Source organism: Microbacterium karelineae (assembly GCF_009745985.1).
Taxonomy (GTDB): Bacteria; Actinomycetota; Actinomycetes; order Actinomycetales; family Microbacteriaceae; genus Microbacterium; species Microbacterium karelineae.
Map to the genome: position 1 here is coordinate 227,100 of NZ_WFIX01000182.1, position 57,327 is coordinate 284,426.

The 57,327-nt window shown below is 70.1% G+C and carries 52 protein-coding genes (2 of these 52 running past the window's edge); 14 read left to right on the forward strand and 38 right to left on the reverse strand.

Annotated elements, in window-relative coordinates; genetic code table 11:
- The 10 genes in view from GB932_RS10095 to GB932_RS10140 are tightly spaced (at most 54 nt apart) and all read right to left on the reverse strand, a layout consistent with a single transcriptional unit that may run on beyond the window.
- Positions 1-577 carry the 5' portion of a cell division protein PerM gene (locus tag GB932_RS10095; RefSeq protein WP_156760565.1) on the reverse strand. The gene continues 716 nt to the left of window position 1, outside the view, so the window shows 577 of its 1,293 coding nt (coding positions 1-577); the start codon lies at positions 575-577; its stop codon lies off the left edge, out of view.
- Positions 578-631: 54 nt separating this feature from the next.
- A complete protein-coding gene (locus GB932_RS10100; protein ID WP_156760566.1) occupies positions 632-1,390 on the reverse strand; it encodes an SDR family oxidoreductase in 759 nt (252 codons plus the stop codon).
- 26 nt (positions 1,391-1,416) lie between these two features.
- Entirely contained in the window at positions 1,417-2,727 is a 1,311-nt protein-coding gene (locus GB932_RS10105) for an aspartate aminotransferase family protein (RefSeq protein ID WP_156760567.1), read from the reverse strand.
- Entirely contained in the window at positions 2,724-3,860 is a 1,137-nt protein-coding gene (locus tag GB932_RS10110) for an ABC transporter substrate-binding protein (protein WP_156760568.1), read from the reverse strand. The genes GB932_RS10105 and GB932_RS10110 overlap by 4 nt, the downstream gene beginning before the upstream one ends.
- A 35-nt stretch (positions 3,861-3,895) precedes the next feature.
- The gene (locus GB932_RS10115) at positions 3,896-4,690 is read right to left on the reverse strand and encodes an ABC transporter permease (protein ID WP_156760569.1); all 795 of its coding nucleotides are present in this window, start codon (positions 4,688-4,690) and stop codon (positions 3,896-3,898) included.
- Positions 4,687-5,496, reverse strand: a complete 810-nt coding sequence (locus GB932_RS10120; protein WP_156760570.1) for an ABC transporter ATP-binding protein — start codon at positions 5,494-5,496, stop codon at positions 4,687-4,689. Before GB932_RS10120 ends, GB932_RS10115 begins: the two co-directional genes overlap by 4 nt.
- Positions 5,493-6,362 carry an ABC transporter permease gene (locus tag GB932_RS10125; RefSeq protein WP_231916111.1) on the reverse strand — a complete coding sequence of 290 codons (870 nt, stop codon included), beginning with the start codon at positions 6,360-6,362 and terminating at the stop codon, positions 5,493-5,495. The genes GB932_RS10120 and GB932_RS10125 overlap by 4 nt, the downstream gene beginning before the upstream one ends.
- Positions 6,359-7,375 carry a TIGR03842 family LLM class F420-dependent oxidoreductase gene (locus GB932_RS10130; RefSeq protein WP_156760571.1) on the reverse strand — a complete coding sequence of 339 codons (1,017 nt, stop codon included), beginning with the start codon at positions 7,373-7,375 and terminating at the stop codon, positions 6,359-6,361. The genes GB932_RS10125 and GB932_RS10130 overlap by 4 nt, the downstream gene beginning before the upstream one ends.
- A gap of 10 nt (positions 7,376-7,385) precedes the next feature.
- On the reverse strand, positions 7,386-8,822 hold the full coding sequence (gene hydA, locus GB932_RS10135; protein WP_156760572.1) for a dihydropyrimidinase: 1,437 nt from the start codon (positions 8,820-8,822) through the stop codon (positions 7,386-7,388).
- 11 nt (positions 8,823-8,833) lie between these two features.
- Positions 8,834-9,682 carry a nitrilase-related carbon-nitrogen hydrolase gene (locus tag GB932_RS10140; protein ID WP_156760573.1) on the reverse strand — a complete coding sequence of 283 codons (849 nt, stop codon included), beginning with the start codon at positions 9,680-9,682 and terminating at the stop codon, positions 8,834-8,836.
- Positions 9,683-9,814: 132 nt separating this feature from the next.
- Between GB932_RS10140 and GB932_RS10145 the strand changes: the two genes are divergently transcribed.
- On the forward strand, positions 9,815-11,164 hold the full coding sequence (locus GB932_RS10145) for an aminotransferase-like domain-containing protein (RefSeq protein ID WP_156760574.1): 1,350 nt from the start codon (positions 9,815-9,817) through the stop codon (positions 11,162-11,164).
- 69 nt (positions 11,165-11,233) lie between these two features.
- Here GB932_RS10145 and sucD read toward each other — a convergent pair whose 3' ends face one another.
- The 6 genes from sucD to GB932_RS10175 form a co-directional block, all read right to left on the reverse strand.
- Positions 11,234-12,136 carry a succinate--CoA ligase subunit alpha gene (gene sucD, locus GB932_RS10150; RefSeq protein ID WP_156760575.1) on the reverse strand — a complete coding sequence of 301 codons (903 nt, stop codon included), beginning with the start codon at positions 12,134-12,136 and terminating at the stop codon, positions 11,234-11,236.
- Positions 12,137-12,164: 28 nt separating this feature from the next.
- Positions 12,165-13,331, reverse strand: coding sequence for an ADP-forming succinate--CoA ligase subunit beta (sucC, locus tag GB932_RS10155; RefSeq protein ID WP_156760576.1), 1,167 nt, complete (start codon positions 13,329-13,331; stop codon positions 12,165-12,167).
- 176 nt (positions 13,332-13,507) lie between these two features.
- Positions 13,508-13,663 (reverse strand): hypothetical protein, encoded by a 156-nt coding sequence (locus tag GB932_RS10160; RefSeq protein WP_156760577.1) that lies wholly within the window; start codon positions 13,661-13,663, stop codon positions 13,508-13,510.
- 127 nt (positions 13,664-13,790) lie between these two features.
- Positions 13,791-14,291, reverse strand: coding sequence for a hypothetical protein (locus GB932_RS10165; protein WP_156760578.1), 501 nt, complete (start codon positions 14,289-14,291; stop codon positions 13,791-13,793).
- 1 nt (position 14,292) lies between these two features.
- Positions 14,293-16,266 carry a primary-amine oxidase gene (locus tag GB932_RS10170; protein WP_156760579.1) on the reverse strand — a complete coding sequence of 658 codons (1,974 nt, stop codon included), beginning with the start codon at positions 16,264-16,266 and terminating at the stop codon, positions 14,293-14,295.
- 38 nt (positions 16,267-16,304) lie between these two features.
- Positions 16,305-17,786, reverse strand: coding sequence for an APC family permease (locus GB932_RS10175; RefSeq protein ID WP_231916113.1), 1,482 nt, complete (start codon positions 17,784-17,786; stop codon positions 16,305-16,307).
- A 202-nt stretch (positions 17,787-17,988) separates the two neighbouring features.
- On the opposite strand from GB932_RS10175, the gene GB932_RS10180 reads away from it, so the two are divergent.
- The 3 genes from GB932_RS10180 to GB932_RS10190 all read left to right on the forward strand — a co-directional run bounded on the left by GB932_RS10180 (position 17,989) and on the right by GB932_RS10190 (position 21,484).
- On the forward strand, positions 17,989-19,470 hold the full coding sequence (locus tag GB932_RS10180) for an APC family permease (protein ID WP_156760580.1): 1,482 nt from the start codon (positions 17,989-17,991) through the stop codon (positions 19,468-19,470).
- A 13-nt stretch (positions 19,471-19,483) separates the two neighbouring features.
- Positions 19,484-20,155, forward strand: coding sequence for a helix-turn-helix domain-containing protein (locus GB932_RS10185; RefSeq protein WP_197517417.1), 672 nt, complete (start codon positions 19,484-19,486; stop codon positions 20,153-20,155).
- 96 nt (positions 20,156-20,251) lie between these two features.
- Complete coding sequence (locus GB932_RS10190) at positions 20,252-21,484, forward strand: acyl-CoA dehydrogenase family protein (RefSeq protein WP_156760582.1); 1,233 nt, start codon at positions 20,252-20,254, stop codon at positions 21,482-21,484.
- 83 nt (positions 21,485-21,567) lie between these two features.
- Here the strand turns inward: GB932_RS10190 and GB932_RS10195 are convergent, their stop codons facing one another.
- From GB932_RS10195 to GB932_RS10220, 6 genes are read right to left on the reverse strand one after another with little or no spacing between them, the layout of a single operon-like run.
- Positions 21,568-24,903, reverse strand: a complete 3,336-nt coding sequence (locus GB932_RS10195) for an alginate lyase family protein (RefSeq protein WP_197517418.1) — start codon at positions 24,901-24,903, stop codon at positions 21,568-21,570.
- A gap of 33 nt (positions 24,904-24,936) precedes the next feature.
- Positions 24,937-26,499, reverse strand: coding sequence for a glycoside hydrolase family 43 protein (locus GB932_RS10200; protein WP_156760584.1), 1,563 nt, complete (start codon positions 26,497-26,499; stop codon positions 24,937-24,939).
- A gap of 13 nt (positions 26,500-26,512) precedes the next feature.
- Positions 26,513-27,493: a hydroxyacid dehydrogenase gene (locus GB932_RS10205; protein ID WP_156760585.1), complete on the reverse strand. Its 981-nt coding sequence runs from the start codon at positions 27,491-27,493 to the stop codon at positions 26,513-26,515.
- Positions 27,490-28,404: a carbohydrate ABC transporter permease gene (locus tag GB932_RS10210; protein ID WP_156760586.1), complete on the reverse strand. Its 915-nt coding sequence runs from the start codon at positions 28,402-28,404 to the stop codon at positions 27,490-27,492. The genes GB932_RS10205 and GB932_RS10210 overlap by 4 nt, the downstream gene beginning before the upstream one ends.
- Positions 28,401-29,333, reverse strand: coding sequence for a carbohydrate ABC transporter permease (locus tag GB932_RS10215; RefSeq protein WP_197517419.1), 933 nt, complete (start codon positions 29,331-29,333; stop codon positions 28,401-28,403). The genes GB932_RS10210 and GB932_RS10215 overlap by 4 nt, the downstream gene beginning before the upstream one ends.
- Before the next feature lie 4 nt (positions 29,334-29,337).
- On the reverse strand, positions 29,338-30,678 hold the full coding sequence (locus GB932_RS10220; protein WP_197517420.1) for an ABC transporter substrate-binding protein: 1,341 nt from the start codon (positions 30,676-30,678) through the stop codon (positions 29,338-29,340).
- Between the two features lie 160 nt (positions 30,679-30,838).
- Here GB932_RS10220 and GB932_RS10225 point away from each other — a divergent pair, with 160 nt between their 5' ends.
- Positions 30,839-31,873 (forward strand): LacI family DNA-binding transcriptional regulator, encoded by a 1,035-nt coding sequence (locus tag GB932_RS10225; protein ID WP_156760588.1) that lies wholly within the window; start codon positions 30,839-30,841, stop codon positions 31,871-31,873.
- 31 nt (positions 31,874-31,904) lie between these two features.
- On the opposite strand, the gene glgC is transcribed toward GB932_RS10225, so the two are convergent.
- Positions 31,905-33,140 carry a glucose-1-phosphate adenylyltransferase gene (gene glgC, locus GB932_RS10230; protein WP_156760589.1) on the reverse strand — a complete coding sequence of 412 codons (1,236 nt, stop codon included), beginning with the start codon at positions 33,138-33,140 and terminating at the stop codon, positions 31,905-31,907.
- Between the two features lie 110 nt (positions 33,141-33,250).
- Between glgC and glgA the strand changes: the two genes are divergently transcribed.
- Entirely contained in the window at positions 33,251-34,447 is a 1,197-nt protein-coding gene (gene glgA / locus GB932_RS10235; RefSeq protein WP_156760590.1) for a glycogen synthase, read from the forward strand.
- Positions 34,448-34,454: 7 nt separating this feature from the next.
- Here the strand turns inward: glgA and GB932_RS10240 are convergent, their stop codons facing one another.
- The 5 genes from GB932_RS10240 to GB932_RS10260 all read right to left on the reverse strand — a co-directional run bounded on the left by GB932_RS10240 (position 34,455) and on the right by GB932_RS10260 (position 40,779).
- The gene (locus tag GB932_RS10240; RefSeq protein ID WP_231916115.1) at positions 34,455-35,126 is read right to left on the reverse strand and encodes a methionine ABC transporter permease; all 672 of its coding nucleotides are present in this window, start codon (positions 35,124-35,126) and stop codon (positions 34,455-34,457) included.
- Positions 35,123-36,154, reverse strand: coding sequence for a methionine ABC transporter ATP-binding protein (locus GB932_RS10245; protein ID WP_197517421.1), 1,032 nt, complete (start codon positions 36,152-36,154; stop codon positions 35,123-35,125). The genes GB932_RS10240 and GB932_RS10245 overlap by 4 nt, the downstream gene beginning before the upstream one ends.
- Before the next feature lie 2 nt (positions 36,155-36,156).
- Positions 36,157-37,065: a MetQ/NlpA family ABC transporter substrate-binding protein gene (locus GB932_RS10250; protein WP_156760591.1), complete on the reverse strand. Its 909-nt coding sequence runs from the start codon at positions 37,063-37,065 to the stop codon at positions 36,157-36,159.
- A gap of 100 nt (positions 37,066-37,165) precedes the next feature.
- Positions 37,166-38,344, reverse strand: coding sequence for an SseB family protein (locus GB932_RS10255; protein WP_156760592.1), 1,179 nt, complete (start codon positions 38,342-38,344; stop codon positions 37,166-37,168).
- A gap of 50 nt (positions 38,345-38,394) precedes the next feature.
- Positions 38,395-40,779, reverse strand: coding sequence for an ATP-dependent helicase (locus GB932_RS10260; RefSeq protein WP_156760593.1), 2,385 nt, complete (start codon positions 40,777-40,779; stop codon positions 38,395-38,397).
- Between the two features lie 75 nt (positions 40,780-40,854).
- Between GB932_RS10260 and GB932_RS19235 the strand changes: the two genes are divergently transcribed.
- Complete coding sequence (locus GB932_RS19235) at positions 40,855-41,544, forward strand: GntR family transcriptional regulator (protein ID WP_197517422.1); 690 nt, start codon at positions 40,855-40,857, stop codon at positions 41,542-41,544.
- Between the two features lie 2 nt (positions 41,545-41,546).
- On the opposite strand, the gene GB932_RS10270 is transcribed toward GB932_RS19235, so the two are convergent.
- Positions 41,547-42,524: a glycerophosphodiester phosphodiesterase family protein gene (locus tag GB932_RS10270; RefSeq protein WP_156760594.1), complete on the reverse strand. Its 978-nt coding sequence runs from the start codon at positions 42,522-42,524 to the stop codon at positions 41,547-41,549.
- A 126-nt stretch (positions 42,525-42,650) separates the two neighbouring features.
- Between GB932_RS10270 and GB932_RS10275 the strand changes: the two genes are divergently transcribed.
- The 4 genes from GB932_RS10275 (at position 42,651) to GB932_RS10290 (ending at position 46,715) form a co-directional block, all read left to right on the forward strand.
- A complete protein-coding gene (locus tag GB932_RS10275; RefSeq protein WP_156760595.1) occupies positions 42,651-43,550 on the forward strand; it encodes a Bax inhibitor-1/YccA family protein in 900 nt (299 codons plus the stop codon).
- Positions 43,551-43,697: 147 nt separating this feature from the next.
- Positions 43,698-44,288, forward strand: a complete 591-nt coding sequence (locus GB932_RS10280) for a DUF4956 domain-containing protein (RefSeq protein ID WP_156760596.1) — start codon at positions 43,698-43,700, stop codon at positions 44,286-44,288.
- Entirely contained in the window at positions 44,285-45,073 is a 789-nt protein-coding gene (locus GB932_RS10285) for a polyphosphate polymerase domain-containing protein (protein WP_156760597.1), read from the forward strand. Before GB932_RS10280 ends, GB932_RS10285 begins: the two co-directional genes overlap by 4 nt.
- Positions 45,074-45,095: 22 nt before the next feature.
- A complete protein-coding gene (locus tag GB932_RS10290; RefSeq protein ID WP_156760598.1) occupies positions 45,096-46,715 on the forward strand; it encodes a carbohydrate-binding domain-containing protein in 1,620 nt (539 codons plus the stop codon).
- 75 nt (positions 46,716-46,790) lie between these two features.
- Here the strand turns inward: GB932_RS10290 and GB932_RS10295 are convergent, their stop codons facing one another.
- Together GB932_RS10295 and GB932_RS10300 are read right to left on the reverse strand one after the other, a co-directional pair.
- The gene (locus GB932_RS10295; protein ID WP_156760599.1) at positions 46,791-48,089 is read right to left on the reverse strand and encodes an alpha/beta fold hydrolase; all 1,299 of its coding nucleotides are present in this window, start codon (positions 48,087-48,089) and stop codon (positions 46,791-46,793) included.
- A 69-nt stretch (positions 48,090-48,158) separates the two neighbouring features.
- Positions 48,159-49,025 (reverse strand): formate/nitrite transporter family protein, encoded by an 867-nt coding sequence (locus tag GB932_RS10300; protein ID WP_156760600.1) that lies wholly within the window; start codon positions 49,023-49,025, stop codon positions 48,159-48,161.
- Between the two features lie 254 nt (positions 49,026-49,279).
- On the opposite strand from GB932_RS10300, the gene GB932_RS10305 reads away from it, so the two are divergent.
- Complete coding sequence (locus tag GB932_RS10305; protein WP_156760601.1) at positions 49,280-49,900, forward strand: ClpP family protease; 621 nt, start codon at positions 49,280-49,282, stop codon at positions 49,898-49,900.
- Positions 49,897-50,484 carry a ClpP family protease gene (locus GB932_RS10310; RefSeq protein WP_156760602.1) on the forward strand — a complete coding sequence of 196 codons (588 nt, stop codon included), beginning with the start codon at positions 49,897-49,899 and terminating at the stop codon, positions 50,482-50,484. The genes GB932_RS10305 and GB932_RS10310 overlap by 4 nt, the downstream gene beginning before the upstream one ends.
- 98 nt (positions 50,485-50,582) lie before the next feature.
- Here GB932_RS10310 and GB932_RS10315 read toward each other — a convergent pair whose 3' ends face one another.
- Positions 50,583-50,897, reverse strand: a complete 315-nt coding sequence (locus tag GB932_RS10315; protein WP_156760603.1) for a helix-turn-helix domain-containing protein — start codon at positions 50,895-50,897, stop codon at positions 50,583-50,585.
- A 220-nt stretch (positions 50,898-51,117) separates the two neighbouring features.
- On the opposite strand from GB932_RS10315, the gene GB932_RS10320 reads away from it, so the two are divergent.
- Complete coding sequence (locus tag GB932_RS10320; RefSeq protein ID WP_156760604.1) at positions 51,118-51,300, forward strand: PspC domain-containing protein; 183 nt, start codon at positions 51,118-51,120, stop codon at positions 51,298-51,300.
- A 6-nt stretch (positions 51,301-51,306) separates the two neighbouring features.
- Here GB932_RS10320 and guaA read toward each other — a convergent pair whose 3' ends face one another.
- The 6 genes in view from guaA to guaB are tightly spaced (at most 31 nt apart) and all read right to left on the reverse strand, a layout consistent with a single transcriptional unit that may run on beyond the window.
- A complete protein-coding gene (gene guaA / locus GB932_RS10325; RefSeq protein ID WP_156760605.1) occupies positions 51,307-52,923 on the reverse strand; it encodes a glutamine-hydrolyzing GMP synthase in 1,617 nt (538 codons plus the stop codon).
- Entirely contained in the window at positions 52,874-53,437 is a 564-nt protein-coding gene (locus GB932_RS10330; RefSeq protein WP_156760606.1) for a DUF3817 domain-containing protein, read from the reverse strand. The genes guaA and GB932_RS10330 overlap by 50 nt, the downstream gene beginning before the upstream one ends.
- Before the next feature lie 10 nt (positions 53,438-53,447).
- Positions 53,448-54,320 (reverse strand): ion transporter, encoded by an 873-nt coding sequence (locus tag GB932_RS10335; protein ID WP_197517423.1) that lies wholly within the window; start codon positions 54,318-54,320, stop codon positions 53,448-53,450.
- A 31-nt stretch (positions 54,321-54,351) separates the two neighbouring features.
- Complete coding sequence (locus GB932_RS10340; RefSeq protein WP_156760607.1) at positions 54,352-55,191, reverse strand: SURF1 family protein; 840 nt, start codon at positions 55,189-55,191, stop codon at positions 54,352-54,354.
- Positions 55,188-56,300: a GuaB3 family IMP dehydrogenase-related protein gene (locus GB932_RS10345; RefSeq protein ID WP_156760725.1), complete on the reverse strand. Its 1,113-nt coding sequence runs from the start codon at positions 56,298-56,300 to the stop codon at positions 55,188-55,190. The genes GB932_RS10340 and GB932_RS10345 overlap by 4 nt, the downstream gene beginning before the upstream one ends.
- A 19-nt stretch (positions 56,301-56,319) precedes the next feature.
- On the reverse strand, positions 56,320-57,327 hold the 3' portion of the coding sequence (guaB, locus tag GB932_RS10350) for an IMP dehydrogenase (protein ID WP_156760608.1). The gene runs 495 nt beyond the window's last position; the window shows 1,008 of its 1,503 coding nt (coding positions 496-1,503); its start codon lies beyond the right edge, outside the window; it ends in the stop codon at positions 56,320-56,322.

Here is a 57,327-nt window from a genome sequence, read left to right on the forward strand (position 1 = left end):
GGACCTCGCGCCACGCGGGCCCCCAGCCGTCGAGCATCTCGTGGATGCGATCGATCGCGCCGCCGTCGCCCTCGCCCCATGCCGCGCGGACGATGCCGCCGAGGTGGCCCGCCGCGTAGACGGCGGTCGGCAGGACGATCGCCTGCCAGGTCGAGGCCTCGGCGACGGGGTTCGCGCTCGTGACGGCCACGAGCGCGGAGAATGCGGCGATCGTCAGCACTCCCGCGCCGAATCCGACGAGAGACGCGCCCGAGGCCGCCGCGCGGCGCCCCGATCGGGCGGCGAACAGCAGCGTGAAGGCCGCGAACAGCAGCGGCGCGACGCTCACCCAGAACGCGGATCCGTCGTCCGGGATGCCGAGATCGGCGGCGGTGTCGCCGAGGCCGATGTGCACGGGCACGAGGTGGCCCAGCTGCCAGACCCGCGCGGTCGCGGGCCACAGCGCGTCCCACGCGGCGGCCTCGCGGAAGACGGCGATCCACAGCAGGGTGAACGGCGCGAGCACGGCGGCGAGCCCCACGCACGCGGCGACCAGCGCATCGACGGCGGCGAGGGCGGCGACCAGGACTCGTTGCATAGCCGTTCGAGGCTACCCGGCGCCGACCGAGGATCCCCTCCGGCTCGCGGGAGCTCACCCGCCCGACGTGCTCCGGAAGGTCTGCGTGTTCGAGACCTGCGCGCGCGGGCGGATGATCAGGGTGTCGACGTTCACGTGGTGCGGCCTGGTCACCGTCCAGGCCACCGCGTCCGCGATGTCCTCGGCGACGAGCGGCTCGTACCCCGCGTACACGGCCGCCGCCTTCTCGGCGTCGCCGTCGAAGCGCACGAGGGAGAACTCCGTCGCGGTCGCGCCCGGCGCGATCTCGATCACGCGGATCGGCTCTCCGCCGAGCTCGAGGCGCAGCGTCTTCACCATCTGGCGCTCGGCGTGCTTCGACGCGGTGTATCCGGCGCCGCCCGGATACTCGCCGTGCGCGGCCGTCGACGTGATCGTCACGATGTCCCCGCGCCCCGAGGCGCGCAGCGCCGGCAGCAGCGCCTGCGTGACGCGCAGCGTGCCGAGCACGTTCAGCTCGTACATCGCGCGCCACCTGTCGATGTCGCCCGTGTCCACCGATTCGAGGCCGAAGGCGTTTCCGGCGTTGTTGACGAGGGCGTGCAGCGGCCCGTCGTCGGCGACGGTCGTCGCGAGGGCGGCGACGGATCCCGGATCCGTCTGGTCGGCGACGACGATCTCGCAGCCGGTCTCGGCGGCCAGCTCTTCGAGGCGCTCGCGCCGGCGGGCCGAGGCGACGACCTGCCAGCCGTCGGCCCGCAGCCGCCGCACCGTCGCCGCGCCGATTCCGCTCGACGCCCCGGTGACGAGGGCGCGCAGGGGTGTGTGGGTCATGGTTCCTCCTGTCGTGAGGGAGTTCGTCACAGGGCGCCGAGCGCGGTGTCGAGGGCGATGAGGAACTCGCCCACCTCGGCCTCGCTCACGGTGCACGGCGGGACGACGTGGATGCGGTTCGCGGCCGTGAACGGGATGACCCCGTTCTCGAGCAGGAGCGCCTTCACCCGCGCGACGGCCTCGTCCGGGACCGGTTCGCGCGTCGCGCGGTCGCTCACGAGCTCGACGGCCCAGAAGACTCCGAGCCCGCGGACCTCGCCGATGACGGAGTGTCTCTCGGCGAGGTCTCGGAGCCCCGGCCCGATCGCGACGGATCCGATGCGCCGCGCGTTCTCGACGATGCGCTCCTCGGTCATCGCGTCGAGGGCGGCGACGATCGACGCCGCCGCGAGCGGATGTCCGGAGTAGGTGAGCCCGCCGGGGAAGACCGTCTCGTCGAAGCGGCCCGCGACGTGCGGCGCCGGGAGCACGCCGCCGACCGGCACGTACCCCGAGTTGACTCCCTTCGCGAAGGTGACGAGGTCGGGGACGATCCCCTGCGGGTTCGTCTCGTCGCTGTGCCACGAGAACCACTCCCCCGCGCGGCCGAATCCGGACATCACCTCGTCGACGATCAGCAGGATCCCGTTCGCGTCGCAGACCTCGCGCACGCCGGCGAGGTAGCCCGCGGGCGGGACGAGGACGCCCGCCGTCCCGGGGATGCCCTCGAGGAGGATCGCGGCGATGGAGTCGGCCCCCTCCGCCGCGATGACGCGGCCGAGGTGCTCGAGCGCGCGCTCGCACTCCTGCTCGGGCGAGTCCGCCCAGAACTCGCTCCGATACGCGAAGGGCCCGAAGAAGTGCACGTGGCCGCGGGAGAACTCGTTGGGCACGCGCCGCCAGTCGCCCGTCGCCGCGATCGCCGCCCCGGTGTTCCCGTGGTAGCTGCGGTACTGGCTGAGGATCTTGTCGCGTCCCGTGACGATGCGCGCCATGCGCATCGCGTTCTCGTTGGCATCGGCGCCGCCGTTCGTGAAGAACACCGTGTCGAAGTCGCCGCCGGCCCTGTCGAGGATCCGCCGCGCCGCCTCGCCGCGCGTGAGGTTGACGGTCGCGGGTCCGATCGTCGCGAGCTCGCCCGCCTGCCGCCGGATCGCCTCGACGACGCGCGGGTGCCCGTGGCCGATGTTGACGTTGACGAGCTGGCTCGAGAAGTCGAGGTATTCGCGGCCGTCGTGGTCCCACACCCTGGTGCCGGCCCCGCCCGCGATCACCATCCCGGCGGGCGCTCCCTGGGCCGACCAGGAGTGGAAGACGTGCCGGTCGAGGTCGCGCGCGCGCTGCGCGAGCTCGCTCACGCGCCGCCCTCGGCGAGGTCCACGTCGATCGGCGCGAACTCGAGCCCGTGGACGTCGACACCCTCGGCCTCGAGCTCGTCGAGCGCCTGCTGGACGTAGTCGTTCGTGTAGGCGGACGCGGGCGGCTCCTCGGTGATGAGATGGGCGCCCTGCTCGTTGACGGCGGCCAGCGCCCCGGCGACCGTGCGATCCCATGCCGCCTCGTCGATGTGGCCGATTCCGTTCTCAGCGGGCCAGACGAGCTTGTTGGTCTCGTTCGCCATCCACAGCTCGTGCCCCGCGCCCCAGCTGGAACCGGCCTCGATCGTGATGTCCGCCGCCGCCTCGACGTCGTCGCGCGCGAACGCCCACCCCTTGATGACGGCGCGTAGGAACGCGACAGTCGTCTCGCGGTAGGCCTCGTCGTCGGCGAGCCGATCGCTGTCGGCCCAGATCGCGTCCTGGAGCATCCCACCTGCTGTGCCCTCGTAGGGGATGACCGAGAAGTCGTCCGGCTGGTGAAGCTCGCCCGTGTCGGGATCCACGGTCTCGAGCAGCATGGCGTACTCGTTGTACGTCATCGCCTGCGCGGCGTCGATGTCGCCGGAGAGGAAGGCGTTCATATCGAAGCTCTGCGTGATGACGTCGACGGTCGACGCGTCCAGGCCCTCCGCGGCCATCGCCGCGAAGATCTCCCACTCGTTGCCGAAACCCCAGGAGCCGATGCTCTTCCCCTCGAAGTCGGACACCGAGTCGATACCCGCGTCCGCCCACGCGACCTGCAGCGTGCCCGAGCGCTGGAAGATCTGCGCGACGTTCGTGACGGCCGCGCCCTGTTCGATGGATCCGAGCACCTTGGGGACCCAGGCGACGGCGTAGTCGACGTCGCCGCTCACGAGCGCGTCCTGTGGGACGATGTCGCCGCCCGACTCGATGATCTCGACCTCGAGCCCCTCCTCCTCGAAGAAGCCCTGATCCTGCGCCGCGAAGTACCCGGCGAACTGCGCCTGCGGCAGCCACTGCAGCTGGAGGGAGATGGGCGTGAGCCCGTCGGCGTCCGGTGCGTCGTCGACCGAGGAGCATCCGGCGAGCGCGAGGGCGGCGGCAGCCCCCGTCGCCGTGATGGCCGTCAGGCGGCCCGTGGTGCTGTTCATGTTCGGTGTTCCCCTTCGTGTGAGCGATTCGATGTTCAGCGGTGTCCGAGGCGGGCGTTCACGCCGCGCTCGATCACCGAGGTGGCGGCGTAGAACAGCACGCCGAGCAGGATCGCGCCGAACACGAACGCCCAGCTGCGGGCATACGCGCTCTGCGCGGCGTAGGTCGAGATCAGGCCGCCGAGCCCGCCCCGCGGCCCGCCGAAGTACTCGGCCACGAGTGCGGAGATCACGGCGAGCGAGCTCGCGACGCGGATTCCCGTGACCACGTGGGGCGTGGCCGTGGGGAGCGTCACGGCGCGGAACGTCTGCCATCCCGATGCGGCGCACGCGCGCATGAGGTCGCGGTGCACGGGCGCCGTCTGGCGCAGCCCGCGCAGCGTCCCGAGGAAGACGGGCGTGAAGGTCGCGATCCCCGCGATCATCTGCCGTCCGGTCTGGCTGTCAGCCCCGAACATCGTGTTGAGAACGGGGGCGAGAGCCACGATGGGCACGACGGCGAGGGCCGCGACGATCGGGGCGAGCATGCCGTCGATCGGCCGCGTGCTCGCGGCGACGGCGGCGAGTGCGATCGCGACGACGGATCCCGCGACGAGGCCCACGAGGGTGTTGACGCCCGTCACGCCGGCGCCCTCCACGATCGCCGGGAGGAACGCGGCGAACTCCGCGGCGATCGCCGCCGGGCTCGGCAGCGCGTATCCGTCGACGACGCCGGCCGTGACGGCCGACTGCCACACGGCGAGGCCCGCGACGCCGAGCGCGACGGGCCAGACGACCGGCCACCATCCCGACGCCGTCCGGCGCACACCCGCACCCGCCGCCGTGGTCATCGCGTCTCCACTCCGCGCGCCGCGATCTCGCCGCCGTGCAACGATTCTCGGACGGCCGTGATCATGTCGAAGTAGCCGCGATCCTCACGCAGGGCGTCGGCGCGATGCGCCGTGTCGACGAGATCCATCGAGACGATCTCGCTGATGCGCCCCGGCCGAGGCGACATCACGACGACGCGGTCGGAGAGGTACACCGCCTCCGGGATCGAATGGGTGACGAAGACGACCGCCGCGCCCGTCTCGGCGCGGATCCGCAGCAGGTCAGACTGCATCTTCTCGCGGGTCATCTCGTCGAGCGCGCCGAACGGCTCGTCCATCAGCAGCAGCCGCGGCTTCTCGGCGAGCGATCGGGCGATCGCGACGCGCTGCTGCATGCCTCCGGAGAGCTGATCCGGGAAGCGGTCGGCGAACTCGGCCAGGCCGACCATCTCAAGCAGCTCGGCGACGCGCTCGTCCCGGCGGCGCCGGCCGATCCCGTGCACCTGCAGCGGGAGCCCGACGTTCGCGGCGACGGTGCGCCACGGCAGCAGGCCCGCCTGCTGGAAGGCGATGCCGTAGTCCTGGTCGATGCGCGCCGCCGCGGCGGGCTTGCCGAAGACCTCGACGGATCCGCTGCTCGCCCGGTCGAGGTCGGCGATCAGGCGGAGCAGCGTCGACTTGCCGCATCCCGACGGGCCGATGAGCGAGACGAACTCGCCGGGAGCGACGTCGAGATCCACGCCGCTCAGCGCGTGCACGCGCCCGTCCTTCGCGTCGAAGATGCGGTCGACGCCGCGCACGGCGACGGCGGGAGCGAGGTCGTTCATGCGGATGCCTCCACGCGTCGGAAGTCCTTCAGGATCCCGCCGGCCGCCGCGACGGTCGCGGCGGCGACGAGCCCCAGCACGATGGCGCCGAATACCGGCGCCCACGCCTTGGGCGGGTCCGAGGAGGCCTGACCCGCGAACTGGATGACGAGGCGACCGAGCCCGCCCCGCATGCCCGTGGAGACCTCGGCGACGACGGTGCCGACGATGGCGCCCGCCGCCGCGAGCCGGAGCGCCGTGAGCAGGTGCGGGACGGCGGCGGGGAGGCGCAGTCGCAGGAGGGTCCCCCACCACCCCACGCCGTAGGTGCGCATCAGCTCGACATGGATCCGGTCGGGCGCGTCGAATCCTGACAGCGCGCCGACCGCGACGGGGAAGAACGCGAGATAGCTCGCGATGACGGCGACGCTCATCTCGTCCGTCCATCCCGCCTGCGCGCCGATCGACCTGACGAGGGGCGCGAATGCGATGAGGGGGACGGTCTGGCTCAGCACGATCCACGGCAGGAGCGACATGCGGGCGATCGGCGAGGCGAGCATCGCGATCGCGAAGGCCACCCCCACGGCGAGACCCACGAGCAGCCCCACCGCCGCGATCCCGAGGGTCGTCGCCGACGCCTGCGCGATGACGAGCCACAGCGGCTCCGCGCGCGACGACGCCGTCTCGGATCCGATGAGGCGCGCGATCATGTCCCACACGTGCGGCATCGCGAGGTCGGTGGCGCGCGGCAGGACCCGCACCGCCCCGATCGTGACCCCGTCGGCGGGGCCGAGCAGCCGGACGGCCTCCCACAGCAGGGCGACGGCGGCGAAGCCCGCGATGCCCCAGGCGATCATCCGCCTGCGCGCCGCGGCCGGCGCGCTCACGAGGTCGCCCTCACGCTCTCGCGCATCGCCGGGATGATCGTCTCGCCGTACACGCGCAGCGTCTCCTCCTTGGCATCGTGCTGGAGATAGCCGGCGAACTGGTCGACGCCGATCTCACGCAGCCGCTCGAGCTTCTCGAGGTGCTGCGCGGGTGTGCCGAGCATGCAGAACCGGTCGACGATCTCGTCCGGGACGAAGTCGACGTGGTCGTTGCCGGCCCGGCCGTGCGAGTTGTAGTCATAGCCCGTGCGCCCCGCGATGTAGTCGGTCAGCGCCTGCGGCACGGATCCCGATGATCCGTACTTCGCGACGATGTCGGCGACGTGGTTGCCGACCATGCCGCCGAACCAGCGGGTCTGGTCGCGCATGTGCTCCCAGTCGTCGCCGACGTAGAAGGGCGCCGCGACGCAGAAGGTGATGCTGTCCGGGTCGCGGCCGGCGCGCTCCGCGGCCTCGCGGACCGTCCCGATCATCCACCGGGCGATGTCGACGTCCGCGAGCTGCAGGATGTAGCCGTCCGCCACCTCGCCCGTGAGCTGCAGCGCGCGCGGGCCGTATGCCGCGACCCACATCTCGAGCTCGCTGCCCGTCGACCACGGGAAGCGGATCGTCGATCCGTGCCGTTCGACTGCGCGCGAGTTCGCGAGCTCGCGGATCACGTGCACGGCCTCGCGCAGCTCTTTCAGTGTCGACGGGCGTCCCTGCAAGGTGCGCACCGCGCTGTCGCCTCGCCCGATCCCGCACACCGTGCGGTTGCCGAACATGTCGTTGAGCGTCGCGTACAGCGACGCCGTGACCGTCCAGTCGCGCGTCGCCGGGTTCGTCACGAACGGCCCGACCTTCACCTTCCGCGTCGCCGCGAGGATCTGGCTGTACACGACATACGGCTCCTGCCAGAGCAGGTGCGAGTCGAAGGTCCACACGTGGCTGAACCCGTGGTTCTCCGCCCGCACGGCCAGGTCGACGACGCGCGACGCGGGCGGATCGTTCTGCAGCACGACTCCGAAGTCCATGTTCTCTCCCTCAGCTCAGGTACTGGCTCAGACCGCGCTTGATGTAGCGCCCGTGACCGGCTCGGCCGATGTACCCCGACTCGTCGACGACGACCGTCCCGCGGGAGAGCACGACGTCGACGTGTCCGTCGATCTCGAATCCCTCCCACGCGGAGTAGTCGATGTTCATGTGATGCGCTCCCCCGACGCCGATCGACGTGTGCCCGTTCGGGTCGTAGACGACGATGTCGGCGTCGGCCCCGGGCTGGATCACGCCCTTCCGCCCGTACATCCCGAACATGCGCGCGGGCGTCGTGGAGGTGATCTCCACCCACCTCTCGAGCGTGATCCGGCCGTCGACGACCCCCTGGTACATGAGGTCCATGCGGTTCTCCACGCTCCCCATCCCGTTGGGGATCTTCGCGAAGCTGTCGCGGCCGAGCTCCTTCTGCTCCTTCATGCAGAACGGGCAGTGGTCGGTCGAGACCATCTGGATGTCGTTCGTGCGCAGGCTCTGCCACATCGCGTCCTGGTGGCCGTGCGCGTGCGACCGGAGCGGCGTCGAGCACACGTACTTGGCGCCCTCGAACTCACCCCATTCCTCGCTCCGCGCGGCGAGATGCTCCTCGAGCGAGAGGTACAGGTACTGGGGGCACGTCTCGCCGAACACGTTCATCCCGCGGTCGCGCGCCGCCGCGATCTGCTCGACGGCCTGCTTCGCGGACACGTGCACGACGTACAGCGGCGCGCCCGTGAGGTCCGCGATCGAGATGACCCGGTGCGTGGCCTCCTCCTCCGTCTGCCACGGCCGCGTGAGGCCGTGCCACTCCGGCGAGGTCCGACCGGCCTCGAGCGCCTGCTCCTGCAGGACGTCGATGATGGAGCCGTTCTCGGCGTGCATCATCATCATCGCGCCGTTCTCGGCGCCCTTCTGGAAGGCCCGGAAGATCTGCCCGTCGTCGGAGAGGAACACTCCCTTGTAGGCGGTGAAGAGCTTGAAGCTCGTCACGCCCTCGGCCACGAGCTCGTCCATGGCCGTGAGCGAGGACGGCTGCACATCGGAGAGGATCTGGTGGAATCCGTAGTCGATCGCGCATGCGCCGGCGGCCTTCTCCTGCCACAGCGCGTGCTGGTCGAGGATGTTCTGATCGGGGTACTGCACGACGAAGTCGACGATGCTCGTCGTGCCGCCCCAGGCGGCCGCGCGGGTCCCGGTCTCGAAGGTGTCGGATGCGAACGTGCCCCCGAACGGCATCTCCATGTGGGTGTGCGCGTCGATCCCGCCCGGGATGACATACTTCCCGGTCGCGTCGATGACGTGATCGACGGCGCGCGTCAGATCGGATCCGAGCAGCTGCGATCCGGGCTCGAGGACCGCCGCGATCGTCTCGCCGTCGACGAGGACGTCGGCGAGACCGCGACCCGTCGCGCTGACGAGAGTCCCGCCCGTGATGAGTGTCGTTGTCATGGGGGTTCCTCTCAGGGCGTGGGGATGGCGGCGTACGAGTCGGGGCGCCGATCGCGGTAGAACTGCCAGCTGTCGCGTGCCTCGCGGATGAGCGAGAAGTCGAGGTCGCGCACGAGGACCTCCTCGTCGGACGCGGAGCCGTAGGATCCGACGAGGTTGCCGCGCGGATCGCAGAACTGGCTCCGGCCGTAGAACGTGACGGCCTCGTCGCCGTACTCGTTGTCCTCCGTGCCCACGCGATTGGGCGCGGCGACGAAGTACTGGTTCGCCGCGGCGGCCGCCGGCTGCTCGAGCTCCCACAGCCGGTTCGACAGGCCCGGCTTCGTCGCGTTCGGGTTGAAGACGATGTCGGCGCCGTTCAGGCCGAGCTCGCGCCAGCCCTCGGGGAAGTGCCGGTCGTAGCAGATGTACATCCCCACCCGCCCGATCGCGGTCTCGAAGACGGGATAGCCGAGGTTCCCGGGGCGGAAGTAGAACTTCTCCCAGAACTTCTCGACGTGCGGGATGTGGTGCTTCCGATAGGTGCCGAGCACGGAACCGTCGGCGTCGACGAGCACCGAGCTGTTGTAGTAGACCCCCGTCATCGCCTCCTCGTAGATCGGAAGCACCATGACCATCCCGGTCTCCTTCGCGACGTCGGCGAAGCGCTGCACGATCGGCCCGTCGGCGGGCTCCGCGTAGCGGTAGTACTTCGGATCCTGCGTGATGCCGAAGTACGGCCCGTAGAACAGCTCCTGGAAGCTCATCACCTGCGCCCCCTGGGCCGCCGCTTCGCGGGCGAACTGCTCGTGGCGGTCGAGCATCGACGCCTTGTCGCCCGTCCAGGTCGTCTGGCTGATGGCTGCTCTCACAAGCGTCATGGGGATCCTCCGTCGTCGCGTCCGGTCGATGATGCGTTACTGTTCCGCCTGAACATTTCTCTGATATTTCTCTGGCGACCGCCGCGGTTAATTCCCCGTCCGCGCCCTCGGATCCGCGGCAGGATCGACAGCGTGACCCCTCTCGCGACGGCCGGCGTGCTCGCGCAGCGCGTCGACACCCCCACGCCCACCGGCATCGCGACGACGCTCGCGGCCCTCATCGCCGAGGGCTCGCTCGCGCCCGGAGACCGGCTCCCGACGGTGCGGGACTTCGCGCGGGCACTCGGCGTGAGCCCCGCGACGGTGTCGACCGCATGGCAGGCGCTCGCGGGCGCGGGGTCGATCGTCGCGCGAGGACGGGCCGGCACGTTCATCCGCCAGACCGAGACCGATGCGGTCACGCCCCACACGCGCCGCCTCGCGGGCCATGTCGGACCGGCCCGTCTCGACCTCTCCCGCGGCACGCCGGATCCGGCCCTCCTGCCCGACCTCGCCCGGGCGTTCGCGCGCGCGACGCCGCGCGCCGGGACCGCGAGCTATCACGACAGCCCCGTCCTGCCGGCCCTGGAGCGCCAGCTGCGGGAGGGATGGCCCGCGCCCTCCCACCGCCTCACCGTCCTCGACGGCGCGCTCGACGCGATCGACCGGTCGCTGCAGCAGCTGACCCGCTTCGGCGACCGCGTCATCGTCGAGGAGCCGACCTTCCCGCCGTTCCACGACCTGCTCGAGGCGCTGCACCTCGTCGCCGTCCCCGTCGTCATGGACGAGCACGGCATGCTCCCCGATGCTCTCGCCGACGCTCTCGCACGGGGCCCGCGCGCCGCGATCCTGCAGCCGCGCGCGCAGAACCCGACCGGCGCGTCCATGACCGCCGCGCGGGCGGAGGAGCTCGCGGACGTCCTCCGGCGCTCGCCCCGCGGCTCCGCGGTCACGATCATCGAGGACGACCACTCCGATGCGATCGCCCAGGCGGCCGCCGTGTCGCTCTCCGCATCGCTGCCCGAGCAGACGATCGTCGTGCGGTCGTTCTCGAAGTCGCACGGCCCCGATCTGCGCATCGCCGCGCTCGGCGGCCCCGACGCCGTCGTCGAGCGCATCGAGGCGCGGCGCACGCTCGGGGCGTGGTGGACGCCGCGGCTCATCCAGCGCATCGTCGCCGAGCTGCTCGTCGACGGCGAGGCGATCGCCGATCTCGCGTTCGCGCGCGCCACCTACGCCGCGCGGCAGCGCCGCTTCGCGGCCGCCCTCTCGGCGGAGCTGGGCGGCGACGCGCCCGCGTTCGACGGCATCAACTCCTGGATCCCCGTCGCCGACGAGCGCGCCGCCATCGTCTCGCTCGCGGCGCAGGGCATCCGCGCGGCGGCCGGCAGCGCCTTCACGCTGTCCGACGCGACCGATCGGATCCGGGTGACGATCGGAGCCCTCGCATCGGATCCCGCGCCGGTCGCCGCGGCCGTCGCCCGCGCGGCCCGCGCGCAGTAGGGCGCTCCCGGACAACGCGAAGCGCCCCGCCGGACGGATCCGACGGGGCGCCTGCGATGCGGCGTGTGCTTACAGCGCCTGCAGGATCTCCCGCATGAGCTGGGCGGTCTCGCTCGGCGTCTTGCCGACCTTCACGCCGGCGGCCTCGAGGGCCTCCTTCTTGGCGGACGCGGTTCCCGCGGAGCCGGAGACGATCGCGCCGGCGTGGCCCATCGTCTTGCCCTCGGGTGCCGTGAAGCCCGCCACATAGCCGACGACCGGCTTCGTCACGTGCGCCTTGATGTACTCGGCCGCGCGCTCCTCGGCGTCGCCGCCGATCTCGCCGATCATGACGATCGCCTTCGTATCGGGGTCATTCTCGAACGCCTCGAGCGCGTCGATGTGCGTCGTGCCGATGACCGGGTCGCCGCCGATGCCGATGGCGGTCGAGAAGCCGAAGTCGTTCAGCTCGAACATCATCTGGTACGTCAGGGTTCCCGACTTCGACACGAGGCCGATCGGGCCCTTGCCCGTGATGTTCGCGGGCGTGATGCCGGCGAGCGCCTCGTCGGGCGTGATGATGCCCGGGCAGTTGGGGCCGATGATGCGGGTCTTGTTGCCCTTCGACTTCGCGTAGGCCCACGCCTCGGCGGCGTCGCCCACGGGCACGCCCTCCGTGATCACGACGAGGAGCGGGATCTCGGCGTCGATGGCCTCGATCATCGCGTCCTTCGTGAACTTCGGCGGGACGAACGCGACGGACACGTCGGCGCCCGCTTTCGTCATCGCCTCGGCGACCGTGCCGTAGACGGGCAGCTCGACCTCGCCCTCGTGCGCCGTCTCGTGCGTCACGGTGGTGCCGGCCTTGCGCGCGTTCACGCCGCCGACGACCTTCGTGCCGGCCTTCAGCATCAGCGCGGTGTGCTTGGTGCCCTCGCCGCCCGTGATGCCCTGGACGATGACCTTCGAATCCTTGTTCAGGTAGATCGACATTCTCTTGTCCTTATCCGATCTGTTCGTCTCAGGCGTTCGCCAGCGTGGCGGCCTTGTCGGCGCCTTCGTCCATGCCTGCGGCGAGGGTGACGAGCGGGTGGTTCGCGTCCGCGAGGATCGCGCGCCCCTCCTCGACCTGGTTGCCGTCGAGGCGCACGACGAGCGGCTTCGTGGCCGCGTCGCCGAGGATCTCGAGCGCCTTCACGATGCCCTCCGCCACCGCGACACAGCTCGTGATGCCGCCGAAGACGTTGACGAAGACGCTCTTGACCTGCGGGTCGCCCAGGATCACGTCGAGGCCCGCGGCCATGACCTGCGCGTTCGCGCCGCCGCCGATGTCGAGGAAGTTGGCGGGCTTGACGCCGCCGTGGTTCTCGCCCGCGTAGGCGGTGACGTCGAGCGTCGACATGACGAGGCCCGCGCCGTTGCCGATGATGCCGACCTCGCCGTCGAGCTTCACGTAGTTGAGCCCGGACTCCTTGGCCTTCGCCTCGAGCGGGTCCGCCGCGCCCTTGTCCTCGAGCTCCTCATGGCCGGGGTGGCGCACCTCGGAGCCGTTGTCGTCGAGCGACACCTTGCCGTCGAGGGCGATGATGTCGCCCTCGGCCGTGCGGACGAGGGGGTTGACCTCGACGAGCGTCGCGTCCTCGCCCTTGTAGACGTCATAGAGCCTGACGAAGACGTCCGCGACCTTGCTCACGAGTTCGTCGGGGAAGTTCGCGGCCTTCGCGATCTCGATGGCCTTGGTCCTGTTGATGCCGACGAGCGGGTCGACCTCGACGCGCGCGAGCGCCTCGGGCTTCTCGACCGCGAGCTGCTCGATCTCCATGCCGCCCTCGACGCTGCACAGGGACAGGTAGGAGCGGTTCGCCCGATCGAGCAGGACCGAGAAGTAGAACTCCTCTGCGATGTTCGCGCCCGCCGCGACCATGACGCGCTGGACGACGTGGCCCTTGATGTCGAGGCCGAGGATCGCCTTCGCGGCCTCGTACGCCTCATCGGGGTTCTTCGCGACCTTGACGCCGCCCGCCTTGCCGCGGCCTCCGGTCTTCACCTGCGCCTTGACGACCACCACGCCGCCGATCTTCTCGGCCGCTGCCTTCACCTCCTCGGGGGTGTCGGCGACGATGCCGGCGAGCACCGGCACCTCGTACTTCTCGAAAAGGTCTCGAGCCTGGTACTCGTAGAGATCCACGTTGCATTCCTTCGGTGGGGCACGGGAAAGAGGCAGCCGCGCTCGTGGGTTGGACTGTCTCGATGTCGAGAGATCTCGACCGGCTTCCACCCTACTACCGCGCGGAAAACGCTTCGTTCACGCGACGACGCCCCGCGGCCCGAAGGCGGCGGGGCGATGGGGATGCGTGCGGGTCGCTACCGTGCGCTCCTGAACATCGGGAGCGCCATCGCGAGGCAGACGGCGATGATGCCGAGGGCGAAGATGACGCCCTGGAACGAGGTGACCATGAACGCGACGGCGAACAGGAACAGCCCGCCGAGGAACAGGATCAGCGCGAGAATGAACATCATGATGGAACAGCCCTCCGGAAAAGTCTGATCCCAGCCTACCGGGTGTCGGCGACGTCACACGCCGACGAGCGCGTCGATCGCGGCGCGGACGCGGAGGCCCAGTCGGTTCTCCCCCGAGCCGCCGGCATCACGCGATGGCCGGCATGAGCGCCATCGCGGCGACCATCACCGCCATCGACGCCCGGTCGACGGCGTGGTTCCGGTGAGCGCGGCGGTCGCGCACGAGCAGGACGACGATCCACGCGCCGTAGGCGAGCGCCGAGATCGTGGCGACCGCGACGACGTCCGGGCCGCCGTGGTGGTGGGCCGATGAGGATCCGTCGTGCGCCCCGCCCCCGACCACGAGCAGCGCCATGAGCGCAAGCCCCACGAGCCGCGGAGATTCGGCGAGGGCGGCGGTTCGGCCCCCGCGGATCCGGGCCGCGGCCCCTCCCGCGACGGCCGCGCCCAGCAGCGCGAGCCCCCACGCGACCTGGGCGAGAACGCCGGGGCCGGCCATATCGATCATCGCCACGAGCATGACGACCGCACCGACGACCGCGGTCACCGACGCGCGGGGGCGGGCGGTCGCAGCGCACGCGACGCACACCGCCCCTGAGGCGACCATCACGAGGTGGAGCGCTCCCATGTCAGTGGCAGTGCCCCTCGCGGCCGGCGGCGTCACCCGTCGCGCAGTGCGGCGCAGCCGCTGCGGGCGCGTCGAGGGCGGGGTTGCGATCGAAGAACCCGACCGGCTTGAGGGTGAAGCCCGTGTAGTCGACAGGCATCACGGGCCAGTCCTCGACGCGGGGGAAGTGCGTCAGCCCGAACGTGTGCCACAGCACGATGTCCTCGCCATCGAGTGGGCGGTCCGCGGCGACATAGGTCGGGAGCCCGTCGGGCGTTCCCGTCACCGGGCTCTGGTTGACGACCTCGCCGACGGGCCACCGCTCACCGTCGGCGTACTGCGTCACCCACAGGTGCTTCGTCGCGTACGCGGCTCGGTGCGCGATCGCGCTGGAAGGATCCGCGAGCAGCAGCGGTCTGCCCTCCGGGTGGAGGGCGTAGCCCGTCGGCTGACCGAGACGGTTCCTCTCCTGCGTGCTGGTGACCAGCCAATGTCGATCAACGAGGTTATCGGCCGTGCGCTGGGCGCTCGCCTCCGACGTCAGGCGCGTCTTCTTCTGCGCGAACGCGTTGCCGAACGGGTTCTCCTCGCTCACCGGCACGCGGACGACATCGACCTCGTCGACCGCATTCTCGCCGCCGCCGACGGCCATGTCGAGCCGGGCAGAGAACAGATGCTGATGCACGGGTGCGCCGAGGCCGGGGGCCATCTCGGTCGCATACGGATAGCCCTCGCCCGGGTATGCCGAGGTGAACACGATGCCGGTGGCCTTCGCCTCGAGCTGGATCGTGCCATCGAGGTACAGGTACCAGTAGAACCCGTAGTCGTAGTTCCCGATGGTCACGAAGAACGAGATCACGAGGCGGCGCTGTCTGCGTGTCTGGGCCATGCCGTTGAAGATGTCGGTGTGCTTCCAGAGCACGCCGTAGTCCTCCTCGTGCAGGCAGATCGCGTTGTCGATGGTGCGCGGCTCTCCCCTCTCATCGGCGACCACCGCGTCGAAGTACGTGATCTCCCCCAGGCAGTCGCAACCGAGCTCAAGCGAATTCGTGTAGCGGCCGAAGATGTACTCGGCCTGGTCGAAGTAGTTGATCCAGCGACGCGCGGGCTGCGGGTCGCCGTACGGCACGACCATGTCCGCGACCGACGCTCGGTAGATCACAGGGCGCACCCGCGCGCCGTCCCTCACGCCCAGCTGGTGCAGGATGAGCCCCTCGCGCGGGTCGAACGACCAGCGGAGCTCCCAATCCGCCCAGCGGATCCTGTTGCCCTCGACCGAGAATGACGCCCCCTCGGGCTGCGTGATCTCGATCGGCTTCATGTCCGTGCGCGGAGCGCCGTCGCCGTGAGGCGCGGCGTCCCACTCCGAGCGCTCATGCGGCACATCATAATCCTGTGAGTCGATGACCTCGAAGACCTCGTGCGTGACGAGGTCGACATGAGCGACGAGCCCGTCGACGGGATGACCCCACGGGAGGTCCTTCTCGTCGTTCTGGACGAAGCCCAGCACTCGGCACATGCGACGCTCGGATTCGGCCGGACGCCCGAAGTTGCCGGGCGACAGCGGCACCGCACGCACCTTCCTCGGATCCACGCCGCGCCGCGCGAGCGCGGCCGTCCACTCGTCGCTCGCGAGCAGCCAGTCCTCGATCTCCGCGAAGTCCTCGTCGAGGATCGCCGCCTGCCCCTGCGTGGCCGCGTCGATCTCGTGCGTCGACACGATCGATCCGGACGTGACATCCACGACGACGATCGTGCCGCGCCCCGTCGTCAGATCGACCAGCGTCGCCGCCACCTGACGGATGATCGGATCGCCCTCCCGGAACGCCATCACCTCGGACTTGGGGGCCTCCACGAGGCTCACGTGCGCGAATCGCGTGTCGGCGGTCACCAGCCCCGCCTCGTCCAGGGTCTCGCGCGCCGCGGAGATCTCGTCGGCCGTCAGCACGTCGAGGGGATGGGTGACGCCCGTCGTGCGAGAGATGTCGATGGTCATTGTCGTGACTCCTGTCTGAGAGGTCGGCGTCGGGGCGCTCATGCGCCCTCGGCGATGGTCGAGATGACGAGTTCGTAGCGCTCGGGATAGCGACGCTTCAGGATCTGCGCCTGCACGACGCCGATGAGCGCGAAGGCCGCGATGAGCGCGAGGAGGAAGATGCTCACCCCGCCGAAGACAGGATCTCCCGCCGCGTCGACGTCGCCGACCATGAGCGGGAAGTACGCGATGATCGCGACGGCGCACGCGACGAGCCCGACGAATCCGAGTACGGGCGCGACGAGCGTGTTCCACACGCGGCCGGCCGCGGAGGCGCGGCGGAACCAGACGATCACGGCGATCGACGTGACGGCCATGAGGATGACGATCGCGAGGGTCGCGACGCCGGCGAACCAGGTGAACACGTGCAGCACGGGATCGAGTCCGAGGATCGCGAACAGGAGGACGAGGGCGGCCGCCGTCGCGGACTGCACGAGCGAGGACAGGTGCGGCGACGCGTGCGTCGGGTGCACGCGCTCGAGAGCGGTGGGCAGGAGGCGCGCGGACGCCATGGAGTGCTGATAGCGCGTGAGCACGTTGTGAAAGGACAGGATGCACGCGAACATGCTCGTGATCAGCAGCACGTTCATGATGATCTGTCCGATGGGACCGAGGTACAGGGCGGTCGTGAGGATCACGACGTTCTCGTAGTCGGCCGCGACGGTGTCCACCGCCTGCGACGGCCCCCACGCCATGACGAGCCCCCAGCTGGCGAACGCATAGAAGACGCCGACGCCTGCGCAGGCGATGTAGGTCGCCTTCGGGACCGTGCGATCCGGATCCTTCGCCTCGCTGCGGAACACGGCCGTCGACTCGAATCCGATGAAGGCCGCGATCGCGAACATGAGGCCGACTCCCGGCGCTCCCGAGACGACGTTGTCGGGGGCGAACGGCTCGAGCGAGAGGCCCTCCGCGCCGCCCCTGAGGACGACGGCGACGACGAGGACCAGCACGATCGCGACCTCGGCGAGCAGGAGCACGCCGAGCACCTTCGCGCTCAGGTCGATGTGGTTGTAGCCGAGCACGCCGGTCAGGGCGACGACCGCGAGGCCGCAGAGCCACCAGGGGATCGTCGGGCCGCCGAGTCCCGCGACGGTGCTCGCGAGCACTGCGCCGATGTATCCGTAGACGCAGGCCTGGATCGAGGTGTACGTGAGGATCGCGAGCCACGACGCGGCGACGCCGGCGCTGCGCCCGAGACCGTGGCCGATGTAGGTGAAGAAGGCGCCAGGGCGCGGGATCGCGCGGGACATCGCCGACAGGCCGACGGTGAACAGGACGAGCACGACGGCGGACAGCAGGTACAGGCTCGGGAAGCCGACGCCGTTGCCGAGCAGGACGCCGAGGGGCGCTGCGCCGCCGATGACGGTGAGCGGCGAGGCGGCCGCCACGACCATAAGGACGATCGCGCCGACGCCGAGGCTGCCGGACAATGTGCGCGGCCTCTCGGCCTCGCGGGGGATGCGGGTGGTGGTGGACACGGAGGGCCTCCGACGGTCGGTGCGGATGATGCGGAGCGAGACCGATCCTGGCGGGCGGCCTTTGCCCCGTCGTTGCGCCGATGCGACCAGATGTCGCGATCAAACGGGACGGGGTGTCTCATTTGCGAGGCGAACAGGAGACACGCCGACGTAACGCCGCGCCGGTAGCCTCGCGACAGCTCGAACACGAGGAGGCCGAACCGTGGAGGAACTCGCCCGCGCCATCGCGCGCCCTGACCCCGTTCCCGGCGTTCAGGATGCGTCCGCGCTGTCGGGTCTCGCGCGGCGAAGCGTCGGCTTCTTCGACGTCCTCGGCCAGTCGGTCGCCGGCCTCGCCCCCGCAGCCGCGGCGACGACGGTTCCCGTGATCACGGTCGCGGTCGCGGCGGGCGGATCCGTCCTGTCGATCGTCATCGCAGCACTCGTGAGCCTCGCCGTCGCGACGTGCATCAACGTCTTCGCGCGCCGTGTCTCGGCCGCGGGATCGCTCTACACATTCATCGCGCTGGGTCTCGGCCGACGCGCATCGGTCGTCGGCGGCGCCGCGCTCCTCCTGGGCTACGGATTCGTCACCGTGTTCGAGCTGTTCGCCGCCGGGCACTTCCTCGTCTCGGCGCTTCCCGTCCTGGGGGACGGTCGCGCCACGGGGGTCGTGGCGCTCGTCACGCTCGGGGGCGCGTTCGCGTGGATTCTGCTCGGCGGGATCCGCCTGTCGGCGCGCGTGACGCTCGTCATCGAGATCGTCACCGTCACCGCCATCCTCGCGCTCGTCGCGACGACGCTCGCGCGCGTGCCGCTCGACCTCGCCGCCGTCCTCCCGACACCGGAGGACCTCCCGAGTCTGCCGCTCGGGATCGTCATCGCGATGACCGCATTCGTGGGCTTCGAGAGCGCCGCATCGCTCGGCGTCGAGGCGAAGCGGCCGCTCGCGACGATCCCGCGCGTGCTCCTGTGCACCGTCGCGGCGGCAGGCGTGCTCTTCGTCGTCGTGGCGCTCACCGAGGTCTCGGCATTCCGTTCGCTCGGGATCGAGCTCGGCGAGTCGGACGCGCCGCTCGGCGACATCGCGCGCGCGATCGACCTTCCATGGATCGTCACCGCCCTCGATCTCCTGATCGCGGTGTCGTTCTTCGCCGCCGCCGTCGCCGCGACGACCGCCATCGTGCGCATCGTCTTCTCCATGGCGCATGAGGGGCTTCTCCCCGTGTCCATCGGCCGTACCTCCCCGCGCACGGGCGCACCGCGCGGCGCCATCGCGGTTGCCGTCCCTCTGCTCGTGGCCGTGCCCGTCGCGCTGCGCGCGGTCGGCGCCGATCTGTCGCTCGCGATGCACACGCTGCTCGTCGCATCAGGGGCGAGCTTCATCCTCGCGTACGCGCTCGTCTGCGCCTCGGCACCCATCTTCCTCGTGCGGATCGGCGAGGCGACCCTCTGGCCCATCGCGCGCGCTGCGATCGCGGTCGTCGTGCTCGGCGGGGTGCTCGTGACGTTCATCGCCGTGGCGGGCAGCTCCCTCAGCGGCGTCGGCGTCGCTGCGTTCGCCGGCGTGCTCGTCGCCGCCATCGCGACGCTCACGATCGTGCGTCGGCGCTCGACACGGCTCGTGCGGGCCGTGCACGATGTGCCGATCACATCCGATCTGCTGGGCGGAGAGCCCACCGCGCGCTCCGGCGAGCGTCCATAGGGCACGGATCCGCATGAGCCTGCGTGACGAACAGGGGCTGCACGCCAAGCAGCCCCGCGCGATCCGCTCGGCCTTCGTGGTCCTCGAAGAGGTCGCGCGGGCGGGCCCCGGCGTGACGGTGCGCGAGCTCGTCGATCGGCTCGCGATGCCGCGCGCCACGGTCTATCGCCTCGTGAACCTCCTCGTGCAGGACGAGTACCTCGTACGCCTCGCCGACATCTCGGGCCTGGCGCTCGGTCGGAAGGTCGTCGATCTCGCGGGTGCGGTCGCGACACCTGCTCCCCTGCGCGCCACGCGCGCGGTGCGCGAGGAGCTCTCGCGACTGCGGTCCTCCGCGGGTCCGCTCGTCGTGCACGTGCTCGGGTTCGATCGCGACGCGATCGTCGCTGTCGACGTCGACGCGCGCTCGGATGCGCTCCCTGGCGCGCTCGCGCGTGCGCCCGACCGGTCGGCGGCGGGACGACTGCGCGATGCCGAGCGCCACCGGACCCGATCCGAGCTGACCTTCCAGATGGAGGACCTGCTGCCGGGACGCGCATGCGCTGCCCTCCCGATTCGCGCGGACGACGGCACCCTCGTGGCCGCGCTCTGCATCGGGGGCGCGAGCGACGACCTCGACGCCATCCTGTGGTTCGCGCGGTCCGGCGCCGTGCGCGCGGACAGAGTCGCGGCCCTGATGGTCTGATCTCCCTCCGCTCGAACGCCGTGAGTCGGCGCGGGCGTTTGTAGGCTCCCGACAGCGGGCTCGCCCTGGTACGACACCCGCCCTAGCCTGGCCGTCATGGCAACGGAGCAGTTCCCCGGCGAGCGCGTGAGCTCGTACGACATCACCGGCCCCCTCGACACCGACTACTACGGCGTGTTCGCGGATCTCTCGGACGACGATCGCGGTGCGTGGCGGCGCGCACGCGCCGTCGTCGACGAGGTGGCGGACGACCTGATCGACGCGTGGGAGCGCGCCGAGTATCCGCACGAGCGGATCCTCGCCTCGCTCGGACGGCACGACATCCTCACCGACGGCGTCGAGCACGACGGACTCACGCGGCTCTCCCCGCTCGCGGCGGGCCTCGTGAACATGGAGCTCTCGCGCGGCGACGGATCCCTCGGCACCGTGCAGGCGGTGCAGGGCGGCCTCGCGCTGCGCACCCTCGCGCTGTACGGCAGCGACGCGCAGAAGGAGCGCTGGCTGCGGCCGCTCGCGCACGGCGAGGTCCCCGGATCCTTCGCCCTGACCGAGCCCGACCACGGCAGCGATTCGACGGGGCTGGAGACCACCGCCCGACGCGACGGCGAGGCGTGGGTGCTCCGCGGGGCGAAGAAGTGGATCGGCAACGGCGCCTCCGGCGGGATCACGTTCGTCTGGGCGCGGATCGACGACGCGTCGGACGCCGACCACGGACGCGTCGGCTGCTTCCTCGTCCCCCAGGACATCCCTGGCTATCGCGGCGATGTCATCCAGGGCAAGGTGTCGCTGCGCGCGATCCACCAGGCGCACATCCGCCTCGACGACGTGCGGCTCCCCCTCGACGCACGCCTCCCCGGCGCACACGCGTTCTCCGACACGTCGCGCGTGCTGTTCGCGACCCGCTCAGGCGTCGCCTGGTCGGCGCTCGGGCACGCGACCGCCTGCTACGAGGCCGCGCTGCAATACGCGGGCGAACGGATCCAGTTCGGCAGGCCGCTCGCCGGCTTCCAGCTCGTGCAGGAGCGCCTCACGCGCATGCTCTCGCAGCTGACGGGGATGCAGCTGTTCTGCCGGCGCCTGGCCGACCTCGAAGCCGCCGGCGCGCTGCGCCCGACGCAGGCGTCGCTCGCGAAGTACACGAACACGCGCGCCGCGCGCGACATCGCCCGCGAGGCGCGCGACATGCTCGGCGGAAACGGGATCCTGCTCGAGAACCGGGTCATGCAGCACCTCGCCGACATCGAGGCGCTGCACACCTACGAGGGCACCGAGAGCGTGCAGGCGCTGCTGATCGGCCGCGACATCACAGGCGTCGGCGCCTTCGTATAGCGCGCGGCGCTCGCGGGTGCGGTGTGGTCGTCCCGGCGGCGGATGACGACCATTCCGCACCCGCGGAGCGTGGAGGCGGGGTGTCAGCCGCAGGTGCGCGCGTCGTAGGGGGCGAACACATTGGTGCCTGACTGCGTGGTCACCGTCACGGTGCCGCTCTCCACCGCCGACTGGCGCGTCGCGAAGACCATCGACCGGCCGTTCCCCGCGGCGACGGGCACGGGTCGCGCGCCGTATGCCGTCACGACGTCTGCTCGGACAGCCTCATCCGTCAGGTTGTCAGCGGTCACTGAGAGAACGGCACGCCCTCCGACGCAGCGTGTCGAGGCCTCGATTTCCAGCCCGGTGGCCGCGGCCGGCGTGCCATATGTGAACACGAACCAGTTCTCGGCCGATGTGTCGGTGTTGCGAGTCGGGTGCAGATCGCTCAGACGCAGCGACAGCGTCGCCTCCGCAGGCAGCGCAGGATCACCATCGACGTCGATCCGCACCGCGCGATCGTCATGCGTCAGATAGAAGCGTCCGACGCCCCAGCTGACGAGCTCGAACTTCTGCTCCGCACCGACCTGATGACCGTCTGCGGTCAGAAGATCTTCGCCGTCGACCGTCTCGCGCGAGACTCCGAGGAAACGGCCGGTCTCGACCTCGCGGATCGAGTAGGTCTCGTCGTCATTCGTAACGAGCTGGAAGAACGGGGCTTCGTCCTGCTCGGTGTCCACGGCGAGCGTGCCATCGTCCTGGACTGAGAAGTAGGACGTGAGAGTCTCCTCGTCGAGGCCGTCCGGGATCACCCCGCCGGGAGTGAGTGCACGGTCCTCACGCGATACCTCGCCCCACGCCTCCACCTCGTCCCATCGCGACTGCCACCACGGTGTGAGCATCGTGCGCATCTGGAAGAACGGCGAGGCCGCCTGTTGGGCCGGTCCGTCATACGACGTCAGCGTGGCGAAGTTCAGGTTGTCGAAGTGCACGAAGCCCTCCGGTCGCATCGCCGCCGCAGCCCGCTCCATCCAGGTGACGTCGACGCCGTCGACCTTCGAGTAGTGCGCCAGTGCCGTCTCATAGACCGGGCGGAGCTGGCCGCGATTGATGCGCTGGGCATCGATGTCGGTCCAGTACGCGGATCCGTCTCTGCGCCCGAAGATGTTCGGGATCGGCTCCGCGCGGAGCGACCCCTCACCGCCGAACAGATTGTATTCAGCCGCCCAGTTGAACGCCCGCGCGAGCTTGTTGTCGCCCGACGACCACAGATCGACGTCCTGATTCCACGCGATCGCGGCGATGTCACCGAGCAGACCGATGCCGAGCTGCGCGTGAGCCTGATCTCGGGCGGACTCCGCCGATTGTCCCCAGTCGGAGACGTAGTTCTCGATCGAGCCGTTGATGAACGGGCTCTGGTACATGCCGACGGCGCGGTCGAAGATCGCCGCATTGTCCGTGACGACGCCGATCGCCTCGACGGCGGCGATCGCCGCCTGGTCCCAGTTGCCGTTCGCGATCATCGGCGCGCCCGCGTCCTGGACGACGGGATACACGACATCGAGCATGAGCTGTTGGAAGGCGGCGAAGTCCTCATCCGCATACCTGGCGAACCCACCGTCGTAGTACCGCACGATCTCTGCGGCGTTGATGAGCTTCACCGTCGACAGGCCTGCGCCGAGGATCTGGTCGCGTCCGTCGATCTGCGTGAGCGTCTGCGACCACGCGTTCAGGATCTCGACCGCCTTCTCTGCGTATCTCTCGTCCCCGGTGATCACCCACTGCAGCGCGTCGAAGTACGCCGCTGCGCTCGACTCCTCATAGTCCGCGATGTTCCCCGAGCCCTCTGGGTTCCCGCGCCCGACGGCCTCGCGAGCGGTGAAGGAGAAGCCGAGCGACGAGATGTCGTTCGGGACGGACTCCCTGAGCCGGACGTAGTCCGAGTGCCACGGCTCCTCGCCGTTCGCGACGTGCTCGCGCATGGCATCAAGCTGTTCGGTCGAGTGCGAGACACCGGGGTGGGAGAAGATCTGAGCCTCGGTGACGGCACGAAGGGGTTCGTCCCCTCCGGTGTACTCGACCGCGATGGCACTGCGCCCCGTCTCGAGCCCGTCGACGCTGGCCCTCATGACGCCGTTCTCGGCGCGCACAGCCCTCGCGCCGTCGACCTCGTAGTGGTCGGGGTCGTCGTCGCCTCGCACCGGCAGCCACTCCAGGTGGGCCGACGTCCCGGACACCCGGTGCTGCACGTCCAGAAGGCCCGCGTCGACGTGCTCGAATTCGAGCCTGTGCTGCTCACGATCGCCCGGCAGTGCGTGCGCACCAGCCTTCGTCAGCTGCACCGGCGCCGTGACCGGCTCCGACTCGTCCCGCAGGGAGTCCGCATGTGTGCGAAGCGAGACCTCGCCGGAGGTCGGGTGCAGCGCCACGTCGAACCGCTCGTTCCACTGCACGTCCGGCGCCGTCGCGGTGACGGCGAACGCACCATCGGCCTCGCGATAATACGGTCGCCCTCGGTCGCCGTCGTAGTTCTGGATCGTCAGATACTTCCCGTTCGACAGGCTCTTGATCGCATAGGTGGTGAGCTGCGCACCGCCGGTGCCGTCGTACTCCGAGGCCACATAGTCGAAGCCGTGGATCGCGAACAGCGACGCCGCCTCCGCCTCGTCGACGAGAGTGATCCGCCCGGAGGCGTCAACGCTCGCGTACCCATCGGCTGTGGCGATCCTGACGACGTCCTGGGCGACCGCGCCGTTCGAGAAGTAGTCGCCGAATGGCTGCTCGACGGGATACGGCACCGGTCGTTCCTCCCCGTCGCGCACGACGCGCAGCCACGGCGTCTTCGCCGAATCGATCGAGCGTGTCGAGTGGATGTCGGTTCCGGAGACAGAATGGTCGTCGACCTTCGAGGTCGTGATGTGAATCGCCAGCGCGTCCTCGCCGTCGGCTTGCGCATCCGCGACGAGGTCCCGCAGATCCAAAGTCATCCGCGACTCGCCGGCGGGGACGTGGATCTCGATCACGGGGGCGTCCGCGACGTCGATCGGGCGCGTGTCATACGTGACGTTGAGCTCATCCCACGGGGTCGATGTCGCTTCCCCGTCCGATGTCAGGTGGTCGTCTGCTCGAGTGACGATCACGTCGGCGGCGTTGTTGTACTTCGTGAGGTCGAGCTCGACTGCGCTGGTGTCGTCGAGGTCGACGTCCGAGACGTCGATCCGGATGTAGGCGTGTCCGCCCTTCCCGATCACGTAGTTCGAGGCCGTTCCGAAGTTGGTCTCCGGGGCGATCGATCGCACGTAGGTGTCGTCGAGGATCCCTCCGGAGTCGTCCGCGACGGCGGGGACGATCCCCGCGCCGACGAGCGCCGCGGCCGCGAAGACGGAGGCGAGCGCACTCCGCGCGCGCGGGGTAGGTCGCCTGCGTTCGAAATGGGACATGGTGCTCCTTCGCATCATCTCTGTGTCCGCCGCCTATTCCGCGGCGGTCATCTCCACGTAGTCGACGTCGACGTGCCAGCCGACGCCGTCGAGATCATCGGCGCGAACGCCGCCGAACAGTCCGGTGAACCGCAGCTGGTCGCCGTGATCGTCGGACAGCTGCCATGCCGGCAGCCGCTCGCCGATCGACGTCCAGTCGCCCTCCGCCGCGGCATAGGCGAAGGACAGCGCTGGCCCGTCGAGAATCATCCGCATGCGGATCTCGCCGTCTGCCACAGGCACGAGATCCGATGCCGCGTGGGTCACGTGTCCGTCGCGTCGGAGGACGCGCAGATGGCGCCCGCGCTCGGAATCGCAGGTGACCTGCAGCCATGCCCAGGCCGAGCGGTTGTACCAGGCGACGAGCCCCGCGGCCTGCCGCGCGGAACGAGGCTCGGCATCGATCAGGATCGTGACCACGGCGTGCGGCTCGGTGATCCGCTGTGCGACAAGCGACTGCTCAAATACGCTGGCGGGCGACTGCCCGCCGCGAAGGCGAAGCCAGCCGGGCCGAGAGGCCAGGTCTGCATCCGGTTCCGCGCGCAGAACAGACCATCGGCGGAGGTCGAGTGAATCGCCGTCGAAATCGTCGCGGGTCTCCCGTGCGGCGACAGTGCGCTCCGCAAGCGGAAGCTCGACGTCGACGGCCGCATGTCGTCCGCCGTGCGCTAGACGCAGCCACCCGTCGGCGTCGATCGAGACGCGCTGGAGGCAGGTCTCGCGGCCAAGGATCGAATACCGCTCGCCGCTGTGAAGAGTCGCTCTCGCGGCGAGATGGACGAGCGCCAGTTCTCCCGTCGGCAGCTGGACCAGCTCTCCGTGCCCCGCTTTCTGGAGCGCGGCTCCTGGCGCATCGCGCGAGGTCAGCATCGCGGGTTCGGGGTCGCGCGTATACGGGCCGAGCAGCGATGCCGCTCGAGCGGACGTGATCCCGTGATTCCATCCCGTCCCGCCCTCGGCGAGCAGAAGGCAGTACTCGTCGCCGAAGCGATAGAGATTCGGGCCCTCGACGAGTCCGTCCTGCGAATAGATCAGCGTCGCCTCGCCCGTCGTGCGCTGCTCGTCCGCGAGGTATTCCTCGACGACGATTCCCCCGAAGCTGGGATGCTCCGGCCGCTGGTCCCATTGGACGCCGACGATGTGATGACGGCCATGATCGTGGAAGAACGAGAAGTCGAATCCGCGCGAACCGAGCGCGACCGGATCGCTCCAGGGCCCGTCGATGCTCTCTGCAGTGACGAGGTAGTTGTCGAGGTCCTTGTCATCGCCGTCCATCGTGCGCACGATCGAGTACGCGAGCCAGAACATGCCGTTCTCGTGCGTCAGGCTCGGTGCCCACACACCGCCCGAGTCCGGTACGCCGCGGAGGTCGAAGCCGTTCGAGGCGTCGAGGGCGTGCCCGACCACCTCCCAGTTGGCGAGGTCTCGCGATCGGTGCAGGCGTACGCCGGGGTACCACTCGCAGGTGCTCGTCGCGACGAAGTACTCGTCGCCGACGCGCACGATGGACGGATCAGGGTGGGACCCTCGAAGAACGGGATTGTGCGCGATGGTCATGTGATCTCCGGTCTCACAGGAGAACGCGCTCGACGGTGACGAACGCCTCGCCCCGCGCGAAGCGCTCGAGTTCGTCGACGACGTCGCGGCCGAGCCGGCGCAGTTCGTTGCCCGTCGCTCCGGCGATATGCGGAGTGATGGTCACGTTCGGCAGGGCCCACAGCTCGTCGTCCGGGCGCAGAGGCTCCGGCACGGTGACATCCAGCACGGCGTCGATGCGGCCCGCGCGCAGATGCGCTCTGAGGGCTTCGTGGTCGATCAGACTGCCCCGCGCCGTGTTGATGAGAGTGGCTCCGTCGCGCAGGAGATCCAGCTCGACCGCACCGATCATCCCATCCGTCTCCGAAGTCGCCGGCGCGTGGATCGATACGACGTCAGACTCCGCGAGGAGACGCGGCAGATCCGTGTGAACTGCGCCGAGCGCGGCGACCTCGTCCATGGCTGCGTACGGGTCGCTCACCAGCACCCGCATGTCGGTCTGCGCGAGGAGACGCGCGACCCGACGGCCGATGCGAGACGCACCGATCAGCCCGATCGTGCGACCGTATCCGCCCGTGTCACGCAGCTCGGCCTCCCGGTCGACGTAGGTCCGTCGCTCGCGATAGATCCGCTCCGCGTACCGCGCCCGTTTCGCCGCGAGCACGATCATCGCGAAGGTGTACTCGGCAACGGCCTGCGCATTGCCCTCGCCGGCGTTCGTGAACGCGATCCGTCTCCGCGCCGCTTCGCGAACATCGAGCACGGCGGACGCCGAACCGCCCGCGAACAGGACAGCGCGCAGACGCGGCGCGCCGTCGAGCAGGTCGGCGCCGATGAACGGGCACCCCCACCCCGCGAGCAGAACGTCGACATCCGCAAGCGCCGTGCCATCGCCGAAGTCCGAGATCACGTCCGGATCCAGATCGACGATGCTCGCAAGACGCGTCCACTCGGCGCCGAAGAGCTCAGCCCCCAGGTGCGGATCCATCGCCAGAGCGGCGCGCAGGCGGCTCATTTCAGGGCTCCGAGCGACACGCCGGTTCGCCAGAAGCGCTGCAGAAGCAGCATGATCACCGCGAGCGGGATGACCGAGAGCAGGGATGCGGTCACCACGATGCTCGTGAAGTCGAATGTGCTGCCGGTGGAGACCTGGCTTTGGCGGAGCCAGTTGTAGAGGCCCAGGGTCATCGTCCAGTTCTCCGAGTCCTGCAGCATCGTGATCGGCAGGAAGAACCCGTTCCACGATGCGACGAACGCAAGCAGGAAGATCGTCGCCGCCGGCGTCGGCAGCATGCGGGCGACGATGCCGAAGAAGATCCGCACCTCCCCCGCCCCGTCGAGACGAGCGGCTTCGAGCAGCTCGGGCGGGATCGATGACTCGATGTAGACCTTCGCGAGGTACACGCTGAACGGGTTGATGAACGTGGGAAGCAGCACGGCCCACACCGTGTTCGTCAATCCCATCCTCGAGAACAGAAGGTAGAGCGGAAGCGTGAGCATCGAGTACGGGACGAGGAACGAGCCGACGACGAGGGCGATGCCGACGCTGCGTCCTCTGAATCGGAACCGAGCGAGCCCGTATCCCGCCATGAGCGCGATGAGCGTCCCGGCGCCGGCCCCGACACCGGCGTAGAGAAGAGAATTGGCGATCCACCGGATGAAGATGCCGTCCTGGTACGAGAAGATCTGCGCGAGGTTGTCGAACAGATTGACGTTCGAGAACCAGAGCCCGTTCGAGAGGATGAGGTCGCGGGAGTTCTTCGTCGCGTTGACGATGAGCCACCATACGGGGCCGACGGAGTAGATCAGGAAGATCACGAGACCGACCGTGATCACGATCCGCGTGCTCCGCGGCAGGCGGCCGCGGTCCGCGGGCTCTCTCTTCGGGCGCGGGCGCACCTCGTGTACTGCGGTCGTGGCGCTCACGCGACACCCTCCCTGTTCGTGACCTTGTAGAAGACCACCGACACGACGCCGACCACGACGGCGAGGATGACGGACAGCGCGGCGGCGTAGTTGTAGTTGCTCTGCTCGAACGCGAGGTTGTAGATCCGCATGATCGGTGTGAAATCGGCGGTGACCGTCTCGGGAGATGTCACGCGGAACACGAGCGGCTCGGCGAAGATCTGCAGCATCTGGATGATCGAGAGCATCCCCGTGAGAACGAGCGAACCGCGCACGTACGGGATCTTGATCGACCACGCGATCCGCAGTTCGCCCGCGCCATCGAGATAGGCGGCCTCGAACAGCTCGCGCGGAACGGAGCGGAGCGAGCCGTAGATGATCAGCATGTTGTACCCCACGCCTGCCCAGGTCAGCAGATTGCCGATCGAGACCCACAGCAGGGCCGGCGAGAACATATTGATCTCCCCGCCGAGGTAGGCCGCCACATCGGAGATCGGCCCGAGCCGTGGCGAATAGAGGTACAGCCAGACGAGCGTCGCGACGATCGAGGGGATCATGTACGGGATCAGCAGCCCGAGCCGGAAGAACTGCGCCTGTCGCCCGACGGTCGAGTCGAGAAGCAGAGCGGCGACGAGGCTGAGGCCGAGCATGATGGGGATCTGCACGGCTGCAAAGAGCCCGACGCGAACGATGCTCTCCCAGAAGTCGCCATCGGAGAACCCGAGAGCGAAGTTGTCGAATCCGACGAAGGTCCGCACTGCACCGCCCAACCCGGAGCCGGAGCGCTTCTGCGCGAACAGACTCTCGACGAGCGCGTAGATGAAGGGGATGACGAACACGAGCGCGAAGCCCGCGAAGAACGGCACGGTGAACAGGAACCCCTTGATCCCTGTCAGGTCGAGCCGTCGACGTCGGGGGCGCACCGTGCGCATCATCGTCCGGTCGAACATCGTCTCAGTCCTCCACGACGTCGATGCCCTGCTGCGTGAGATCGTCGACGATCCACTCCTGCAGCCGTGGAGCGATGTCGACGGTCTCGATCTCTCCTGCGACGGCCGCTCCCCACAGATCCTGCAGCTCGGCGAACGCGCCCGCCCAGTTCGGGCCGTAGGTCCAGTCGCCCAGCTGGGTGTCGACCGCGCCCGTGACGACGTCGTTCCAGTCATCGGCGTGATCGCCGACGAGAGCCGTCGGCACCGTGTCGGCGACGTAGTCCGACGGGTCGGCGAGCGCGGGGAAGTACGACAGGCCATTCTCCGGGTCGGCGAGCGCGGAGACGGATCCGCCCTCCGTCGAGAGCGCGTGTGCCGCGAAGACCGCGGCGTCGGAGTTCTCCGAGACGGTATTCACAGCGAAGACCCGCGTGAAGGCCGCGTTCGCGGGGTCACGCCCCTCCCAACGGAGGTTCGGTTCGGGATCCCACTTCCCCAGCGCATCGACGAGCGTCGCCTGCATCCCCTTCGTCTGCCACGTCGACAGCTGACGGACCGCGATCTCGCCCTCGTCATACGACTGCATCATCGCTGAGTACTCGGCGTAGGAGATCTTCGAGAACATGTCTCCCGCGAACGCCTCGTCGAAGTACTCTGCTGCGCGCCGGGTCTCGTCGCTGTCGACATCGACGCGCCACGCGTCGCCCTCCAGGTCATACCACCTGGCCCCCGCCTCCCAGGCGAGATAGAGGAATCCCGTCGGGTCCTCGCCTGCGACGTTGAAGATGCTGATCCCGTCCTCGGCCAACGTCTCGCCGACCTCGAGGAACCCCTCGTAGGTCTCGGGGTACTCGAGGTCGCGCTCGTCGAATATCTCGGCGTTGTAGATCATGAAGGTTGGGATATCGGCCGCGGGGACCGCCCATTGACGATCGCCGGTCGTGATCGCGTCGTTGACGACGTCCGAGTAGTCGCTCGCGATGCTGTCGTAGTACGCGCTGATATCGGTCGCGATGCCGTCCGCGATGAACGACGCGAGGTCCGCGGTCTGCGTGATGAACAGATCCGGCCCGTCCCCGGCCGCATGCGCGTTGCGCACCGCCGTGTTGAGGTCGGTGTTCTCGCTGAAGGCAATCTGGATTCCCTCGTCCTCGTGCGCGGCGTTGAACGCGTCGATCGCAGGCTGGAGCGCCGCGTTGTCGTGCCAGATCTCGACGGTCGCCGGGTCACCTGTCCAGGTGTCGCCGACTTCGACGTCTGAGGCCGACTCACCGGCGGACCCCGGGTCAGACGACCCGCATCCCGCGAGAACGAGTGCGGGCACGAGACCGAGAGCCCCGACGACGCGTGTGCGGTTTCGCATGTGTTGTCTCCTCATTGAGCGGTGGGCCAGCCAGTCGTCCGTGCGGGCCTTCAGTCCGGGCCGACGTGCGCGCCCTCGACGATAGTAAACCTTTTCTGCACGTACAGTAAACCTTTACTACTCGCTTTGTCCAGCCCCGCCCGATCCAGAGGGAGCAACCGTGGCCGCCACCATCCACGACGTCGCACGCGCGGCGAACGTCTCGATCGCCACCGTCTCGCGGGTCCTCACCGGCAACTATCCCGTCGCAGAAGCGACGCGCGCGCGGGTGCTCGACGCGGTCAGGACGCTCGACTACTCGGCCAATCCCAACGCGCGCCGCCTCCGCGGGGCGGACCTGTCCCCCATCGCGGTCCTCCTGGGGAGCCTCACGGGCCCGTCATTCGCCGCGCTCGCCCAGGGCGTCGAGAGCGAGGCACGCGCGCGCGGCCGCATCTGCCTCATCGGAGCCACCGGAGGCGACGCGGATCGCGAGCTCGAGCTCGTCGAGCTCATGCGACGACAGCAGGCGGCCGCGATCGTTCTCCCCGGTGGCATGTGGCGCGACCGCGAACACCACGATCGCATGGCCCAGCACGCCGAAGCCCTCGCGCGCGCCGGCATGCGCCTCGTGTTCTGCGGAAACCGCGTACTCAAGCGAGACGTCGGGGACACGATCGCCATCCGCTACGACAACGAAGGCGGCGCTGAGCGAATCGCCGCGCGCGTGGGAGCCGCCGGTCATCGCAGCGTCCTGATCATGCCCGGTCTGACCGCAGGCGACACGGCCTCCCAGCGCCTCCGTGGATTCCAGCGCGCGCTCGACGCTGCCGGCGCGTCCGTGTACGCCGTGCGGGAGACGGTCTTCGATCGGGATCCGGCCCGCGAGATGATGCTCGCGGTCCTCGACGAGAGTTCGCGAGACGGCGGCCGACTCCCTTTCACCGCCGTCGTGTGCGGCACCGACCAGATGGCCATCGGCGTGCTCGAGGCACTCCGCGAACGCGGCATCCGATGCCCCGAAGACGTCTCCGTCACGGGTTTCGACGATGTGCCCGCCGCGCGCGACCTGAACCCGGCGCTGACGACGGTCCGGATCCCCTACGAGGAGATGGGAGTCCTCGCGGTACGCCGCGCGCTCGACGGGGCGCCCGACGCACCGTCGACGCTACCGGTCGACGTCATCGAGCGCTCGTCGCTCGCCGCACCTCGCTGAGAGACGACCTCGGCGCGTACGGAGCCCCGCCTCACACCTTCTTGACGACGGCGTTCTTCTGCACGAGCACGATGCCGCTCGGCGTCACGGTGAAGCCGCGCGCGGCGTCGGCCTCGCGATCGACGCCGATCGACGCACCGGCCTCCACGACGACGTTCTTGTCGAGGATCGCGCGCCGGATGGTCGCGCCGGGCTTGATGCGGGCGTCTTCGAAGACGATCGAGTCGTTCACGTGCGCGCCCGACTCGACGATGCCGCCGGCCCCCAGGACGCTGCGCTCGATGTGGGCGCCGGAGATCACGCTGCCGCCCGCCACGATCGAGTCGATCACGGTGCTCAGAGTGCCGCGCGCATCCCGCGTGAACTTCGCGGGCGGCATGTTCACCTGCTGGGTGAAGATCGGCCACTCCTGGTTGTAGAGGTTGAACACGGGCAGGACCGAGATGAGGTCCTGGTGGGCCTCGAAGTACGAGTCGATCGTCCCGACGTCGCGCCAGTAGTCGTGGTCGCGCTCGGACGAGCCGGGGACGGTGTTGCGCACCATGTCGTAGACGCCCGCCGTGCCGCGCGCGACGAGCGCCGGGATGATGTCGCCGCCCATGTCGTGCTTCGACTGCGGGTCCTCACCGTCGCGCAGGACGGCGTCGATGAGCGCGTCGGCCGTGAAGATGTAGTTGCCCATCGAGGCGAGAACCTCGTTCGGCGCGTCCGGGAGTCCCACCGGATCCTGCGGCTTCTCGAGGAAGCGGTGGATGCGCTCGGGATCGCTCGGGTCGACCTCGATCACGCCGAACTGGTCGGCGAGGGAGATCGGCTGACGGATCGCCGCGACAGTCGCCTCGGCGCCCGACGCGATATGTGCGTCGAGCATCTGGCTGAAGTCCATGCGATACACGTGATCGGCGCCGACCACCGCGATGTAGTCCGGCCGCTCGTCGTAGACGAGGTTGAGGTTCTGCAGGATCGCGTCTGCGGACCCCTGGAACCATCGCTTTCCCAGCCGCTGCTGTGCGGGCACGGACGCGATGTACGAGCCGAGCAGCCCGTTCGTGTTCCACACCTGGGAGATATGTCGGTCGAGGCTGTGCGACTTGTACTGCGTGAGGACGACGATCTGACGCAGCCCCGAATTGATGAGATTCGACAGGGCGAAGTCGATGAGCCGATACTGTGCGCCGAACGGCACGGCCGGTTTGGCCCGCAGCTCCGTCAAGGGCATCAGTCGCTTTCCCTCGCCACCTGCGAGGACGATCCCGAAGAGCTTCATGGCCACACCGTAGGACGATTGCGCCGCGAGGGCCAGACCCAATCTCTGATCACGCGTGTCGGCCGATCCGGGTCTTCCTCTGTGGGCACGGCGGGTCTAGGTTGAGGGGCATGCGAGTCGACGTCCTCTCACGCGAATATCCCCCCGAGATCTACGGCGGAGCCGGCGTGCACGTCGCCGAGCTCGTGAAGGCGCTGCGGCACGGCGGCCTCGACGCCGTCGTGCGCACCTTCGGCGCCGAGCGCGACGAGCCGTCGACGTTCTCGTACGGCACGCCCGCTGAGCTCGCCGATGCGAACGGCGCGCTCCAGGCGATGGGGACCGACCTCGCGATCGCCCGCGACGTCGCGGGGGCCGACCTCGTGCACTCCCACACCTGGTACGCGAACTTCGCGGGCCGCGTCGCGAAGCTGCTGCACGGGATCCCCCACGTCGCGACGGCGCACAGCCTCGAGCCGCTGCGCCCGTGGAAGGCCGAGCAGCTCGGCGGCGGGTATCGCCTCTCGAGCTGGATCGAACGCGAGTCGCTCACCTCGGCCGACGCCGTCGTCGCCGTCAGCGAGGGCATGCGCCGCGACCTGCTGCGCGTCTACCCCGACCTCGACCCGGAGCGCGTGAAGGTCGTCTACAACGGCATCGACCTCGCCGGATGGACCCGCGTCTCGGACGGCGACGCCGTGCGCGCCCTGGGCGTGGATCCGGACCGCCCGTCGGTCGTGTTCGTCGGGCGGATCACGCGACAGAAGGGGCTCCCCTATCTGCTGCGCGCCGCCCGCCTCCTGCCGCCCGAGGTGCAGGTCGTGCTGTGCGCGGGCGCTCCCGACACGCCGGAGATCATGGCGGAGGTCGAGGGCCTCGTCGCCGAGCTGCGCACCGAGCGCGACGGCGTCGTGTGGATCGACCGGCACCTGCCGCGACCCGAGCTGTGCGCGCTGCTGAGCGCCGCGACGACCTTCGTCTGCCCGTCGGTGTACGAGCCGCTCGGGATCGTCAACCTCGAGGCGATGGCCTGCGGCGCGCCCGTCGTGGGGACCCGCACGGGCGGGATCCCCGAGGTCGTGGCCGACGGCGTGACCGGCACGATCGTCCCGATCGACCAGGTCGACGACGGCACGGGCACACCGCTCGACCCCGACCGCTTCGTGTCGGACCTCGCGCAGGCGCTCACCGAGATGGTCTCGGACCCGGCCCGCGCGCGCGAACTGGGCGAGGCGGGGCGCGCCCGCGCGGAACGCGAGTTCTCGTGGACGGCGATCGCCGAGCGCACGAGCGCGCTCTACGCGGAGGTGCTCGCCGCGGCCAGCTGACTGACCGTCAGCGGCGCAGGATCCGCCGGGCGAGCGCGTTGCCGATCGCCTGGACGATCTGCGTGACGATGATGATCGCGACGAGCGCGCTGACGATGACGACCCAGTCGTTCTGGCGCTGGCCGTACGCGATCGCCCAGTTGCCGACGCCCAGCCCGCCGATCATGCCGGCGACCGCCGACATGTCGATGATCGCGATCGTCGCGAACGCGTAACCGAGGATCAGCGGGCCGAGGCCCTCCGGCAGGATGACCGTGAGGATGATGCGCCACGGTCCCGCACCCATCGCCCGCGCGGCCTCGATGACGCCGTCGTCGACCGTGACGAGGTTCTGCTCGACGATGCGCGCGATGCCGAACGTCGCGGCGACCGAGATCGCGAAGATCGCCGCCGTGTTGCCGATGCCCGTGCCGAGCACGGTGCGGGCGAGCGGCTGCAGCGCCGCGAGGAGGATGATGAACGGGATCGGCCGGAAGGTGTTGACGAGCAGGTTCAGCACGCCGAAGACGACGGGCTGCTGCAGGATCCCGCCGCGCCGCGTGACCGTGAGGGCGACGCCCACGACGAGCCCCGCGACGCCGCCGAAGACGAGTGCGGCCGAGACGAGCCACAGCGTGATGCCCGTCTGCTCGATGACGTCGGGAAGGATCTCCACGATGTCGTCCGGCAGCCCGCTCACGCCGTCACCTCCGAGATCGCGACACCGGATCCGATGCCCCCGAGGGCCGCGCGGACCGCCTCCTCGTCGCCGCGGACGGCGATCGTCAGCAGGCCGTAGACGCGGCCCTGGATGTCGTCGACGCCGCCGTGGACGAGGTTGAAGTCGACGCCCGCCCGCGCGAGCGCGCCGAACACCCGCGCCTCGGATACGCCCTCGTCCGTGAACGAGATCGTGAAGAGCCGGCCATCGTGCTTCCGCCGCAGCTCGGCGAGGGCGTCCCCCTCGGGCAGGGCGCGCACGACCGTCCGGACGAACCGGGTGGCCGTATCGGTGCGCGGCCGCGTGAAGACGTCGTAGGTGTCCCCCGACTCGACGACGCGACCGCGCTCCATGACGGCGACGCGGTTCGCGATGCGCGCGATGACGTCCATCTCGTGAGTGATGACGACGATCGTGATGCCGAGCTCGCGGTTCACGCGGCTCAGCAGCGCGAGGACCTCGTCGGTCGTCTCGGGATCGAGCGCGCTCGTGGCCTCGTCGGCGAGCAGGATCGCCGGATCCGCCGCGAGCGCCCGCGCGATCCCGACGCGCTGCTGCTGCCCACCCGACAGCTGCTCGGGATACGCGTCGGCCCGATCCGCCAGCCCGACGAAGTCGAGCAGCTCGGCGACGCGGCGCGCGCGCTCCGCGCGCGGAACCCGGGCGACCTCCAGCGGATAGGCCACGTTGCCGCGGATCGTGCGCGAGCGCAGCAGGTTGAAGCGCTGGAAGATCATGCCGATCCCCTGGCGCACCCGGCGCAGCCGACGCGCCGAGATGGACGCGATGTCGACGCCGTCGATGTCGACGGATCCGGCCGTGACGGGCTCGAGGCCGTTCATGAGCCGCACGAGCGTCGACTTGCCCGCGCCCGAGTATCCGATGATGCCGAACACGTCGCCGCGTTCGATCTCGAGCGACACCCCGTCGACGGCTGTGACGGTCTCGCCTCCCCGCCGGCGCGGCGGGTAGGCCTTCGTCACGTCTCTCAGGGTGATGTGCGCCATCGTCAGTCGGCCGCGCCCCGGATGTCCTCCTCGACGTCTGCGAGCGACGCCTGCAGGTCCTCTCGCGGCGTGGTCGCGGGGATGGCGGTGCCGCCGCTCGTCTCGAGCACGCCCGCGATGACCTCGTCGCTCGACTGGTAGATCTCGACGAGCTGGTTCAGCACCTCGTCGTCGACGTCGGCGGCGCGGGTCGCGAAGATGTTCACGTACGGCAGCGCCGACGGGTCCGACGGGTCGTCGGTCACGATCGCGTCGTCGCTCGTCAGCCCCGCGGCCTCGAGGAAGTCGTTGTTGATGACGGCGGCGGCCGCGTCGGGAAGCGACGGGGCGATGAGCGCCGCGTCGAGGGCCTTGACCTCGACGCTCGACTCGTCCGCGATCACGTCGTCCAGCGTCGAAAACGGGCTGCCGCCGTCCTCCAGGGCCACGAGCCCGGCCGACTGCAGGACGAGCAGGGCGCGCGCCTGGTTCGTCGTGTCGTTCGGCACGAGAACGGACTCCCCGTCGGGGATGTCGGCGACGTCGTCGTACTCGGCCGAGTACAGGCCCAGCGGATACGTCACGGTCGCGCCGATCGGCTGCAGGTCCTCGTCCGCGGCGACGTTGTAGTCGGCGAGGTAGATGACGTGCTGGAACTGATTGATGTCGAGCTCGCCCTCCGTGAGGGCGGGGTTCGGCTGCGTGTACTCGGTGAAGTCGATGATGTCGACCGAGATGTCCTCGGCCGCCGCGGCCTCGACATACGTCTCCCAGTACGGGTCGCTCGCGCCCACGACGCCCATCCGCACGGGGTTCGCCTCGCTGCCGAGCTCGGCGTCGGCGGTTTCGCCGGCTCCGCCGGGCGCGCATCCGGCGAGCGCGAGGATGCCGATGGCGGACAGGGAGGCCACGGTGCGGGCGCGGAAGGTCATGTTGTGCTCCTCGGGTCAAGGGGCATCGACTGTACGCAGACGCGCGGGTGCGACGCGAACCGGGGCGACATACGGCGCAACGCGGCGCCCCGCGCGATCGTCAGGCCTGCGTGTCGAGCCCCGTGTCGCCCGCCTCGTCGGCCAGCGCGAGCACAGGGTCGAGCTCGTCGCGCGTGAGGGTGATGAGCGGACCGGCGGGGTCGATGAGGATGCCGCCGAGCTCCGGGTGGTCGACGAGCACCTTCGCGACCTTCTCGACGCCGAACGGCAGGGCGCGCTCGCTGCGGCCCTGCGCCACGACCTCGAGGGGGTGGGAGTACACCTGCAGCAGTCGGGTGCCGTTCGCGAGGCGCGCCTCCGCGATGCCCATCTTCTTCTCGTCCTGCGGCGACGGGCCGACCGCGACCCACAGCGGAGGGCGCTCGGAGAGGATCGAGGCGACCTTCTTGGGCGTGTCGGTCTCCCGCGGCTGCGCGAGCGCCGTCTTCACGCGCAGCGTCGGATCCGCCTGCTCGCGGGCGCGCTCGAGCACCTCCCGCGGGAGCACGATGCGGTGGGGCGCCGAGGCGTTGTCGACGATGAGGCCGTCGAAGTCGTTGTCGATCATGTGCCCGAGGATCAGCGGCACGGGCTGGGCGACCGCCGACGTCTGGGTGTTGCCGTCGGCCTGCACCGCGTCGCGCAGCGTCCTGCCCGAGCTGAAGACGAGCATGTAGTTCTTGTCGCCGTTGCGTGCGACGCCGAACGACAGGGTCGCCTTGCCGTCCTCCTGCATCTGCTCGCGGACATCGCCCGTGACGCGCAGGAAGATGTGCCCCTGCAGCAGCTGGCGGGCGACGCCGAGCAGCTGCTGCGGCGTCGGCTTCTCGGGCAGCGCCGCGAGGGCGTCGCGCAGGAGCGTGTTGTCGCGCAGCCCCTTGACCGTCTCGACGTCGTTCGGGGGCGCGGCGGGCGCGAGCGGCAGCTCGCGCGGGGGCACGGGCCGCCCGCCTTCAGGGGCGGGCGTCGCCGATGCGGGGCGCTTGGTGAAGGCCTGCGGCCCGTCGGCCGGATTCGGGCGCTGCGCCGGCTTGTCCGCGGGCGAGCCGACCTCGGGGCCCGACGGCGCGCCGACGCCCTGGAAGGCCGAGAACGAGATGCTGACGTCCGGGGACGAGCTCGGCGCATCCGACTGCGCGGGCTCGGCGGCGTCGCTATCCGGCGTCTGCGGTTCCTCTCGCTGGGGCTCGGCCGACTCGTCGTCGCCGCCGGACTTCTTCTTACGCGAGAAAAGACCCATGTCCCCAGGGTACGTGGGTCGCGGAGGTGCGTCGCGCCCGGGAGCTCCCGTCAGATCTTCTCGATCGGCGCGACCTTGATGAGCAGCTTCTTCGCCCCGGCCTCTTCGAAGCGCACGTGCGCGATGCGCTTCGCGCCCTGCCCCGTCACGGCGTCGACGGTGCCGTCGCCGAAATCGTCGTGGCGGATCCGGTCGCCCGCCGCGAGCTCGAGGTCGCCGTTGTCGCGCACCTTGCCCGTGACGCGGTTGGCGAACTCGGCGAGCGACTTCGATGAGCCCTTCGACTCGAGCGGGCGCACGCCCCAGCGGTTCTCGCGCGGCCGCACGGCGTTCAGCGCGCGCGACTGGGTGCCGCCGCGCGAGTTCACATCGCCGGGCGACTGGCGCCAGTCGATGAGGCCCGCCGGAATCTCCTGCAGGAACCGGCTGGGCATCGCGACCGACACCTCGCCGAACTGCGCGCGCGTCATGGCCAGCGACAGGAACAGCCGCTTGCGGGCGCGGGTGATGCCGACGTAGAACAGCCGGCGCTCCTCCTGCGGGCCGCCCGGCTCGCCCGCCGAGATGCGGTGCGGGATGAGGTCCTCCTCGACGCCCGTCAGGAAGACGACGTCGAACTCGAGCCCCTTCGCCGTGTGGAGCGTCATGAGCGAGACCGTGCCGGTGGCGTCGTCGAGGTCGTCGCTGTCGGCGACGAGGGCCACCTCGGTGAGGAAGTCGACGATCGTTCCCTCGGGGTTGTTGCGCGCGAACTCGCGCGTCACGGCGACGAGCTCGTCGAGGTTCTCGACGCGCGCCTCGTCCTGCGGATCGCGCGACTGCCGCAGCACGTCAAGGTAGCCCGACCTGTTCAGCAGCACCTGCAGCCCCTCGGCGACGGCGCTCGGCGGCGCCGGGTCGCCCGACGCGGGCAGGAGGATCTCCTGCGCCTCGCGGAGCACGGCGTCGAGGTGTGCGAGGGCCTTCTGCAGCTTGGGGCCGAGCCCCATCTCGGCGGCGTGGCCGATCGCGTCTCGGAACGTGATGTCGTTGTCGGCCGCGAAGCGCGCGATGTTCGTCTCGGTGACGGCGCCGACGCCGCGCTTGGGCTTGTTGAGGATCCGCCGCACGGCCATCTCGTCGGCCGGGTTGACGACCGCGACGAGGTAGGCGAGGGCATCCTTGATCTCCGCGCGGTCATAGAACTTCGTGCCGCCCATGATCCGATACGGGATCGCGGAGCGGATGAAGATCTCCTCGAGCGCGCGCGACTGCGAGTTGGTGCGGTAGAACACGGCGACGTCGCTGTAGTCGACGCCCTCGCGGCGCAGCGACTCGATCTCGTCGGCCACGAACTGCGCCTCATCGTGCTGCGAATAGCCGGTGAAGCCGACGACCGGCTTCCCCTCGCCCTGGTCGGTCCAGAGCTTCTTGTCCTTGCGGTCGAAGTTGTTGCGGATGACGGCGTTCGCGGCGTCGAGGATGTTCTGGCTCGACCGGTAGTTCTGCTCGAGGAGGACGACCTTCGCGCCCGTGAAGTCGCGCTCGAACTCGGTGATGTTGCGGATGTCCGCGCCGCGGAAGGCGTAGATCGACTGATCCGAGTCGCCGACGACCGTGAGCGAGGCGGCCTCGTCGGCCGCGTCGGGCATGAGCGCGACCATGCCGCCGCCGACGTCGACTCCCTCGCCCTGCACAGGCCGCGTGAGCTCGCGGATCAGCTGGTACTGCGCGTGGTTCGTGTCCTGATATTCGTCGACGAGGATATGCCGGAAGCGACGACGATACACGTCGGCGACCTGCGGGAAGGCGCGGAAGAGGAAGACCGTCTGGGCGAGCAGATCGTCGAAGTCGAACGCGTTCGCCCTGCGCAGACTTCGCGCGTAATCCTGGAAGACCTCGACGAAGACGCGCTCGGCCGGATCGTTCATATCGGCCTGCCGCGCATACGCCTCGGCGTCGAGGAGCTCGTTCTTGAGCTTCGAGATGCGACTCTGCGCCGCCGCCGGTGTCAGGCCGTAGGCATCGGCCTCGTGCTCCTTCACGAGCCGCTTGAGCAGGGCGCGCACATCACCCGAGTCGTAGATCGTGAACGCCTTCGTGAAGCCGAACTGCTCGGCCTCGCGGCGCAGGATCCGCACGCACGCCGAGTGGAAGGTCGAGATCCACATCCCCTTCGCCTGCTCGCCGACGAGCTCCTCGACCCGATCGCGCATCTCGCCCGCGGCCTTGTTCGTGAAGGTGATCGCGAGGATCTGGCTCGGCCATGCCTCACGGGCGCGCAGAAGGGACGCGATACGGTGCGTGAGCACGCGCGTCTTGCCGGAGCCCGCTCCCGCGACGATCAGCAGCGCGGGGCCGCGGTATTCGACCGCCTCGCGCTGCTGCGGATTCAGCCCGTCGATAAGCGGGTCGTGTACGGATGGGACGATGGGCGCGTCGGGTGCATCAGGCATGTCCCGACCGAGTGTATGAGACACCACTGACATTCGCGGGCGTATCATCGCACCAGCACAAAAACGGGGGGAACCGTGGAAAAGGACGTCACCGAGATTCAGGCCCAGCCGAAGAGGCTGGCCGATATCGTCTACGAGAGGCTGTGCAACGCCATCGTCGACGGCTCGCTCAAGCCGGGTCAGCGCGTGCGGGACGGCGAGCTCGCCGATCGGCTCGGCGTATCGCGGATGCCCGTGCGAGAGGCGCTGCAGCGGCTCGAGCGCCAGGGCCTCATCGAGATGGTCGCGAGCCGCTACACGCGGGTTACCGAGGTCACGCCCGAGATGCCGGGCCAGTCGCTCGAGTTCATCGGCTACCAGGTCGGCATCGGGCTCCGGCTCGCGGTGCGGCGCCTCGACGAGGCCGGCCGGAAGCGCGCCGCCGAGATGCTCCGCGAGATCGGCGCGCACGCCGAGACCGATCCGAAGGCGGCCTACGACGCGACGCGGCGCTTCGGCGAATTCCTGGGCACGGCGAGCGAGAACGCCCTCTTCCAGGCGACGATGACCGATGCCTGGCTCATGCTCTCCCGCAACCTCCGGGGCACCTTCCCTCTCGTGAAGGACGCCGCCGCGATCCGCTCCGAGCTCGACGAGGCCGCGGCCGCCGTCGAGGCCGGCGACGCGGTCGCCGCCGAGGAGCTCGTGCGCCGGGTCATGCTGCTCGGGCCGGGCCAGCCCGGGCCGGCGAGCGCCGTCGAGAACCTCTGGGACGATGCGGAGTAGACCTACTCCGCGGCCGGGAACGCGCGCCGCGCCAGGTCGGGCTGATCGGCGAACACGCCCGTCACACCCGCCTCGCGCAGCGCCATCCATTCGGCGCGCCAGTCGCCGTGCGCGGCGCGGCCGGATCCGGCGCGGAACCGTCGCGAGAGGAAGGCGTTCTCGGCGCGGCACGTCCAGGCGAACAGCTCGAGCCCGCGCTCGCGCGCCGCGGCCGCGAACCGAGGCGGGCCGCCCGCGCGCAGGAGGAGGCTCTTGTGCACGCTGATGCCGTCGAGGCCCGCGGAGAGCGCGTCGAGGTCGGCCAGCTGCGCGCGGTAGGTGGGGGCCTCATCGCCCTCGGCGAGCAGCCGGTCGAGCGCCGTGCCCGCGCGCTCGAGAAGGTAGACGTACTCGGCACGGATCCCGTGCGCGCGCACGGCGTCGAGGGCGGACTGCTCGAACGACTCGATCACGAGCCGCCCCGCGCCCGGCGCCTGCCAGCCCGCCGATCGCACCTCCTCGGCGACGAGCGCCGCGAGGTCGATCCCGATCGAGCCGAAGTACGGCGCGTGCTTGATCTCGATCACGGCGCCGACGCCGCCCGAGCGCGCGATGTCCAGCACCTCGCGCAGCGACAGAACCCCCTCCTCTCCGTCGTGTGCGACGTTCGCGGGCCGGAGGGTGGGGATCCGCTCGCGGCAGCGGAGCGTTCGCAGCTCGTCCCACGAGAGGTCCTCGACGAACCAGCCCTCGAGTGCGTGTCCCGCGAAGGTCTTCGTCGTGCGCAGGTGCGCGAACTCCGGGCGCCCCGCGACGTCGGTCGTCCCCGAGATCTCGTTCTCGTGCCGCACGACGAGCACGCCGTCGCGCGTCGCGACGACGTCGGGCTCGATCAGGTCGACCCCCTGCGCGATCGCGAGCTCATACGAGGCGCGGGTGTGCTCTGGGCGGTATCCGGGGGCGCCGCGGTGGCCGATGACGATGGGGGCGGAGGACTGCATCGTCACAGGGTAGGGCTGACCCGAGAATTCCGCATGAACACAGCCCAGCCATAGCACCCGGTCGATATCCTTGTCTGACAGCGCGCACGCGCGACCCTCAGGAACCCAGGAGTGTGACCGCAGCACATGGCCAGCACCGGATTCAACAGCCCGTACTTCGCTCAGGAGCCCGGACGTGCCCAGAACGGGTACTCCACGCCCCTGTCCCCCACCGCGCCGCCGGTTCCGCCCGCGCCGGGCGTCGGCGAGCAGGCCCACATCGAGGGCATGTACGCCGCCCCGTCGGCCGGCACGCCGCAGACGGGCCGCATGACGTATGAGGACACGATCGTCAAGACGACGATCCTGTTCGCCGTCATGCTCGCTGTCGGCGTCGTCAGCTGGTTCTTCACGCTGGGCGGCACGCTCTCGCCCGCCTCGGCGACGTCCTTCAACCTCATGCCTGCGATCGTCGGCGTCGTCGGCACGCTCGTCATCAGCCTCGTCATGGCGTTCGGCTTCCGCCGGAAGATCGCGCCGACGGGCCTCGTCGTCGCATACGCCGTCGCGGAGGGTCTCTTCGTCGGCGGCATCTCGGCCTTCTTCGAAGCGGTCTGGCCTGGCGTCGTCTTCCAGGCGGCCCTCGCGACGATCGCCGTCATCGCGACGACGCTCGCCCTCTTCGCGAGCGGCAAGATCCGCGCCTCGGCTCGCATGACGAAGATCGTCATGATCGCGATGATCGGCTACGCCGTGTTCTCGCTCCTCAACGTCGGCCTCATGATGTTCGGCGTGCTCCCCGAAGGCATGGCCTTCGGCATGCGCTCGGCCGAGATCATGGGCATCCCGATCGGCCTCATCCTCGGTGTGCTCGTCGTGCTCATGGGCGCGTACATGCTCGTGCTCGACTTCGACGCGATCCAGCGCGGTGTGCGCAACGGCGCCCCCGCGAAGCTCGCCTGGACGGCCGCCTACGGCATCATGGCGACCGTCGTCTTCATCTACATCGAGATCCTGCGCATGCTCGCGATCCTGCGCGGCGACTGACCTCGCCCTCGCTCGACACGGCCCGCCCCGGTTCGCCGGGGCGGGCCTTTCGCATGCCGCGACGAACTCATGTCCGGCGCCTCACCGCGCCATAGGGATCGCATAGGGGTGCCCGGTTCACTCGAGGTGAACGAAAGGTGAACACCCATGCCCGACCCCACGATGCTCCTCATCGACCTCGCCGCGATCACGATCCTGACGGTCGCCGTCTATTTCCGCCGCCACCGCCGCCGCGACCTCGTCGTCGCCTTCTTCGGCGTCAACATCGGCGTCTACGCCGTCGCCTACGTCCTCGGCGCGTCCGAGGTCGCGGTCGGCCTCGGTCTCGGACTCTTCGGCGTCCTGTCGATCATCCGGCTGCGCTCGAGCGAGATCTCCCAGCGCGAGGTCGCCTACTATTTCGCGGCACTCGCGATGGGCCTCATCGCCGGACTCACGCCCGCGTTCAGCGTGGCGCCGACCGCGCTCATCGCCCTCATCGTCGCCGTCCTCGCGGTCGTCGACCACCCCGCGCTGTTCGCCGCCACACGGCATCGCACGATCCGGCTCGACGAGGCGATCGCCGACGAAGACGAGCTGCGAGCCGTCGTCGGCACGCGCGTCGGCGGCGACATCCGCTCCCTGCACGTGCAGCACCTCGACTTCGTCGACGACACGACCATCGTGGACATCCGCTATCGGGTCGGCGCGCGGCGCGGATCCGGCGCCGCCGCGCCCCGCGAGGAGGTCGCGGCGTGAACGCGACGGTCTCCGACGCCACCGCGCGCTTCGCGCCGATCGTGCTGGATGAGCTCGTCGCGGAGGCGGCGCTCCTCACGCGCATCGACCGCAAGTACCTTGTGCCCACGGCGATCGTCCCGCGGATCCTCGACCGCCTCGGCGACGCGACCCGCGTGCTCGAGATCGACGGCGAGCGGGGGTCCCGCTACGGATCCATGTACTTCGACACCCCCGCGCTCACGAGCTACCATCTCGCGGCGCGGGGGCGGCGGCGCCGTTTCAAGCTGCGCTCCCGCCACTACGTCGACACCGATGCGGCGTTCCTCGAGATGAAGACGAAGGGCGGCCGCGGCGCCACCGTGAAGGAGCGCATCGCCCACCCCACGGACGCCGTCGAGGCGCTCACCGACGAGGGGCGCGCGTATGCCGCGGCCGGAATCGCGGCGCTCGGCCTCGATGGCGCCCTCGTCGAGACGCTCGCCCCGACACTGCACACCGGGTATCGGCGCACGACGCTGCTGCTCACCGACGGGGCGCGCGCGACGATCGACACCGAGCTCGAGTGGGTCGACGCCTGGGGCGGGAGCATGATGTGCCCCGACCTCGTCATCGTCGAGACCAAGTCGTCGTCGCGCCCCTCCGAGATGGATCGCGTGCTGTGGCGCGCGGGCATCCGTCCAGCGGGCGTCAGCAAGTTCGCGACGGGCCTCGCGGCCCTCCGCCCCGACCTCCCCTCCAACAAGTGGAGCCGTGTGCTCCGCACCCACTTCACCCAGGCCGCGCACGGCGCGCGCGCCGCTTGACCCGCAGAACAGGAGCACCACCATGACCTCGACCACTCCCCCGCGACGCCCCGCACTGCGCGCCGCCGCCGGCCTCGGCCTCGCCTTCTCCCTCGGCGTCGCCGCCCTCACGGGCTGCTCGGCGATCGCCGACGCGGCGAGCGCCGCAGGCGACAGCGCCGACGAGACGACCCTGGCCGCAACGGCCACCTCGACCGAGACCAAGCCCGACGACGTCCAGGCCGTCATCGACGGGAACTCCGACCAGACGGTCGTGAACGACGACGAATGGTCGATCGACGACGCGCAGGAGGTCGACCTCGCCGATCCCACCAGATCCGGCGTGGAAGCGTCGGACGACGGCGTGACCATCACCGAGGCGGGCGTCTACCGGCTCACGGGCCAGCTCGACGGCACCGTGACGATCGACGCACCGGAGGATGCGCAGGTGGTGCTCGTGCTCGACGGCGTGACGATCGACGCCGCCGACGCCGCCGCGATCCAGGCGCTCTCGGCCGACGATGTGGCGATCTTCCTCGCCGACGGATCCGACAACTCCGTCTCCTCCACGGGCGCGTACGACGAGGACGCGGACCCGAATGCCGCGATCTGGTCCGACGCCGACCTCACGATCTCGGGCACCGGATCCCTCTCCGTCGACGGATCCGCGAACGACGGCATCACGAGCAAGGACGATCTCGTGATCCTCTCGGGCACGATCGACGTGACCGCCGCCGACGATGGGCTGCGCGGGAAGGACTCGCTCACGATCCGCGGCGGCACCGTCTCGGTCGACGCCGGCGGCGACGGCCTGCAGTCGGATCAGGATGACGACGAGACGAAGGGGTGGGTCCTCGTCGAGGGCGGCGTGCTCGACATCACCGCCGGCAGCGACGGCATCGACGGCTTCACCGATGCGATTGTGACGGGCGGCGCCGTCTCGATCGCGTCGGAGGAGGGATTCGAGGCCGGCATCGTCGCGATCGGCGGTGGGACGATCGACATCGTCGCGACGGACGATGGGATCAACGGTTCGGCCGGGACCGCGGAGACCGACGGGACGACGAGCGCCACGTCGACGGACGAGGCTGACGCCGGCGGCGAGATGCCCGCCGACGGCGAGTTCCCCGCCGACGGTGAGCGCCCGACGGGCGGCATGCAGGGCGGCGGCATGCAGGGCGGCGGGATGCAGGACTCCGGCGAGTGGATCCTCATCTCAGGTGGCGAGATCACGATCGACGCGGAGGGCGACGGCCTCGACTCGAACGGATCCCTCGAGATCTCGGGCGGCACGATCATCGTGAACGGGCCCACGAACGCCGGGAACGGCGCCCTCGACGCGAACGGCGAGATCGCCGTGACGGGCGGCACCCTGCTCGCCCTCGACGCGGGCGGGATGAGCGAGACGCCGTCGACCGACTCGGCGCAGGCGTGGGTCGCCGCGGCGGCCTCGGGCGACGCCGGTGCGACGATCGAGATCGTCGCGGACGACGGCACCGTGCTGTACTCCGGCGAGGCCGCGAAGGCGTTCGGCGCCGTCCTCTACTCGGGGGAGGACGTCACCGCGGGCGCGAACTACACGATCACGGTCGACGGATCCGAGGCCGCGACCGCGACGACCGGCGAGGCGCTCGCGGGAGGCATGGGCGGCCCCCGCGGCTGACCCCATCTCCACAAGGCTTCCTCGAGTCCGGTGCAAATCGCTGCGGACTCGAGGAAGACCTGCGGCCTCGTGGGCTCAGCGGAGCGGCCCGCCCTCCTCGATCACGCGGTCGATGAGGCGGCGCACGACCCGCGGATCCTGCCGAAGTCCGTCGTGCTCGAACTCGTTCGTGATCCAGAGGTGCGTGTTCGGCACGGCGTCGCGGGTGGCCTCGGCGAACTCGATCGGCACGAACATGTCGTCGTGGTACATCGCGGCCGCGACGGGCACCTCGTTGCGCGCGAGCTGGTCCCTGTCGTACAGCGCGGGGTGGTCGGCGCGCTCGTGCAGTGCCATGACGGCATCGCGGAACGGACGCAGCGACGCGATCTCGTCGAACTGCCATGGGAAGAACATCTCGCCGGTGAAGGGCATCGGGCGGCCCGCGGCGACCTCCTCTGCCGCGTCGAACCCGCCGAGCTCCTCGCGCATCCGGTGCGCCGACCAGCGCGTGGCTCCGGCGCCGTCGGCGTAGATCTCCTCCTGCAGCACCGCGTACAGGGGCCCTCCCCAGTACTGCGTGCGCTGATCGACGGCGTCGAGGAACGCGTCGCCGAGGCGGCCCGATGGCAGGATCGCCTCGTCGAGCAGCCAGTGCAGCCGCTCCATTCCCGGCCCCATGCCGAAGTCGATCCCGAGGGTCTGCAGACGCCGCGCGCTCAGTCGATCTCCGCTCGGCAGGATCACGTCGTCGTTCTCGAGGATGTCGACGATCGTCCGCAGCGTCTCGACGTGCTGCGGATAGCGGCGGGAGAACTCCGCCGTCTTGCGACGCACGCGCGGCAGCGTGTTCCGATAGATGTCGTCGATCGACGGGTCGATCGAGGTGACGCCGCCCGTCACATAGCTCGCCTCGAGCGCCTCGGGTGCGAGCGACAGGTAGGTGAGGGTGAGGAAGCCGCCGTAGCTCTGCCCGAGCGTCTGCCATCTCGTCCCGCCGAACAGCTCCCGCCGGATGTGCTCGGCGTCGGCGATGATCTGCTCGGCGCGGAAGCAGCGGATGTACGCCGCCGCCTCGTCGGCCGACAGCCCGGCGATCGTCGATCGCTCGATCGGCGTCGACCGCCCCGTGCCGCGCTGGTCGAGCAGCAGCACGCGGTGCGTCGTGAGCGCCTCGCCGATCCAGCCGCCGTTCGGCTCGGGCCGCGGCCCCTTGCCGCCGGGGCCGCCCTGCAGGAACAACAGGATCGGGGCGTCGGGACCCGCCGGCCCGACGACCTCGCGGGCGAAGACCTCGATATGCCGTCCCGACGCGGGCTCGGCCCAGTCGAGGGGCGCGGAGATCGTGTGGTCGCGGATCGTGAGGCCGCGCAGGTTGTATTCGTGGGTCGCCATCGATCCATCCTCCCCCACGCGAGATCCCCGCGTGCGGCGCCGTTGCCGCCCGCGGGGACGCGGGTCCCCTCAGCCGCGCGGAACGCGCGTGGGCGCGGCGGCGAAGGTCTTCCCGTTGGGGCGCGTCATCACGATGCGCTTCGGGCCCGTGCGGCCATGGGTGGCGAAGATCATCAGGCCGACGAAGGTCAGGCCGCCGACGAGGTTGCCGAGCACCGTGGGGATCTCATTCCACACGAGGTAGTCGCCGATCGTGAACTCGGCGCCGAGGAGCAGCCCCGTCGGGAAGAGGAACATGTTCACGACGGAGTGCTCGAAGCCCATGTAGAAGAACAGCATGATCGGCAGCCACATGCCGATGACCTTGCCGGGCACGGAGGTCGACATCATCGCTGCGACGACGCCGGTCGAGACCATCCAGTTGCAGAGCATGCCGCGGATGAACAGCGTCAGCATGCCGCCCGCCCCGTGCTCCGCGTATCCGACCGTGCGGCCGTGGCCGATCTCGTTGATCGCCTCGCCGACGGCGCTCGGCTCGGTCGTGAAGCCGTACGTGAAGTAGATCGCCATGCACAGCGCGACCATGAACGCGCCCGCGAAGTTGCCGATGAAGACGAGGCCCCAGTTGCGCCCGATGCCCCCGAGAGTCACGCCGGGGCGCTTGTCGAAGAGGGCGAGCGGCGCGAGCGTGAAGACGCCCGTGAGCAGGTCGTATCCGAGCAGGTACAGGAGCACGAATCCGACGGGGAACAGCATCGCCCCGACGAGCGGGCTGCCGGTCTGCGTCGAGACCGTGACGGCGAAGGCCGCCGCGAGCGTGAGCATCGCACCACCCATGAACGCGCGGATCAGGGTGTCGCGCGTCGACATCAGGACCTTCGACTCGCCGGCGTCGATCATGCTCGTGATGAGCTCTGCTGGCTTCACGTACGACATGGGGCCTCCTCGGGTGGATTGCCTCCAGGATGCCGTGCGCCCGTTTCCGGCGTATGTCGGATCGCGTTACGCACATACACCCGACATCTCACGGGCGCGGACGCGCCGCCGTGAGCGATGCGGGTCCTCGCGAGTGCGAATGTGCCCTCCGGCGAAAGGCGCGTCCGGACTCGAGAACACCGGATCCGCCCAGCGCGGATCTGCCCCCGGCGGATCCGCGCCCGCGCGGCCGCGTTCCCGCGCACGCTGGATCCATGACAGATGACGTGAAGGTCCCGCAGTTCACGGCGGAGGTCCGCCGCGAGCTCTCCCTGCGCCGCGTGCTCGTCCTCGACGGCGTCCTCGACGACGACAACGGCATGCTCCTGACGACGCAGATGCTCACCCTCGCCGCGGAGGATCCGCAGAACGACATCGCGCTGTGGATCCACTCCCCCGGCGGATCCGTGCCGTCGATGCTGGCGATCCGCGACGTGATGCGGCTCGTGCCGTGCGATGTCTCGACGCTCGCGATCGGGCTCGCATGCAGCGCCGGCCAGTTCCTCCTCTCGGCGGGCGCGCCCGGCAAGCGTCGCGCCCTGCCGCACGCGCGGATCCTGCTGCACCAGGGATCCGCAGGCATCGGCGGCTCGGCGGTCGACGTCGAGCTGCAGGCCGACGACCTCCGGAGGCTCCGCGACACCGTCCTCGGGCTCACGAGCGAGGACACGGGTCAGCCCCGTGAGCGGATATTCGAGGATTCGCTGCACGACAACTGGTTCACGGCGCCCGAGGCGCTCGAGTACGGGTTCATCGACGGGATCGTCGCGGGGTTCCACGAGGTGATGCCCGAGCGGCGCTCGCGCCTCGGACTCGGAGCGGAGCAGGCGGCATGAGCAGCTACACGATCCCGAACGTGATCACCCGCGACGGCCGCGGCGAGCGCATCATGGACGTCTACTCGAACCTGCTCTCCGAACGGGTCGTCTACCTCGGCACCCCGATCGACGCGGGCGTCGCGAACGCGCTCATCGCCCAGCTTCTGCACCTCGAGGCGACGGGGCGCGACAGCGATGTGCATCTCTACATCAACTGCTCCGGCGGCGACCCCGCCGCGATGCTCGGCGTGTACGACACGATGCGGTACATCGCCCCGGACGTCGCGACGACGTGCGTCGGCGAGGCGATCGGCGTGGGCGCCGTGCTGCTCGCCGCCGGGGCGGAGGGCAAGCGCGGGGTCCTCCCCCACGCGCGCGTCGTGCTGAATCAGCCGGCCGGCCAGGACCGTGGCGCGATCCCCGACCTCATCGTGAACGCGGATGAGCTCGTGCGGGTGCGCGGCGAGATCGAGGGCGTGCTGTCCCGGCACACCGGCCAGGCGGTCGAGGCGCTGCGGCGCGACACCGACCGTGACCGTGTGTTCACCGCCGCGGCGGCCGTCGACTACGGCCTGGCGGACCGGGTGCTCGACGAGCGCTGACGCCTCGCCGGCTTCGCGGGTGCCGCGTGGTCATTCTGACGCGTCAGAGCGACCGCGCGGCACCCGCGAGGGCGGTGGCGTGCGCGGACGGTGCCGAGTCAGGCGGCCAGGGCGAAGGGCGCGCGACCGAACGCCGGGGCGGCCGCGCGCAGGTCGTCGGCGACGCCGCTCGTCAGGTCGAGGAGCGTCCCGCCCAGCGCGCCGAGCACCGCGGCGACGATCTCGCTCGACGGCTCCTTGAGCCCGCGCTCGATCTCCGACAGGTACTGCACCGAGACCCCCGCGCGGCGCGCGACCTCGGCCAGCGTCTCACCGCGCGCGTGCCGCATCCGGCGCAGTCGCTCGCCCACGAGATGTCGCCACAGCGGATCGGGATCGGCTGATCGCGGCGGGAGCGGGATGAGGTCGGCCATGGCCCTCACGCTAGGCCGGATCCCCGCGATCCGCTTCCCGTTCCGCCGACAGCAGAAGACCGCGGATCCTGCCGAGTGCGGCCACGCCCCCTTCGCGCGACCGAAGGGCGAGTCCGCACTCGGGAGCGTGCCGATCAGAACGGACCGTGGGAGAACCAGACGACGGATCGTCCGGCTGGCCCCAGCGACAGCGGGCACGCCTTCGGCCTACGCTGACGATATGACGACACCACTCGTACGACCCCGCGCCGACAGGATGGTCGCCGGCGTCTGCGCCGCGGTCGCCCGCCGCTTCGACCTCAGCCCCAAGGTGGTGCGCGCGCTGACCATCGTCGGGCTGCTGTTCTTCGGCTGGACGCTCCCCGCCTACATCGCGCTCTGGATCGTCATCCCGACGGAGTGACCCGAGTCACTCCCACTCGATGGTCGCGGGGGGCTTGCTCGTCACGTCGAGGGTGACGCGGTTGATCTCGGCGACCTCGTTCGTGATGCGGTTCGAGATCTTCGCGAGCACGTCGTACGGCAGGCGCGTCCAATCGGCCGTCATCGCGTCCTCGCTCGACACGGGGCGCAGCACGACGGGGTGGCCGTAGGTGCGGCCGTCGCCCTGCACGCCCACGCTGCGCACATCGGCGAGCAGCACGACGGGGCACTGCCAGATCTCGCCGTCGAGGCCCGCGGCGGTGAGCTCCTCGCGGGCGATCGCGTCGGCCGCGCGCAGCGTCTCGAGGCGGTCGTGCGTGACCTCGCCGATGATCCGGATCCCGAGGCCGGGCCCCGGGAACGGCTGGCGGCCGACGATCGCCTCGGGCAGGCCGAGCTCGCGGCCGATCTGGCGCACCTCGTCCTTGAACAGCGTGCGCAGCGGCTCGATGAGGTCGAAGTCGAGATCCTCGGGGAGGCCGCCGACGTTGTGGTGGCTCTTGATGTTCGCCGTGCCGGATCCGCCGCCCGACTCGACGACGTCGGGGTACAGGGTGCCCTGCACGAGGAACCTGATCGGCGCGCCCTCCGCCTTCGCCTCGTCGACGAGCTCGCGCTGCACCTTCTCGAACGCGCGGATGAACTCGCGGCCGATGATCTTGCGCTTCGTCTCGGGATCCGTGACGCCGGCGAGGTGCCCGAGGAAGGTCTCCTCGGCGTCGACCGTGATGAGCTTCACGCCCGTCGACGCGACGTAGTCCTGCTCGACCTGCTCGCGCTCGCCCTTGCGGAGGAGCCCGTGGTCGACGAACACGGCCGTGAGCTGATCGCCGATCGCGCGGTGCACGAGCGCCGTCGACACGGCCGAGTCGACGCCGCCCGACAGTGCCGAGATGACGCGGGCGGATCCCACCTGCTCGCGGATGCGCGCGACCTGCTCGTCGATGACGGATCCGCTGTTCCAATCGGCCGGGAGGCCGGCGGCGCGGTGCAGGAAGTTCTCGATGACCCGCTGGCCGTGGTCGGAGTGCTTCACCTCGGGGTGCCACTGCACGCCGTAGAAGCACGCCTCGGCGTTGCCGAACGCCGCGACGGGCGTCGCGGCCGTCGACGCGAGGACGTCGTATCCGTCCGGCGCCTTCGCGACCGAGTCGCCGTGGCTCATCCACACGTTCTGGCCGGCGGGCGTGCCCTCGAGCAGCACGCCGCCGTCTCCCGCGAGCGTCGCGCCGGTCGCGCCGTACTCGCGCTGACCCGTCTGGGCGACCTCGCCGCCGAGCGCCTGCGCCATGACCTGGAAGCCGTAGCAGATGCCGAGCGTCGGGATGCCGAGATCGAACACGCTCGTGTCGAACTGCGGCGCGCCGGGCGCGTAGACCGAGCTCGGGCCACCGGACAGGATGATCGCGACCGGATCCTTCTCGGTCACCTCCGCCGCCGTGATCGTGTGCGGCACGAGTTCGCTGAAGACGCCGGCCTCGCGCACGCGGCGCGCGATCAGCTGGGCGTACTGGGCGCCGAAGTCGACGACCAGAACCGGTCGCTGTGCGGTGTCACTGCTCAAGGGCGGCCTCCCGGGCGGGGTCGGATGGGTCGGATCCATTCGCGCCCGCCTCCCGGGCGGCGCGCTTCTCGGCTGCGCGCTCTTCGCGCTGCGCGAGGTAGGTCTTGACGTCGCGGGCCACGATGCCCTCCATGATGAACGACAGGAACGGCACGACGCCGCCGCCCGCGAGCATGAGGAAACGACCGAAGCCCCAGCGCATGAGGCTCCACAGCCAGAACACGCTCGCGAGGTACACGACGTAGAACCAGCCGTGCACGATGAGGATGCCGAGCGACAGGTTCAGCCCGTCCCCCGTCGACACGATCTCGCAGCCGCCGGCGCCCATCGCGAACTGCGAGTACCAGAGGCAGTCGCCCGCGGGGACGACGCCGGCGAACCAGAGGAAGCCGCCGGATCCGCCGAGGAAGAGCTCGACGTGCAGCGGCGAGTACTTCAGGACCATCTCGGCGACGAGCAGCAGCAGGCCGATGCCCGTGATCACGCTCGCGATCTGGTAGAAGCGAAGCGCCGTGCGGATCCTCGGGAAGGTCGCGATCCGGGGCTGTGGCATGCCCACCAGTCTACGGGGCGGAACTGGGGATCCCCGACGAGGGACCGCCGTCCTCGCGGCGCGGGCGCAGCAGATCGAGGGCCTCGTCGAGGGAGGTCTGCAGGGATGCGACCTGCTCGCGCAGTTCGGCGAGCTCGTCGCGCGGCTGCGCGTCGTCGGCGTCCGCCGCGGCGGCCTCCTCCTCCCGCCCCGCCTGCATCGCGTCGACGATCACGGCGACGAGCAGGTTCAGCACGGTGAACGCCGAGATGACGATGAACGGCACGAAGAACGCCCAGGCCCAGGGATGGACCTCCATCACCGGGCGGACGATGCCCATCGACCAGCTCTCGAGCGTCATGACCTGGAACAGGCTGTACGCCGAGCGCGCGATCGAGCCGAACCACTCGGGGAAGGTCTCGGTGAAGAGCGTCGTCGCCATGACGGATCCCACATAGAACGTGATGACGAGCAGGGCGCCGATCGAGGCGATGCCCGGCAGCGATGCGGCGAGCGCGGCGACGACGAAGCGGAGCTTCTTGACGATCGACACGAGGCGCAGCACGCGCAGCGCCCGCAGGACCGCCAACCCGCTCGACGCGGGGATGAGGGCGACGGCGACGACGATCAGGTCGAAGACGTTCCAACCCGAGCGGAAGAATCGGCCGCCCTGCGCAGAGAGCTTCACGACGAGCTCGGCGACGAAGATCGACAGGCAGGCGATGTCGAGAGCCGACAGCCACTCGCTGCGCGCGCCCCACGCCGTCGTCTGGGCACCGAGCACGACGGCGTTGACGATGATCACCGTCATGATCACCCGCTGCGCCCGCTCGCCGGTGATCCACGCGTCGATGCGCGCCCGCATGCCCGTCGGCGCCGCTGCGCGAACCTCGTTCGTCTTCACGTGGGGAATTATGCCCGACCCGGGCCGGATCTCACTCGTCGAGCTCGTCGGGGTCGATGCCGGCGAGCTCCTCGAGCTCGCGCTCCCACGCGTCCTTCGCGAGGCGGTACCAGAGGTAGAACGAGAATGCCGCGAAGACGGCCCACTCGACCGCATAGAACAGGTTGAGCCAGTTGACGGATCCGTCGTCCGCCGGTGCGGGCGACGAGATCGTCGCGAGCCCGGCGTCGCCGATCCCACCCGTCGCATCGGCCGCCGCGAGGAACGGCCGGAAGACCGGCCCGTCGACCTCGCCCCACTGGCCGAGGAGCGCGGCGGGGGACATGCGCGCCATCTCGTACGGATCCTCGCCGCGCGCGGGCGTCGGGCCCTCGTCGGCGACGAGGCGGCCCGTCAGTTCGATCGCGTCGGGCGTCGCGCTCGCCGCGAGCTCCGCTGCCGCCGCCTCGGCCGTCGCGCGGTCGGCGGCCCACCCGATCGCGGTCGCGAGCGAGGCGCCGTCGGCCGTCACGAAGCGCCCCGTGACCCAGAACCCCTCGGCCCCGTCGTTGAAGCGATTCGAGACGATGAGGAAGTCATCCACCGACCACGCGCCCTCGACGTCGACGCGCTGCCCGATGAGGGGGCCGTTCAGGTACTCGCCGGGCTCGATCACCTCGCCGATCGGCAGCACGTTCTCGGTCGCGCCCTCGGGGAGCGGATCCGTCATCACCGCCCGCGAGAGCTGCCACTGCAGCAGGCCCGCGAAGATCCCCGCGACGACGAGGCAGAGGGCGAGCATGCCGAGCCAGCGCGGCCGCAGCATCACCTCGCGCAGGGTCGGCGGGAACTCCTGCGGATCGAGCTCGCCGTGCGGGGAGGCGTCGGTCATTCGTACGGCGTGACGACCACGTCGACGCGCTGGAACTCCTTGATGTCGGAGTAGCCCGTCGTCGCCATCGACTTGCGCAGGGCGCCGACGAGGTTCGACGTGCCGTCCGCCACCTGCGCGGGGCCGTACAGCACCTCCTCCATCGATGCGATCTGCTCGACGGGCACGCGGCGGCCCCGCGGCAGGGTCGCGTGGTGCGCCTCCTGGCCCCAGTGGTATCCGCGCCCCGGTGCGTCGGTCGCGCGGGCGAGCGAGACGCCGAGCATCACGGCGTCGGCGCCCATCGCGATCGCCTTCACGATGTCGCCCGAGGTTCCCACCCCGCCGTCGGCGATGACGTGCACGTAGCGCCCGCCCGACTCGTCCATGTAGTCGCGACGCGCACCGGCGACATCGGCGACCGCCGTCGCCATGGGCGTGTGCACGCCGAGCGTGGTGCGCGTCGTCGAGGCGGCACCGCCGCCGAAGCCGACGAGCACGCCCGCCGCACCCGTGCGCATGAGGTGCAGCGCCGCGCGGTAGGTGCCCGCTCCCCCGACGATGACCGGCACGTCGAGGTCGTAGATGAACTGCTTGAGGTTGAGCGACTCGGCGCCGCTCGAGACGTGCTCAGCCGACACGGTCGTACCACGGATCACGAAGAGGTCGACGCCCGCGCCCACGACCGTCTCGTAGTGCTCCTGAGTGCGCTGCGGCGAGAGCGCGCCCGCCGCGACCACGCCGGCGTCGCGGATCTCCGCGATGCGCCGCGTGATGAGCTCCGGCTTGATCGGCTCGGCGTAGAGCGCCTTCATCCGCTGCGTCGCCGACTCGTTCGGGAGCGACGCGATCTCGGCGAGCAGTGGCTCAGGATCCTCGTAGCGCGTCCACAGGCCCTCGAGGTCGAGCACGCCGAGCGCGCCCATGCGCCCCAGCGCGATCGCCGTCGCGGGGCTCACGACCGAGTCCATCGGCGCGCCGAGGATCGGGGTGTCGAAGGTGAAGGCGTCGATGGTCCACGACGTCGAGACGTCGGCGGGGCTGCGGGTGCGCCGCGACGGCACGATCGCGATGTCGTCGAAGGTGTATGCGCGCCGGGCGCGCTTGCCGCGCCCGAGTTCGATCTCCATGCTCATCGGTTCAGCGTCCTCACCGCGTGTAGTTGGGCGCCTCGACGACGATCTGCACGTCGTGCGGGTGCGATTCCTTGAGACCCGCGGGCGTGATGCGCACGAACCTGCCCTTGCTCTTGAGCTCGTCGATCGTGCGCGCGCCGACGTAGAACATCGACTGGCGCAGGCCGCCCGTGAGCTGATAGGCGACGGCGGCGACGGGCCCGCGGAACGGGACCTGGCCCTCGATGCCCTCGGGGATCAGCTTGTCGTCGCTCGGCACATCGGCCTGGAAGTAGCGGTCCTTCGAATACGACGTCTTCTTGCCGCGCGTCTGCATCGCGCCGAGGGATCCCATGCCGCGGTACTGCTTGAACTGCTTGCCGTTGGAGAAGACGAGCTCGCCCGGCGACTCGGACGTGCCGGCGAGGAGGGAGCCGAGCATGACCGTGTCTGCGCCGGCGACGAGCGCCTTCGCGATGTCGCCCGAGTACTGCAGGCCGCCGTCTGCGATGAGCGGCACGCCCGCGGCGCGGCACGCGAGGGAGGCCTCGTAGATGGCCGTGACCTGCGGCACGCCGACGCCCGCGACGACGCGCGTCGTGCAGATGGATCCGGGCCCCACGCCGACCTTGACGGCGTCGACGCCCGCGTCGATGAGCGCCTGGGCGCCCTCGCGCGTGGCGACGTTGCCGCCGATGATGTCGATGTGCGCGAACGACGCGTCGGCCTTGAGGCGGCGGACGATGTCGACGACGCCCTGCGACTGGCCGTTCGCCGTGTCGACGACGATCACGTCGACCCCGGCGTCGCGCAGCGCCTCGGCGCGCTCCCATGCCTCGCCGAAGAAGCCGATCGCGGCGCCGACGCGCAGGCGCCCCTGCTCGTCCTTGGTCGCGTCGGGGTACTGCTCGCGCTTGTCGAAGTCCTTGATCGTGATGAGGCCCGCGAGCGTGCCGTCGTCGGCGACGAGGGGCAGCTTCTCGACGCGGTGCTCGCTGAACAGCGCGATGACCTCGTCGCGCGAGATGCCGGGACGGCCCGT

Excerpts from the sequence above, each read along its gene's own strand:
- GB932_RS10120 (WP_156760570.1), bottom strand. The coding sequence starts at position 5,496 with ATGAACGACCTCGCTCCCGCCGTCGCCGTGCGCGGCGTCGACCGCATC.
- GB932_RS10245 (WP_197517421.1), bottom strand. The coding sequence starts at position 36,154 with ATGGCGCACATCACCCTGAGAGACGTGACGAAGGCCTACCCGCCGCGC.
- GB932_RS10130 (WP_156760571.1), bottom strand. The coding sequence starts at position 7,375 with ATGGACTTCGGAGTCGTGCTGCAGAACGATCCGCCCGCGTCGCGCGTC.
- GB932_RS10140 (WP_156760573.1), bottom strand. The coding sequence starts at position 9,682 with ATGACGCTTGTGAGAGCAGCCATCAGCCAGACGACCTGGACGGGCGAC.
- GB932_RS10290 (WP_156760598.1), top strand. The coding sequence starts at position 45,096 with ATGACCTCGACCACTCCCCCGCGACGCCCCGCACTGCGCGCCGCCGCC.
- GB932_RS10190 (WP_156760582.1), top strand. The coding sequence starts at position 20,252 with ATGGCAACGGAGCAGTTCCCCGGCGAGCGCGTGAGCTCGTACGACATC.
- glgC (WP_156760589.1), bottom strand. The coding sequence starts at position 33,140 with ATGAAGCTCTTCGGGATCGTCCTCGCAGGTGGCGAGGGAAAGCGACTG.
- GB932_RS10200 (WP_156760584.1), bottom strand. The coding sequence starts at position 26,499 with ATGACCATCGCGCACAATCCCGTTCTTCGAGGGTCCCACCCTGATCCG.
- GB932_RS10310 (WP_156760602.1), top strand. The coding sequence starts at position 49,897 with ATGAGCAGCTACACGATCCCGAACGTGATCACCCGCGACGGCCGCGGC.
- GB932_RS10320 (WP_156760604.1), top strand. The coding sequence starts at position 51,118 with ATGACGACACCACTCGTACGACCCCGCGCCGACAGGATGGTCGCCGGC.
- GB932_RS10205 (WP_156760585.1), bottom strand. The coding sequence starts at position 27,493 with ATGAGCCGCCTGCGCGCCGCTCTGGCGATGGATCCGCACCTGGGGGCT.
- GB932_RS10260 (WP_156760593.1), bottom strand. The coding sequence starts at position 40,779 with ATGCCTGATGCACCCGACGCGCCCATCGTCCCATCCGTACACGACCCG.
- GB932_RS10300 (WP_156760600.1), bottom strand. The coding sequence starts at position 49,025 with ATGTCGTACGTGAAGCCAGCAGAGCTCATCACGAGCATGATCGACGCC.
- GB932_RS10215 (WP_197517419.1), bottom strand. The coding sequence starts at position 29,333 with ATGTTCGACCGGACGATGATGCGCACGGTGCGCCCCCGACGTCGACGG.
- sucD (WP_156760575.1), bottom strand. The coding sequence starts at position 12,136 with ATGTCGATCTACCTGAACAAGGATTCGAAGGTCATCGTCCAGGGCATC.
- GB932_RS10185 (WP_197517417.1), top strand. The coding sequence starts at position 19,484 with ATGAGCCTGCGTGACGAACAGGGGCTGCACGCCAAGCAGCCCCGCGCG.
- GB932_RS10115 (WP_156760569.1), bottom strand. The coding sequence starts at position 4,690 with ATGACCACGGCGGCGGGTGCGGGTGTGCGCCGGACGGCGTCGGGATGG.
- GB932_RS10280 (WP_156760596.1), top strand. The coding sequence starts at position 43,698 with ATGCCCGACCCCACGATGCTCCTCATCGACCTCGCCGCGATCACGATC.
- GB932_RS10165 (WP_156760578.1), bottom strand. The coding sequence starts at position 14,291 with ATGGGAGCGCTCCACCTCGTGATGGTCGCCTCAGGGGCGGTGTGCGTC.
- GB932_RS10250 (WP_156760591.1), bottom strand. The coding sequence starts at position 37,065 with ATGACCTTCCGCGCCCGCACCGTGGCCTCCCTGTCCGCCATCGGCATC.
- hydA (WP_156760572.1), bottom strand. The coding sequence starts at position 8,822 with ATGACAACGACACTCATCACGGGCGGGACTCTCGTCAGCGCGACGGGT.
- GB932_RS10315 (WP_156760603.1), bottom strand. The coding sequence starts at position 50,897 with ATGGCCGACCTCATCCCGCTCCCGCCGCGATCAGCCGATCCCGATCCG.
- GB932_RS10340 (WP_156760607.1), bottom strand. The coding sequence starts at position 55,191 with ATGACCGACGCCTCCCCGCACGGCGAGCTCGATCCGCAGGAGTTCCCG.
- GB932_RS10305 (WP_156760601.1), top strand. The coding sequence starts at position 49,280 with ATGACAGATGACGTGAAGGTCCCGCAGTTCACGGCGGAGGTCCGCCGC.
- guaA (WP_156760605.1), bottom strand. The coding sequence starts at position 52,923 with ATGGATCCGACCCATCCGACCCCGCCCGGGAGGCCGCCCTTGAGCAGT.
- GB932_RS10255 (WP_156760592.1), bottom strand. The coding sequence starts at position 38,344 with ATGGGTCTTTTCTCGCGTAAGAAGAAGTCCGGCGGCGACGACGAGTCG.
- GB932_RS10160 (WP_156760577.1), bottom strand. The coding sequence starts at position 13,663 with ATGATGTTCATTCTCGCGCTGATCCTGTTCCTCGGCGGGCTGTTCCTG.
- GB932_RS10195 (WP_197517418.1), bottom strand. The coding sequence starts at position 24,903 with ATGTCCCATTTCGAACGCAGGCGACCTACCCCGCGCGCGCGGAGTGCG.
- GB932_RS10170 (WP_156760579.1), bottom strand. The coding sequence starts at position 16,266 with ATGACCATCGACATCTCTCGCACGACGGGCGTCACCCATCCCCTCGAC.
- GB932_RS10270 (WP_156760594.1), bottom strand. The coding sequence starts at position 42,524 with ATGCAGTCCTCCGCCCCCATCGTCATCGGCCACCGCGGCGCCCCCGGA.
- GB932_RS10100 (WP_156760566.1), bottom strand. The coding sequence starts at position 1,390 with ATGACCCACACACCCCTGCGCGCCCTCGTCACCGGGGCGTCGAGCGGA.
- GB932_RS10330 (WP_156760606.1), bottom strand. The coding sequence starts at position 53,437 with ATGCCACAGCCCCGGATCGCGACCTTCCCGAGGATCCGCACGGCGCTT.
- GB932_RS10220 (WP_197517420.1), bottom strand. The coding sequence starts at position 30,678 with ATGCGAAACCGCACACGCGTCGTCGGGGCTCTCGGTCTCGTGCCCGCA.
- GB932_RS10295 (WP_156760599.1), bottom strand. The coding sequence starts at position 48,089 with ATGGCGACCCACGAATACAACCTGCGCGGCCTCACGATCCGCGACCAC.
- GB932_RS10110 (WP_156760568.1), bottom strand. The coding sequence starts at position 3,860 with ATGAACAGCACCACGGGCCGCCTGACGGCCATCACGGCGACGGGGGCT.
- GB932_RS10345 (WP_156760725.1), bottom strand. The coding sequence starts at position 56,300 with ATGGAGATCGAACTCGGGCGCGGCAAGCGCGCCCGGCGCGCATACACC.
- glgA (WP_156760590.1), top strand. The coding sequence starts at position 33,251 with ATGCGAGTCGACGTCCTCTCACGCGAATATCCCCCCGAGATCTACGGC.
- GB932_RS10275 (WP_156760595.1), top strand. The coding sequence starts at position 42,651 with ATGGCCAGCACCGGATTCAACAGCCCGTACTTCGCTCAGGAGCCCGGA.